At 60.3% G+C, this 57,671-nt stretch carries 49 protein-coding genes and 1 pseudogene (1 of these 50 running past the window's edge); 23 read left to right on the top strand and 27 right to left on the bottom strand.

The window, feature by feature from the left end; all coding sequences use genetic code 11:
- Window positions 1-280: 280 nt before the first annotated feature.
- Window positions 281-2,362, bottom strand: coding sequence for an ATP-dependent DNA helicase (locus HDF15_RS16120; protein WP_184257347.1), 2,082 nt, complete (start codon window positions 2,360-2,362; stop codon window positions 281-283).
- 157 nt (window positions 2,363-2,519) lie between these two features.
- Here HDF15_RS16120 and HDF15_RS16125 point away from each other — a divergent pair, with 157 nt between their 5' ends.
- Together HDF15_RS16125 and HDF15_RS16130 are read left to right on the top strand one after the other, a co-directional pair.
- Window positions 2,520-4,673, top strand: a complete 2,154-nt coding sequence (locus HDF15_RS16125; protein ID WP_184257348.1) for a hypothetical protein — start codon at window positions 2,520-2,522, stop codon at window positions 4,671-4,673.
- A gap of 464 nt (window positions 4,674-5,137) precedes the next feature.
- A complete protein-coding gene (locus tag HDF15_RS16130) occupies window positions 5,138-7,858 on the top strand; it encodes a TonB-dependent receptor (protein ID WP_184257350.1) in 2,721 nt (906 codons plus the stop codon).
- A gap of 275 nt (window positions 7,859-8,133) precedes the next feature.
- Here the strand turns inward: HDF15_RS16130 and HDF15_RS25950 are convergent, their stop codons facing one another.
- Window positions 8,134-9,981, bottom strand: a complete 1,848-nt coding sequence (locus HDF15_RS25950; RefSeq protein ID WP_260331133.1) for an SAM-dependent methyltransferase — start codon at window positions 9,979-9,981, stop codon at window positions 8,134-8,136.
- Window positions 9,982-10,056: 75 nt separating this feature from the next.
- On the opposite strand from HDF15_RS25950, the gene der reads away from it, so the two are divergent.
- A complete protein-coding gene (gene der / locus HDF15_RS16145; protein ID WP_184257352.1) occupies window positions 10,057-11,952 on the top strand; it encodes a ribosome biogenesis GTPase Der in 1,896 nt (631 codons plus the stop codon).
- A gap of 309 nt (window positions 11,953-12,261) precedes the next feature.
- Here the strand turns inward: der and HDF15_RS16150 are convergent, their stop codons facing one another.
- On the bottom strand, window positions 12,262-13,380 hold the full coding sequence (locus HDF15_RS16150) for a Gfo/Idh/MocA family protein (protein ID WP_184257354.1): 1,119 nt from the start codon (window positions 13,378-13,380) through the stop codon (window positions 12,262-12,264).
- A 77-nt stretch (window positions 13,381-13,457) separates the two neighbouring features.
- Between HDF15_RS16150 and HDF15_RS26265 the strand changes: the two genes are divergently transcribed.
- From HDF15_RS26265 to HDF15_RS16160, 3 genes are read left to right on the top strand one after another with little or no spacing between them, the layout of a single operon-like run.
- Entirely contained in the window at window positions 13,458-13,670 is a 213-nt protein-coding gene (locus HDF15_RS26265) for a BrnT family toxin (protein WP_311733126.1), read from the top strand.
- Entirely contained in the window at window positions 13,618-13,746 is a 129-nt protein-coding gene (locus tag HDF15_RS25960; protein ID WP_311733131.1) for a hypothetical protein, read from the top strand. The genes HDF15_RS26265 and HDF15_RS25960 overlap by 53 nt, the downstream gene beginning before the upstream one ends.
- A complete protein-coding gene (locus HDF15_RS16160; RefSeq protein WP_184257356.1) occupies window positions 13,733-13,984 on the top strand; it encodes a hypothetical protein in 252 nt (83 codons plus the stop codon). The genes HDF15_RS25960 and HDF15_RS16160 overlap by 14 nt, the downstream gene beginning before the upstream one ends.
- A gap of 5 nt (window positions 13,985-13,989) precedes the next feature.
- Here the strand turns inward: HDF15_RS16160 and HDF15_RS16165 are convergent, their stop codons facing one another.
- The 9 genes from HDF15_RS16165 to HDF15_RS16205 all read right to left on the bottom strand — a co-directional run bounded on the left by HDF15_RS16165 (window position 13,990) and on the right by HDF15_RS16205 (window position 21,303).
- Window positions 13,990-14,271: a hypothetical protein gene (locus tag HDF15_RS16165; protein ID WP_184257358.1), complete on the bottom strand. Its 282-nt coding sequence runs from the start codon at window positions 14,269-14,271 to the stop codon at window positions 13,990-13,992.
- 109 nt (window positions 14,272-14,380) lie between these two features.
- The gene (locus HDF15_RS16170; RefSeq protein ID WP_184257360.1) at window positions 14,381-15,259 is read right to left on the bottom strand and encodes a LytTR family DNA-binding domain-containing protein; all 879 of its coding nucleotides are present in this window, start codon (window positions 15,257-15,259) and stop codon (window positions 14,381-14,383) included.
- Window positions 15,260-15,630: 371 nt separating this feature from the next.
- The gene (locus tag HDF15_RS16175; protein WP_184257362.1) at window positions 15,631-16,170 is read right to left on the bottom strand and encodes a zinc ribbon domain-containing protein; all 540 of its coding nucleotides are present in this window, start codon (window positions 16,168-16,170) and stop codon (window positions 15,631-15,633) included.
- Window positions 16,167-16,538, bottom strand: a complete 372-nt coding sequence (locus HDF15_RS16180) for a hypothetical protein (RefSeq protein ID WP_184257364.1) — start codon at window positions 16,536-16,538, stop codon at window positions 16,167-16,169. The genes HDF15_RS16175 and HDF15_RS16180 overlap by 4 nt, the downstream gene beginning before the upstream one ends.
- Window positions 16,535-17,170: an RNA polymerase sigma factor gene (locus HDF15_RS16185; protein ID WP_184257366.1), complete on the bottom strand. Its 636-nt coding sequence runs from the start codon at window positions 17,168-17,170 to the stop codon at window positions 16,535-16,537. The genes HDF15_RS16180 and HDF15_RS16185 overlap by 4 nt, the downstream gene beginning before the upstream one ends.
- A 180-nt stretch (window positions 17,171-17,350) precedes the next feature.
- Window positions 17,351-18,583: an MFS transporter gene (locus HDF15_RS16190; protein WP_184257368.1), complete on the bottom strand. Its 1,233-nt coding sequence runs from the start codon at window positions 18,581-18,583 to the stop codon at window positions 17,351-17,353.
- An 11-nt stretch (window positions 18,584-18,594) separates the two neighbouring features.
- Complete coding sequence (locus HDF15_RS16195; protein WP_184257370.1) at window positions 18,595-19,380, bottom strand: hypothetical protein; 786 nt, start codon at window positions 19,378-19,380, stop codon at window positions 18,595-18,597.
- Window positions 19,381-19,409: 29 nt separating this feature from the next.
- On the bottom strand, window positions 19,410-20,597 hold the full coding sequence (locus HDF15_RS16200; RefSeq protein ID WP_184257372.1) for a hypothetical protein: 1,188 nt from the start codon (window positions 20,595-20,597) through the stop codon (window positions 19,410-19,412).
- 124 nt (window positions 20,598-20,721) lie between these two features.
- A complete protein-coding gene (locus HDF15_RS16205) occupies window positions 20,722-21,303 on the bottom strand; it encodes a peroxiredoxin-like family protein (protein WP_260331135.1) in 582 nt (193 codons plus the stop codon).
- A gap of 201 nt (window positions 21,304-21,504) precedes the next feature.
- Here HDF15_RS16205 and HDF15_RS16210 point away from each other — a divergent pair, with 201 nt between their 5' ends.
- Window positions 21,505-22,092 (top strand): TetR/AcrR family transcriptional regulator, encoded by a 588-nt coding sequence (locus HDF15_RS16210; RefSeq protein ID WP_184257374.1) that lies wholly within the window; start codon window positions 21,505-21,507, stop codon window positions 22,090-22,092.
- Between the two features lie 520 nt (window positions 22,093-22,612).
- Here HDF15_RS16210 and HDF15_RS16215 read toward each other — a convergent pair.
- Window positions 22,613-23,152, bottom strand: coding sequence for a hypothetical protein (locus HDF15_RS16215; protein WP_184257376.1), 540 nt, complete (start codon window positions 23,150-23,152; stop codon window positions 22,613-22,615).
- A gap of 479 nt (window positions 23,153-23,631) precedes the next feature.
- Between HDF15_RS16215 and HDF15_RS16220 the strand changes: the two genes are divergently transcribed.
- A complete protein-coding gene (locus tag HDF15_RS16220; RefSeq protein WP_184257378.1) occupies window positions 23,632-25,011 on the top strand; it encodes a protein kinase domain-containing protein in 1,380 nt (459 codons plus the stop codon).
- 215 nt (window positions 25,012-25,226) lie between these two features.
- On the opposite strand, the gene HDF15_RS16225 is transcribed toward HDF15_RS16220, so the two are convergent.
- Entirely contained in the window at window positions 25,227-27,983 is a 2,757-nt protein-coding gene (locus tag HDF15_RS16225) for a hypothetical protein (RefSeq protein WP_184257380.1), read from the bottom strand.
- Between the two features lie 292 nt (window positions 27,984-28,275).
- On the opposite strand from HDF15_RS16225, the gene rlmB reads away from it, so the two are divergent.
- The 3 genes from rlmB (at window position 28,276) to HDF15_RS16240 (ending at window position 34,610) form a co-directional block, all read left to right on the top strand.
- A complete protein-coding gene (gene rlmB / locus HDF15_RS16230) occupies window positions 28,276-29,079 on the top strand; it encodes a 23S rRNA (guanosine(2251)-2'-O)-methyltransferase RlmB (RefSeq protein ID WP_184257382.1) in 804 nt (267 codons plus the stop codon).
- A 13-nt stretch (window positions 29,080-29,092) separates the two neighbouring features.
- Entirely contained in the window at window positions 29,093-31,252 is a 2,160-nt protein-coding gene (locus HDF15_RS16235) for a hypothetical protein (protein ID WP_184257384.1), read from the top strand.
- A 706-nt stretch (window positions 31,253-31,958) separates the two neighbouring features.
- Window positions 31,959-34,610 (top strand): glycoside hydrolase family 3 C-terminal domain-containing protein, encoded by a 2,652-nt coding sequence (locus HDF15_RS16240; protein ID WP_184257386.1) that lies wholly within the window; start codon window positions 31,959-31,961, stop codon window positions 34,608-34,610.
- A 252-nt stretch (window positions 34,611-34,862) separates the two neighbouring features.
- Here the strand turns inward: HDF15_RS16240 and HDF15_RS16245 are convergent, their stop codons facing one another.
- Together HDF15_RS16245 and HDF15_RS16250 are read right to left on the bottom strand one after the other, a co-directional pair.
- Window positions 34,863-35,414: an outer membrane beta-barrel protein gene (locus HDF15_RS16245; protein WP_184257388.1), complete on the bottom strand. Its 552-nt coding sequence runs from the start codon at window positions 35,412-35,414 to the stop codon at window positions 34,863-34,865.
- A gap of 128 nt (window positions 35,415-35,542) precedes the next feature.
- Window positions 35,543-36,337 (bottom strand): hypothetical protein, encoded by a 795-nt coding sequence (locus HDF15_RS16250; protein ID WP_311733127.1) that lies wholly within the window; start codon window positions 36,335-36,337, stop codon window positions 35,543-35,545.
- Between the two features lie 74 nt (window positions 36,338-36,411).
- On the opposite strand from HDF15_RS16250, the gene HDF15_RS16255 reads away from it, so the two are divergent.
- Together HDF15_RS16255 and HDF15_RS16260 are read left to right on the top strand one after the other, a co-directional pair.
- A complete protein-coding gene (locus tag HDF15_RS16255; RefSeq protein WP_221314466.1) occupies window positions 36,412-36,669 on the top strand; it encodes a type II toxin-antitoxin system Phd/YefM family antitoxin in 258 nt (85 codons plus the stop codon).
- A 92-nt stretch (window positions 36,670-36,761) separates the two neighbouring features.
- A pseudogene (locus HDF15_RS16260) lies at window positions 36,762-37,079 on the top strand (PIN domain-containing protein); the annotation flags it as partial.
- A gap of 82 nt (window positions 37,080-37,161) precedes the next feature.
- Here the strand turns inward: HDF15_RS16260 and HDF15_RS16265 are convergent.
- Window positions 37,162-39,297 carry a radical SAM protein gene (locus HDF15_RS16265; protein ID WP_184257392.1) on the bottom strand — a complete coding sequence of 712 codons (2,136 nt, stop codon included), beginning with the start codon at window positions 39,295-39,297 and terminating at the stop codon, window positions 37,162-37,164.
- A 291-nt stretch (window positions 39,298-39,588) separates the two neighbouring features.
- Here HDF15_RS16265 and HDF15_RS16270 point away from each other — a divergent pair, with 291 nt between their 5' ends.
- On the top strand, window positions 39,589-40,635 hold the full coding sequence (locus HDF15_RS16270; RefSeq protein ID WP_221314467.1) for a VWA domain-containing protein: 1,047 nt from the start codon (window positions 39,589-39,591) through the stop codon (window positions 40,633-40,635).
- A 120-nt stretch (window positions 40,636-40,755) separates the two neighbouring features.
- Window positions 40,756-41,259 carry a hypothetical protein gene (locus tag HDF15_RS16275; protein WP_184257394.1) on the top strand — a complete coding sequence of 168 codons (504 nt, stop codon included), beginning with the start codon at window positions 40,756-40,758 and terminating at the stop codon, window positions 41,257-41,259.
- Window positions 41,260-41,518: 259 nt separating this feature from the next.
- Here the strand turns inward: HDF15_RS16275 and HDF15_RS16280 are convergent, their stop codons facing one another.
- Window positions 41,519-44,011, bottom strand: a complete 2,493-nt coding sequence (locus HDF15_RS16280) for an endonuclease MutS2 (RefSeq protein WP_184257395.1) — start codon at window positions 44,009-44,011, stop codon at window positions 41,519-41,521.
- Window positions 44,012-44,127: 116 nt separating this feature from the next.
- Here HDF15_RS16280 and HDF15_RS16285 point away from each other — a divergent pair, with 116 nt between their 5' ends.
- Window positions 44,128-44,676: a zinc ribbon domain-containing protein gene (locus tag HDF15_RS16285; RefSeq protein ID WP_184257397.1), complete on the top strand. Its 549-nt coding sequence runs from the start codon at window positions 44,128-44,130 to the stop codon at window positions 44,674-44,676.
- Window positions 44,677-44,750: 74 nt separating this feature from the next.
- Here HDF15_RS16285 and HDF15_RS16290 read toward each other — a convergent pair whose 3' ends face one another.
- From HDF15_RS16290 to HDF15_RS16300, 3 genes are all read right to left on the bottom strand, one after another.
- Window positions 44,751-45,200, bottom strand: coding sequence for a PIN domain-containing protein (locus tag HDF15_RS16290; RefSeq protein WP_184257399.1), 450 nt, complete (start codon window positions 45,198-45,200; stop codon window positions 44,751-44,753).
- On the bottom strand, window positions 45,188-45,409 hold the full coding sequence (locus HDF15_RS16295; protein WP_184257401.1) for a hypothetical protein: 222 nt from the start codon (window positions 45,407-45,409) through the stop codon (window positions 45,188-45,190). Before HDF15_RS16295 ends, HDF15_RS16290 begins: the two co-directional genes overlap by 13 nt.
- A gap of 86 nt (window positions 45,410-45,495) precedes the next feature.
- Window positions 45,496-45,975: an STM3941 family protein gene (locus HDF15_RS16300; RefSeq protein WP_184257402.1), complete on the bottom strand. Its 480-nt coding sequence runs from the start codon at window positions 45,973-45,975 to the stop codon at window positions 45,496-45,498.
- 30 nt (window positions 45,976-46,005) lie between these two features.
- On the opposite strand from HDF15_RS16300, the gene hemB reads away from it, so the two are divergent.
- Together hemB and HDF15_RS16310 are read left to right on the top strand one after the other, a co-directional pair.
- Complete coding sequence (hemB, locus tag HDF15_RS16305) at window positions 46,006-46,992, top strand: porphobilinogen synthase (protein ID WP_184257621.1); 987 nt, start codon at window positions 46,006-46,008, stop codon at window positions 46,990-46,992.
- Window positions 46,993-47,010: 18 nt separating this feature from the next.
- Window positions 47,011-47,406 carry a hypothetical protein gene (locus HDF15_RS16310; protein ID WP_184257404.1) on the top strand — a complete coding sequence of 132 codons (396 nt, stop codon included), beginning with the start codon at window positions 47,011-47,013 and terminating at the stop codon, window positions 47,404-47,406.
- Here HDF15_RS16310 and HDF15_RS16315 read toward each other — a convergent pair.
- Window positions 47,403-47,924 carry a Uma2 family endonuclease gene (locus HDF15_RS16315; RefSeq protein ID WP_184257406.1) on the bottom strand — a complete coding sequence of 174 codons (522 nt, stop codon included), beginning with the start codon at window positions 47,922-47,924 and terminating at the stop codon, window positions 47,403-47,405. The two genes, HDF15_RS16310 and HDF15_RS16315, sit on opposite strands and share 4 nt — an antisense overlap.
- 214 nt (window positions 47,925-48,138) lie before the next feature.
- Here HDF15_RS16315 and lpdA point away from each other — a divergent pair, with 214 nt between their 5' ends.
- The 3 genes from lpdA (at window position 48,139) to sucB (ending at window position 52,118) form a co-directional block, all read left to right on the top strand.
- Window positions 48,139-49,587, top strand: a complete 1,449-nt coding sequence (gene lpdA / locus HDF15_RS16320; protein WP_184257408.1) for a dihydrolipoyl dehydrogenase — start codon at window positions 48,139-48,141, stop codon at window positions 49,585-49,587.
- A gap of 66 nt (window positions 49,588-49,653) precedes the next feature.
- Window positions 49,654-50,394 carry a lipoyl(octanoyl) transferase LipB gene (gene lipB / locus HDF15_RS16325; protein WP_184257410.1) on the top strand — a complete coding sequence of 247 codons (741 nt, stop codon included), beginning with the start codon at window positions 49,654-49,656 and terminating at the stop codon, window positions 50,392-50,394.
- 92 nt (window positions 50,395-50,486) lie between these two features.
- A complete protein-coding gene (sucB, locus tag HDF15_RS16330; RefSeq protein WP_184257412.1) occupies window positions 50,487-52,118 on the top strand; it encodes a 2-oxoglutarate dehydrogenase, E2 component, dihydrolipoamide succinyltransferase in 1,632 nt (543 codons plus the stop codon).
- Window positions 52,119-52,240: 122 nt separating this feature from the next.
- On the opposite strand, the gene HDF15_RS16335 is transcribed toward sucB, so the two are convergent.
- Window positions 52,241-53,053: a DUF3037 domain-containing protein gene (locus HDF15_RS16335; RefSeq protein WP_184257414.1), complete on the bottom strand. Its 813-nt coding sequence runs from the start codon at window positions 53,051-53,053 to the stop codon at window positions 52,241-52,243.
- A gap of 132 nt (window positions 53,054-53,185) precedes the next feature.
- Window positions 53,186-54,034, bottom strand: coding sequence for a HipA family kinase (locus HDF15_RS16340; RefSeq protein WP_184257416.1), 849 nt, complete (start codon window positions 54,032-54,034; stop codon window positions 53,186-53,188).
- A gap of 149 nt (window positions 54,035-54,183) precedes the next feature.
- Here HDF15_RS16340 and HDF15_RS16345 point away from each other — a divergent pair, with 149 nt between their 5' ends.
- Window positions 54,184-54,408, top strand: a complete 225-nt coding sequence (locus HDF15_RS16345; RefSeq protein ID WP_184257623.1) for a hypothetical protein — start codon at window positions 54,184-54,186, stop codon at window positions 54,406-54,408.
- 2 nt (window positions 54,409-54,410) lie between these two features.
- Window positions 54,411-55,466 (top strand): Gfo/Idh/MocA family protein, encoded by a 1,056-nt coding sequence (locus HDF15_RS16350; protein WP_184257418.1) that lies wholly within the window; start codon window positions 54,411-54,413, stop codon window positions 55,464-55,466.
- 73 nt (window positions 55,467-55,539) lie between these two features.
- Here HDF15_RS16350 and HDF15_RS16355 read toward each other — a convergent pair whose 3' ends face one another.
- The 3 genes from HDF15_RS16355 to HDF15_RS16365 all read right to left on the bottom strand — a co-directional run.
- Window positions 55,540-56,436 carry a DUF4292 domain-containing protein gene (locus HDF15_RS16355; RefSeq protein WP_184257420.1) on the bottom strand — a complete coding sequence of 299 codons (897 nt, stop codon included), beginning with the start codon at window positions 56,434-56,436 and terminating at the stop codon, window positions 55,540-55,542.
- A gap of 112 nt (window positions 56,437-56,548) precedes the next feature.
- Entirely contained in the window at window positions 56,549-57,517 is a 969-nt protein-coding gene (mltG, locus tag HDF15_RS16360) for an endolytic transglycosylase MltG (RefSeq protein WP_184257422.1), read from the bottom strand.
- 23 nt (window positions 57,518-57,540) lie between these two features.
- A protein-coding gene (locus tag HDF15_RS16365) for an alginate lyase family protein (RefSeq protein WP_184257424.1) crosses the window boundary here: on the bottom strand, window positions 57,541-57,671 show its 3' portion. It continues 1,072 nt past the right edge of the window; the window shows 131 of its 1,203 coding nt (coding positions 1,073-1,203); its start codon lies beyond the right edge, outside the window; its stop codon occupies window positions 57,541-57,543.

The following is a 57,671-nucleotide window of genomic DNA, read 5'->3' on the forward strand; positions in this document are numbered from 1 at the left end:
ACGTGGGTCTGCATGGCGTATCTTCCTCCGGATGGATTATCTGTGCCTCGAGCACGTACCAGGAAGGTACGCCGCTCTTCATACCATCTGAGCGGTACGCGAAGGACCCCCGCATTCTGCACGGTGCCAGCGTGAGCGAATACTGCCTATGCAAGCACCATCGACCGGGCTCTTTGCCCGCCCGGGGCATAGGTGGCAGGCCCAATGCGGGGGTCCTTCGCGTACCGCTCAGGATGACGACGAAAAACAAACAACGGCGAAAAACAAGCAACAACAAAGGCTACAAAGCCTCGAAGAACTTCTCCACCTCACCGATCTCTTCCGTCCGCCGATACGGCGGCAGCGAATCGAGAAAGGTCGCCCCATAGCGCGTCGTGCGGATGCGCGGATCGAGCAGCATCAGCACCCCGCGGTCCGACAGCGAACGAATCAGCCGCCCAAAACCCTGCTTGAGCGCGATCACCGCCTGCGGAACCTGCAGATCGTTGAAAGCATTGCCGCCGGCAGCGGTAATCGCATCCGTGCGAGCCTTCATGATCGGGTCGCTGGGCACGGCGAATGGCAGCTTGTCGATGATGACGCAGCTCAACTGCTCGCCCTGCACATCGATGCCCTGCCAGAACGACGACGTGCCGAAGAGCACGGCGTTCGGCGTCTCGCGGAACTGCTGCAGCAGCACATGGCGCGGCGCGCTGCCCTGCATCAGCAGCGGATAGGGCAGTTGCGCCAGCAGACGCTCGTGCATCTCGCGCATCTGCGCGTAGCTGGTAAAGAGGCAGAAGGCGCGGCCGCGAGAGATCTCCAGCACGCGGCGGGTCTTCTCCGTGGCCTGGGCGATGAAGTCCGCATGGCGCGGATCAGGCATCGTCGGCGGAAGGTAGAGCAGCGCCTGCTTCGCGTAGTCAAAGTGCGAAGGCACGACTAGCTCTTTAGGGAAGGGAATGCCGAGCCGTTTTTTGAGATGCGCGAAACTCGGCACACCGTCTGCCCCCGCAACCGTGAGCGTCGCCGAAGTAAGAATGACGCTCGGATAGTGCGTAAAGAGCGTCTCGGCAAGCAACGTGGAGACGTCGATCGGCGTGGCCTGGAGATGCGTGCTGAAGGCCTGCGGAGGCGGTGCCTGTGAGGGCTCGACGAGGCGCGCATTGCGAGCAGCGTTACGCAGGCCGCTGGTGGCGCGGCGCTCGATCCAGAAGACAGTGTTGGGGTCTTCGGACTCAAGCAGGAACTTCATATGGTTGCGGATATCCGCGGCCCGTTTGCGCAGGCCCGCGGCCTCTTCCACCTCGCGCAGGCGCTCCAGCTCGCCTTCGAGCCGCTGCAGCGCGTTCGACGCGCCAAGATAGGCATCGCCGCGCGACTCCAGAAAGTCTGCCCGGTCGATAAACTCCAGCCGCCCCAGGTGCGAGGGTCCCGCAGGCAGCGAGCCGAAGAAGAGCTTCGACCGCTCGCGGATGGTCTGCGTCGCGCTTTCGATCGCGCTCGTACTCACGCCCTTGGCGCGCAGCATCGACTCCGTATCGCGAGCCAGCTCATCAAAGCGTGCGTTCGACAGCGCGATGCCGAAGTACTGCGAGGCTACGTCTTCCAGCTCGTGCGCCTCGTCGAAGATCACCGCCGCGGCCTCGGGCAGAATTCCTGCGTCCGGCGCGCCCGCGGCCTGCTGCTTGATGCTGAGGTCGGCGAAGAACAGATGGTGGTTGACGATGACGATGTCCGACTCCAGCGCCTTGCGCCGCATTCCGGTGACGAAGCAAGGCTCCCAGTTCGGGCACGACTGCCCGAGGCAGACCTCGCTGCGCGCATCGAGCTTGTGCCACAGCGGCGACTGCTCGGGCAGGGCGTCGATCTCGGAGCGGTCACCAGTCTCGGTGGTGCGCTCCCACTTCAGGATGTGGTGGAACTGGTCGATCTCCTCCAGCCCACTGAGGATGGGGTTGTCGCGCAGCGCATAGAGCTTCTGCTTGCAGAGGTAGTTCGCCCGGCCCTTCATGTAGCAGACCTTCAAGGGCCCTAGCAGCGATTCGAGGAACGGGATGTCCTTGAAGTAAAGCTGTTCCTGGAGATTTTTTGTCCCGGTCGAGATGATGATGCGCTGCTTCTGCTCACGGGCCCGCCGCAGCGCGGGCAGCAGGTAGGCGAGCGTCTTTCCGGTCCCCGTCCCGGCCTCGGCGATGAGGTGGCGGCGGTCGGCAAAACACTGTTCGATGGTCTTCGCCATCAGGTACTGGCCGGGGCGATGCTCGAAGGCGAGCGAAGACTTCGCCAGCAATCCGCCGGGATGGAAGAAGTCATACAGCGATGGAAGCTTCTGCTCTGGCGGAGCTTGGTGCATCGCAGGAAGTGGGGTGGCGGACGACATCGGCTAGGTTGATGATAATCGCCGTTTCTTCGCCAGCCTCCACGACCCTCCAAAAGACAAACGCAAAATCTTCACAACACTTCACCGAACCGGGGGTTACTGAGGCTAGAGCCGCTGTTTGTAAGAGTTTCCTCGACGTTGCGGCCGGGAGCACGAAATGACAGTGCGCAAGGCATGGCTTGTATTTATTGGCCTGAGCTCAATCCTTGGATTGGCTGGCTGTGGCGGTTCGAAGAATCTTTCATCCCTTTCGACCGGTTCAAAACCTACTGCTGTCCTGTTCGTTTCGCCTCCGCCCAAGTCCCTGGCCGTGAATGCCTCGGCAACGCTATTAGCGGCAGCGACCTATCCGATCCCCTCCCAAGGTGGAAACAGTCAGGTCACATGGGTGATGACCTGCGGCAGCCCTGGCGCGTGCGGCTCCTTTGGCCCCAGTGATGAGGGCGGCGCAATCACCTACACAGCCCCAGCCGCCATTCCGGCCGGAGGAACAGTCACGGTGACCGCCACCGCTGTAGCCGACACTACGAAGTCGACTTCGGCCACCATCACCATCGTCGCTCCCATTCCGATCTCTGTTGCCTTCTACGCACCGCCTCCGGCCTCGCTCCAGGTCAACGCTGCCTTCCCTATGAGTGCGTCCATCAACAACGATGTCTCCGCAAATCCCCAGGTGAAGTGGACGGTAACCTGCGGCGCCGCAGCCTGTGGTTCGTTCAGCTCCGCCACCACGGGTAATGAGTCCCAGAACACCTATACTGCTCCCGCTGCAATCCCTCCCGGCGGCAACGTCACCGTGACCGTCACCTCTGTGACCGACCCCACCAGGTCGGCCTCCACCAGCATCGTCATCACTGCTGCCGCGCCAACTTTGGCCAATGGCACCTATGTGTTCCAGATCTCGGGGCCGACAGGCGGCCAATCCAGCTTCATGACCGGCGTCTTCGTGGCCAACAACGGCGTGGTCACCGGAGGGGAACAGGACTGGACTTACTACTTCAACGACGATGACAGTATTTACCCCTATTCCTCTTTCCAGAAGATCACCGGCGGCAGCTATGCCACCACTCCCGATGGCAATCTTCAAGTCACGCTCCAAATCGCTTCAGGTGGGCCTGAAACGTTCACCGGCACTCTCGCTACGGGGGCCCATGGATTCGTTGCAGCCATCGATGGCTCTCCCGCCAGCGGCACACTCGACCTGCAAACCAGCACTGCAGCTCCTGCGGGCGGCTATGCCGTCTCCCTGTCCGGCGGCGATGAATCCTCCGAGGCCGTCTGGATCGGCGGCATTCTCAATATCGACAGCACCGGGGGAATCTCCGGCGCTGGCAGCGTTCTCGACGTCATCAATAGCCAGACAAACACAGCCAACACGCAGTCTTTAGGCGCAAGCACAGTCTCTGCGCCCGATGCGAATGGCCGGGTGCAGATCCACCTGATTCCCACCGGTTCATCGTTACCTTCGCTCTATCTGGCGGGTTACCCCATCGACGCCACCCATATGCGGCTCGCCGAAATGGCGGGCTCGGACAATAGCAACATCCCCGCCCAGTGGGTTCTTGGCGGTACGGCTCTCGGTCAGGGTGCCGGCACCGGACACTTCAGCGTCTCTTCAATCGGAGGCTCCAGCTATGTCTTTGGCGCACAGGGCACCAACCCGGCAGGGCCGCTCCAGATGGCTGGTGTGATCACCCTCAAGGCAGACGGCACGCTGACCGGCACCTTCAACAAGAGCGATTACAACGGAGACCCGGCAACGATCCCCATCCCGGTAACCGGCAACTACACCGTCGATCCCACCGGACGGGTCACCCTCTCCAGCCTGGTCGAAGGATCGTCCTCCGAGGATTCCCTCCATCTTTACCTGACGGGAGACGGCAACGGGCTCCTGCTCTCCAACGACTTCAGCGATATCTTCACCGGGCAGGTATTTCAGCAGCAAACCGCCGCCTTTAGCGCGGCGTCCTTCAGCGGAAACTATGGATTGAACGCGACCGTGCTTTCTCCCCTTAGCACCCAAATACAGGCAGGAGCGGTCACGGGGCCCCTTACGTCGAATGCGGGCAACTTCACCGATACCCTGGCGGGATATGCGGATGCAGGAGGGAGCACGGCGGACTTCGCACTCTCTGGCAGCTTCACGTCCAACACCAACGGGGTCTTTGCAGGAATGCTGGCTGGATTCGATCCGACTGACCGTACAAGGGCAGGCGAGTTCACCCTCTATCTCGTGGACAGCACGCAGGCGGTTCTGATCGGAACCGATGGCACGCAGTTGGTGCTTGGACATCTGCAGAGTCTGCAGTAGGATCGGCAGTTTCGGCCCCTCCACAGAGACCGTCATCCTGTAGAGGGACATGAACAAAACGGAACCTGCTTTACGTGACGCCTCTAATGAGTCGGGCCTTCAGCCCTCATCCTCTTCCCTCCACCTCTCTTGGTGGCTTCGCCCCAGGCTGGTATGAGCTGCGCCTTTGGCGCTGGATTATCGTGTGATCACCCGGAGGGTGCGCGTTCCCTGACGCTAAAGCGTCAGGGAACGCGCTTCGCGCTGTGGGAACAGACCATCATCATTCGACGAATGAAAAACTCAACACATTGACAGCAAATTTTATCCAGAGGAACCTGAGATCGAACGTCACCTTTCATATTCACATTCAGCTCAGGGAACTTTAAGAAGCTTTCCAGCGTAGAGACCCAGATACACTGCAGGTCTTCGGCCGTGCTGCGCTCATTGCAGCCTGCCCGTTATGCCGCAGGTGATGGGGTCACATGAAGAAATTGTTTTTCGCCGCGAGCTTTGCGGCGCTTGCGTTCTCGCACGCCTTTGCGGAAACTGTCTGCCACGGAACGACTCTCACCGGTATCGTGCGCGACAGCACGCTTGCGCTCATTCCCGGCGCGATGATTACGCTGGACGGTAACCAGAATGCTGAGAGTGGCTCCGACGGCAGCTTTCGCTTTACCTGCATCGGCGATGGTTCGCATCGTCTGTCCGTAAGAGTGGAAGGCTTTGAGAAGCGTGACCTCACGCTCACCACCCCCCACGCGGCGCTGGTGGCATTCGAGTTGAAACCGGAAGCGGTTGAGAGCGAGGTCGATGTCGTCGCAGACGCCGGTCCCGGGGTCAGCGCCGCGTCCAGCGGCCCCTCGCAGACCCTCTCCGGCAAGCGGCTGCAATCTCTCGCTGACGACCCTGACGACCTTCTGCGCGAGTTGCAGCAGATGGCCGCGACCGCCGGAGGCAGCCCGGCCAACGCCACCATCAGCATCGACGGCTTCCAGGGTGGCGGCGACGGCAACACCACCCTTCCGCCCAAGAGCTCCATCGCCTACATCAAGGTCAACCCCGACCTCTTCTCCGCGGAGTATCGCCAGCCGCCGTTTGGCGGTGGCCACATCGAGGTCTACACCAAGCCCGGCCTGAGCGCCTATCACGGAGCGCTCTTCGCCACCAACGGCAGCCCCTGGATGAACGCTCGGGATCCGTTTTCAACGAGCAAGGCCTCGATCGGCAAGCAGCGCTACGGCTTCGAGTTCACCGGCCCCCTTCGCAAAAAGGGCAGCGACTTCAGCATGACGCTCGAGCACCGCAGCATCGACAACTTTGCCGTGGTGAATGCCATCACCGTCGATGGCGCAGGCAATCAGTCCAACATCGTTCAGAACGTCGCCACACCGCAGCGCCTCTGGATCGGCACCGCGCGCACGGACTGGCAGCTTGGTCCCAGGAACACCTTCATCGTCACCTTCAACGCCTATTTGAATCATCTCGAGAATGTCGGCGTCGGAGGCACCTCGCTCGCCGAGACCGGCTATGACCAGGAGAAGTACGACCATACCCTGCGCTTTACAGACGTCACCACCGTCTCCCCCAAACTGATGCACGAGGCGCGCCTGGGTATCGAGTGGGATGGCAATAACGACGCCCCGAACTCTACCGCTCCGCAGGTGCAGGTAGCCGGCGCCTTCACCGGCGGAGGTTCAACCGCCGGTGCCGTGCGCGACCATGAACTCGATATCGAAGGCGACGACGACGTCATCCTCACCACCACCAATCACCTGATGAAGTTCGGCTTCCAGGCGGAGATCCTCGACGAACACCTGCGCCTCACCACGAACTTCAATGGAAGCTACACCTTCGGCGGCGGCACCGTTCCGGGCCAGGCTATAGCGCTCACCGGCCTCCAGCAGTACGTGCTGGCGCTGAACGGGCAGCCCAACGGCTCGCCCACCGACTACTCCAACGTGGCCGGCAACCCCGAGGTCGATCTCGTCCAGACCCGCTTTGCGCCCTTCTTCCAGGACGACTGGAAGGTCCGGCCCAACCTGCATATCGCCTACGGCGTGCGCTACTTCACCCAGACCGACCCCAAGGTCGTCGACAGCCTCACACCGCGCCTCGGCGTCGCGTGGTCTCCGGACAAGAAGGCCACCTGGACTATCCACAGCCACGCCGGTCTCTTCGCCGGCCGCTTCTTCGCCCACACCTATGCCGAGGTGCTGCGCATGGACGGCGTCCAGCGCGTCACCAGCACGATCTACAACCCCATCTGCACCGGTGTCTTCGACCCGGCTACCTGCAATCCCTTCAACGGCTCCACGCCCATCCACTCCATCCGCACCATCGCTCCCAACTTCCCCAACCTCTTCTACGGCATTGAAAATCTCGGCTTCACGCACACGCTGCCCCATGGCTGGAATCTCTCCGGCGACTACTACATCGCGCAGATGTGGCACGATACGCGGACGGAGAACATCAATTCTCCGATGAACAACTCGCCCACCGGCCCGCGCCCCGGCACACCCAACCTGAACGTCCTGCAGATGCAGGCCAGCGGCCGCGGCTATGGCAACGTCGAGTTTGCAGGCCTGGAGCAGCACTCACTCAAGCACGTGCAATTGTTCATGGGCGCGGTCCGTGTGCAGATCATCGACGACACCGACGACACCGAATTCACCACCCCGCAGACCACCGGCTCGAACGCCGGGGAGTATGCCCGCCGCACCGGCAACGGTCTCTGGAACGTCTTCGGCAACGCCACCTTCTCCCTGCCGGAGAAGATCCAGCTCAGCGGCAACTTCAACGCCTCCGGCGATGCGCCGTACAACATCACCACGGGCTTCGACAACAACGGCGACGGCGACTTCAACGACCGTCCGCAGTATGCGGCACCGGGAACGCCGGGCGCGATCTCCACCCCCTATGGCCTGCTGGTGGCCTCGGGCGGCACGGGGGTCTTCCCGCGCAACAAGGGCACGATGCCCTGGACGTTCTATCTCGACTCCAATATTCAGCGCACCTTTACCCTCACCCGCAACCCCAAGGCCGAGCATCAGCAGACCCTGCAGGTGAACATCCGTTCGTCCAACCTGCTGAACCATACCAACGTCACGCAGGTGGGCGGTGTGCTGGGTTCTCCGCTCTTCGGAGTGCCCTACGCCGCCGACAATGGCCGCCGCGTTGAAGGTGGAGTGCGGTATAGCTTCTGACGCACCTGTGAGCTTTTGACGCACCGATGAGCTTCTGGCGCACCAATGCGTTTAGATCGCCCGCCCAGCGTTATGGCATGTGAAATACCACGGGTACAAGCCCCAAAGGGGCGGCATATCCCAGCCCAGGGTGGAGGTATCCGCAGCGAGCGTTTTTTGCTCGCCGTGCCGCCTCCACCCTTGACGCAGAGCGCGATGCGAATGTTTGTGGCGCGCTTTGCGTCACCACCCTGGGCTGGGATATGCCGCCCCTTCGGGGCTTGGACCCGTGACCGTCAGCGCCAGGCGCACACAATGTTTGCCGAACGACCACGAAGGCTGAACCCGTCAGAGCGATTGGAAAAATAGCGCTCGTTCAACATCGGTGCATCAAAATCCTCAATGAGTTGAAACGCGCTGAGTTCTTGGCGAATCTCTGAGGGAGTGAAGAATAATCTGAAGGGTTCCCCGATACTTTCAACCCGCGATGCGAGCTCGTCCCGGGCATACAGCTCGGCCGACGGCAACGCGTGACGAGGCAAAGCGTAATCAAAAACAACCCCACTTCCATTGCGAAATGAGGCGATGAAGGCGAGGGTACTCCGAAAGGCAGGGCGTGTGAGGTAGATGACAACTCCAAGCCAGGCAAAGATCGTTGGAGCACTCAGATCGAGGCCGCTTTCTTCCAGTTGAACCGATACCTGCTGTCGTTCAAAATCGACAGGGACATAACGGAGTGTTGAAGGTTCCCTCAATCCGCTTGATGCCACAAGGTTGCGCTTCCACTGTTGTGTTGCAGGATGGTCCACCTCAAACACCCTCAGATTCTGATGGGGATTGCGGTGAGCAAAGGTGTCGAGACCGGCTCCAAGCAAGACATATTGTTTGACGCCTCTACTTACAGCCTCGGCCAGCTTATCCTCGGCAAGACGATTGCGGGCGACAAGCAAGGCCCGCATTGCAATGGAAGACTCCTCGCCTATTGATTCAGCAGCAGCCTCAAGAGCGGCACGGTAGACCTCTCCGAGTATGGGAACTGCGATGGGATCATTCAGAACGAGCGGAGAAGAATCGTGAACCTGATGTGAAGCTCGCCTGATCGCAACGCCGAGAGCTGTTCGAGACGCTTTCCCAGCTACGATGGAGTCTTCTCGCACATCCTGATTCGGGACGACATTGCGGCTGGGAAGTTGTTTGATAAGAAGATCAATCTGGCCGATGTGATGAGATTCATGCTCACAAACGTGAAACCACTTGCAAAAATTGTTCGTCGGCCCCCAACCCCACTTGAGATCGACGGCCATGAACCACTCATCATCCCGTCTCCGAAACTCAGAGAGCGTATGTTCACGCGTCTCCGTCAGGGCAGATAAATAGAACGAGAGGTCGTTGCCTCTGATCCAATTCCGCCCTAAATCGCCGAGCTTCATGGCCGGTTCCCAACGATTCACAACCTCCTCTGGATATCTTGCCCACGGCAGACCATCGAAGGTATTGAGGCCGTAATAGACATCGCTGGCAGCCAAATGGAGAAGCAGCGTTCCTATTGAGTTCGAACGTTCGTCCGGCAGCCAATCGAGGTCTTCCTGAGACAAATTCTTTAGGCGGGACAGTACTTTGTGGCGCATCCAGTTGAGCTGAGAGACAAAGATGCCAATCTGAGGGCTAAAACCCTCACGAGGACCGAATACGGATAGCGGTTCACCTAACGGAGCAGGTTCTGAAACCTTCGTCATTCTGAAACAATCCTCAACACAAGAGTGAAGCATTCGAACACTTCCGATCAAGGCAAGTGGTAAAGGAAATAGAGCCCTGAAGGGGCGACCTATTGTGGCTGCACGATAGGTCGCCCCTTCAGGGCTCTCTCTTTTCTGGGTCCGGTAACCCAGGGTTCCGGCGGCACGGCGAGCAAAGAACGCTCGCCAGCCGCCTCCACCCTTGACGCAGAGCGCGATGCGAATGTTTGTGGCGCGCTTTGCGTCACCACCCTGGGCTGGGATATGCCGCCCCTTCGGGGCTTGGACCCGTGGCCGCCTGGGACTCTGCGCTCCATTTTGTGTTGATGTATCGTCCGCAAGCAGGCGGAGGATACCCTCTTCATCTTTTCTCTTTTTGCATGAAGACAGCACGTTAATCCCCGCCATAAAAACGCCATGAACGCAGAGGATGCGTATCGTTCTTATAATGAAGGATGCGCTGTGGCGCGGAGGACAGGCACCATGGCACCGAAACGCGAACAGAAGAAAAGATTAGGCAAGAAGCATCGGCAGGCGAGCACGCGGCCGAAGCTGGGCAAGACCGCTCCCAGGGCGACGGCAACAACCGGTGCGGTTTCACCGAAGAAGCGTAAAGAAATTGCGGCGAAGAAGGCCGCAGCCACCAAGGCCGCGAAGACGCCGACCCGCAGCCCGGAGAAAGAACGGCACGTCGTTATCAGCCCTCGCGACGCCAGTGGCGAGCAGCGTGGCCACGCGAGCGAGAGGCAGGCGCCCCCTCGCGTTCGTGCGATAAAGAAGCCGCTCGATCCCGATGCCGCGGAAAAGCGCGAATGGCGTGAGGCCGAAGCCCTGGCAACGGAACTTACGCTCGTTGCCGACAGGCATCACGAGCCCACCCGGCTGCCGCTGGTCGCGATCTGCGGCCGGCCCAACGTCGGCAAATCGACGCTCTTCAACCGCCTCACCCAGACGCGGCGCTCCATCGTCGGCGACGAGCCGGGCATTACGCGCGACCGCATCTATGGCGAAGTCGAGTGGGCCGGGCGCGATGTGCGGCTGGTCGACACCGGTGGCGTGATCCCCGACGACGAAGCGCTCATTCCCGCCGAGATCTTCCGCCAGGCCAAAGTTGGCCTCGAAGAGGCGGACGTGATCATCATGGTCGTCGACGGACGCACCGAGCTGGCAGCACCCGACATCGAGCTGGCCCGCCTGCTGCTGCGCGGCGGCAAGCCCATCTTTCTGGCCGTCAACAAAATGGACACCCCCGAGCTGCTGGCCGGCGCCGAGAACTTTCGCCGGCTCGGCTTCAGGAACGTGGTGCCGATCTCCGCCGAACATGCCGCAGGCATCGGCGATCTGCTCGACGAGGTATGGGCGGCGCTGCCGCCAGAGTTCGTCGCCGAAGAGCCCGAAGAAGCGATGGAAGGCTTCGAGGAAGAGTTTGAAGAGGACATGGACGGCGGCGGCGATCCTCTGCCCGGCGCACAGGACTCTCCTGACGAAGAGGCCAAACCGGGCCGCAGATTGCGTTCGCACGGCGAGCACGTCTCTCGCGAGACCAAGATCGCCATCATCGGACGCCCGAACGTCGGCAAGAGCACGCTGTTGAACGCACTCACCGAGTCAGACCGCGCCATCGTCTCGCCCATCGCCGGAACGACGCGCGATGCTGTCGACGAAGTGGTTACGAGAGAAGGCCACGACTTCCGCTTCATCGACACCGCCGGCATCCGGCGCAAGGGCAAGACAAAGCTGCTGGCTGAAAAGCTCAGCGTCATCATGAGCCGCAAGCATCTCGAGGCCGCCGACGTGGCGTTGCTGGTGATCGACGCCGCCGAGGGAGTCGCCGCAGCCGACGCAAACATCGGCGGCTACGCGCACGAGAGCGGACGTAGCGTCATCATCATCGTGAACAAGTGGGATCTGATGACCGAGGTCGGCCCCGACGGCAAGCGGCTTCTCGATGGCAAGCCGCCTGCGGACCAGAAGGTCTACGAACAGCAGGTGCGGGACTCGCTGAAGTATCTCGACTACGCACCGCTGTTGTTCGTCTCGGCCTCGGAGTCCCAGGGCATCGAGCAGGTCTTCAAGAAGGTAGAGTTGGTAGCTCGCGAACGCCGCAAGCGCGTCTCGACCGGATCGATGAACCGCTTCCTGGACAAGATCGACTTCCAGCGGGCTTCAGTTCCCATGGCGAAGCGCGTCAGGATCTATTACATGACACAGGCTGCGGTCGCGCCGCCCACGTTCGTGCTCTTCACCGATCGCGATGTGAAGCTGCACTTCAGCTACGAGCGCTTTCTCGCCAACGAGATTCGCGACACCTTCAAGTTCATCGGGTCGCCGATCTGGTTCAAGGTGAAGGCGAGGAATAAGAAGAAAAAGGAAGAGTAGCTCTTACAGAGCTACCCCATACAGGACCTACCCAAAATCCAGAGCACGGCACCGTCTCAGCCCCGAAGGGGCGATATATCCCAGCCTGGGGCGCAAGCCCCAGGTACCAGGTCCCACAACGAAATCGAGGGCTGAAGGCCCGATATATCTCGCTAATGCAGACGAGATATATCGGGCTTTCAGCCCTCGATCCTTATTTGCTTCCATACCTGGGGCTCGCGCCTCAGGCTGGGATATACCGCCCCTTCGGGGCTGGGATCGTGCTGTCTCTAACGTTCTTACGCAGACCCTTGCTTACTCGTAAGCAGCTTAGTTCGGCAAAGGCTGCAACGTCACGGTGCGTCCGGTCTTTGCCGACTCGCGGGCCGCGTCGAGAATCTGCACCACGATCATGTTGGTGTCGAGCGCCGAAAGATCACCATCCGGCTTGACCTCTCCGCGCAACACCGCAGCCAGGTAGTCCAGTGAGTTCTGCCGCTCCGGCGTGAGCGGGGGAGCCGTCATCGTCGACTCTTTCTGCTCGTGCGCATAGCGGACGCGCATCTCGTCGGAGGCTACCGTAATGGCATAGCCGGTCGCTCCATAGACCTCCATGTCCTTGCGGCTGAAGGGCCAGTTCCACGAAGGCATCAGCACAGCCTGCGCGCGCGGGTAACGCAAAATGATGGTCGCATCGTCATCGACCTTCGGATAGATGTCGGGCTTGTCGGTTTGCGCTACAGCGGTAACGCTGAGCGGGGCCTTGCCGTGCATCATCTGCGTCATCAGGTCCGCGCCATAGCAACCGAAATCGAACAGGGCTCCCGCGCCGTTCTGAACCGGATCGGTAAGCCACGGCAACCACTCCGGACCGACACCGATCTCCTTCGGACCAAAGTGTCCGTCATGGATGACGACCTTGCGCACGTCGCCCAGCTTGCCTGAGACTACCTCGTTATAGGCCTCCTGATTGCTGGCGTACCAGGTCGTCTCGTAGTTCACCAGCACCTGCACGTGGTGCTCGGCCGCAGTCTTGCGAATGGCGAGCGCATCGGCCACCGTGGTGGCGAGCGGCTTCTCTACCATCGAACTGACGCCGTGCCGCGCCGCGAGCTCGATCACCTTGCGATGGTCGAGGATCGTCGTGTACACCAGCACGGCCTGCGGATGTACGGCGTTGAGCATGGCTTCGGTATCGGTATAGAAGAGGGCGTGGTTCAGGTGAAACTCTTTTTCGTACCGGGCTGCAACGGCGGTGTTGGGTTCGGCGATGCCCACGAGCTGAACGTTCTTATCCGTGGACAGCGGACCAAACAAGCCCTGCGCATGACCATGCACCAGGCCGACGATGGCAACTCGCACAGGAGCGGCCTGTGCGTGAACTGCCTGGGAGAGGAAGGTTGTTCCAAAGACGAGGAGTGCGCTACGGACGAACGAGGAGAGCTTCACGGCGTTTCCTTTGTACAGCGAAATTATTTCTATCTTAGAACCGTTCGCAAATCTGCCGTACTATCTGGAGTTGAAAGATGAAACCTCCCAGGCAGATATTCGAGTTCGACGCGGCCAAAGCGGCCAGCAACCTGAAGAAGCATGGTGTTTCATTTGCAGAAGCAATGACGGTCTTCGACGATGCGCTCTCCTCCACGCTTCCAGATGATCAAACACTCGAACGACGAACTCCGCTTCATCACGGTTGGAATGTCTTCGCGGCAACGTCTGCTTTTTGTCGTTTACACTGACACTGTCTCCAGCATCCGTATCATCGGGGCTCGTCTTGCCACTGCAACGGAGAGAAAACAGTATGAAGAAACGTGAGCTCGATCCCCTCGCTCCTCGGCCGGCCCTGGATTTCAGCAAGGGCGTTCGCGGGAAACACCATGCCCGCATGCAGCAGGGAACGAATGTCGTTCTTATCGCTCCAGATCTCCTTGAAACTTTTCCAGACTCCGAAGCCGTCAATGAGGCGCTCCGCAGCCTGAAGAAGATAGCGGAACGAACTACGAAACCAGCTTCTCGCTCTACCCCTAAAAGATCTACAGCCCTGGCCAGCTAAAACAGCTAATACCGATCTACCACCTGGCGGTGCCGCTGCAACCACCAGCACGCCCCACTGCCTGCCTGCGGAAACAGCGAGTAGCTGCAATCCACGACGTTGACGTCTCCCAGGTAGTACTCCTCTTTGTTGTTCTTCATCTCAGCCGCAACGACGCTGATCACCTGCACCTTACCCATTCCATTGCCGTGGGAGACGCGCAGCTTCCAGACCGCCCAGTCGACGGGATACGACAAGGCCGCGATGATCAGCAGCCCCGCAAGCGTTCTGAGCAAAATCCGTTTCATGTGAGCCACGCCCTATTATGCAGGCAGGCGATGGTAGAAAGACGCCAGGCCCTCATTACAAGTCTCAGCATCAGCATCAGCTTTGTCGCTACGCATGGCCCACCACAATCTACAGATTGAACAGCTCCCGCAGCCGCTTGGTCTGCGAGCGGCTCACCGGGATCTCGGTCTGCTTGCGGTCGTCCATGCGGAGCTGATACGACGATTTGAACCACGGCACGACCTCGCGGATGTGCTGAATGTTCACCACGAACGACCGGTGCGCGCGCCAGAACTGCTCCTGGTCAAGCTGATCCATCAACTCTTCGAGCGTCCTGCAGTTCGAATCGCCCTCTACCGTTTTGGTCACCACCGAGATTCTGCCGTCCTCGATCGCAGCGAAACACACGTCCTTCTGATCGGCGAGCAGCAGGCGGTTCTGTGCCCGCACCACCACCTTGCCCGACTTCGCCAGATTGTGCGCTCCCTGCGTGGAGAGTCCCGAAGCCTGCGCTGCCTGCTCTTCCACCATGCGCAGCAGGGCATCCAGCTTGGCCGCGGCATCCGAGCCAAACTCGGCCCCGTTGCCTCCCTGGGAAACCACTGCCTCACTGCTCGGCCCATCGGATGCCAGGCGCGCACGCACCTTCTCCAGTGTCTTCACCACGCGTTTGGCGTCAAACGGCTTCAGCAGGTAGTCGACGGCGTTCACCTCGAACGCCTTGACCGCGTACTGGTCGAACGCCGTCGCAAAGACGACCTGCGGCATATGGAACTTGCGGTCGAGCGCCAGCACCTTCTTGAGCACCGCAAAGCCGTCGAGCCCCGGCATGCGGACATCGAGGAAGATCACATCGGGCTTATGCGTCCGGATAAGGCTCACGGCTTCGATGCCGTTGCTTCCCTGGGCCAGCACCGAGACCTCGCCCGCGGCCTCCAGCAGATATTGCAGCTCCTGCCGGGCCAGCGGTTCGTCGTCGATGATCAGGGCGGTGAGCGGATTTGCCATTACGGCATTCTAGTCTTTAGACCAGAGATCTTTGTTGTTGCTTGTTATCAGGGTGAGTCATTGAACCTCGTTCGAGGTTTCGCCAGATCTCTTGCTTTGAAGGGGCGGGGCTTCAGCCCCGCCGTTGGGACAACCACTAAAGCGGCTTCAGCCGCGGAGGGAACGGTGTCTATTCAGCCAGTCACTCTGTCCCTTGAAATAGCTTCGGCCTGCAGATCGCAGATTTGCTCCGGAATCATTCCCTCAGTGGCTAAAGCCACTGCACGCAGCAAGCTCTAACGGCGGGGCTGAAGCCCCGCCCCTTCAAAACAAAAACTTGAACTCTAACCTCACCCCTGCCCATGGCTTAAGCCTGCGAGGTTGACTGTTGACTAGTCGCTATACGACCGCAACCGCGCCGGAACGGAATCCTCGGCCAGGTCGTGTCCGCACTGCGTGCAGTAGACATCGGTGATCTTCACTCCGCGATGGCACAGCCCGCACACCGGGGCCATCTGGAACTGGCACTGCGGGCAGAAGTGATAGCTGCCCTCCATCGCCGTGGCACAGTTCGGGCAACGCGACAGGATCGGCTGCCGCAGCATGAAGTACACCACCGAGCCAATGCCGCCGGGCAGAACCACGCACACCAGCATCCACAGGCCCGCGGACATGCCACGGCGCTTGACGTCGCGGCTCACATAGCCGAGCAGCAGGGCATAGCTGGCGACCAGCGCACCCCACCAGTAACCCGCCATCAGGCGCATCGGCAGAAGCTCATGCTTGTGGTGCGGCATGACCTCGTGGAAGATGTACTGCATCCCCACAAACAGGGCGATGGCCAGCACCATCGACCAGCGTGGGATCATCATCAGTTCCTGATCCCCGCTCGAGGAGGAGTCGCCCTGCTGTGATGTCGCCCACTGGGTCATCGTGTTACCTCACTATTGGACTGCCCGCGGTCACGCTGAAACCATGCCAGGCCCAGCAGCACGGCCGTTACCGGCAGCGACCACAACAGTAGCAGGAACAACTGATCGCTCGCATCGGGAACACCATTCGGAGCCAGCTCGTCGTAGCCCTCGAGTACAGCCCATACGGCATAGCAGAGCCCCATCAGCAGCATCGAGAAGATGCCCAGCGGAACCCACAGGCTGCGCGAACGCTGCTTCTGCTCCCGCATGACCAGCGCCTGCTCGCGCACCACGCGATGCGTGCGGTTTACCACCGAAGCGCGGGCCGTAAAGTTCATGGGCCCTGTCTGCCTCGTTACGTCTTTGAAATCCTGAGGAGCGCTCACGCCTTCACCTCCAATGCCCTGGCCTCGGCCGCATGGCGTTCGGCGCGGAGACTGAGCAGTTGCGGCTTAAGCGAGGCCAAACCACGATACAGACGCGACTTCACCGTCGAAAGCGGTGCATGCGTCACTGTAGCGATCTCTTCGAGAGACATCTCCTCATGAAAGCGTAGTGTCAGAACTTCGCGATAGCTGGGCTCGAGTGTCAGCATCACGGTCGCAAGTTCGGCTGCATCCTCACGGTACTGGAACTGCTCCAGGGGCGATGGCCCTTCCTGCACGATCTCAAAGGGGCGCTCGTCTTCGCCGCCGTCCCGCATCTCGTCCAGGCTGGCCATGGTGCGCTTGCGCGACAGATCGATGACCAGGTTGCGCGCGATGGTGAAGATCCAGGTATCGAAGCGGGCCTTGCCGTTGTACTGCGCGCCGCGCCGCAACACACGGATCCAGACCTCCTGAAACAGGTCTTCGGCGACCTCGCGCTTGCCCGTAAGGAACATCAGGTAGCGCATCAGCCGGTGTTGGTAGGTCTCGATGAGCTGGTCGAGAAGCTCGGGGTCCTGGCGCTTGAGCCCGCGCGCAATGGCGGCGTTTTCACGCTCCACCTGCTTCGCCGCTTCGACCGTCAAGACCACGGATGTTCTCACCTCAGTATGGACGCCAGTTTATAAGGAAAAGTCTCGGTTGTTGCATAAAATATGCGCCTTTCCGGTTCGCACTCCCTGGCTTTCCTTTTTGCCGCGGCTTTTGCACTTGCTTTTCCAGACGGCTTTACTGACGAGAAGCCGACTTATCGTTACCTAGACCTCGGGTAGCTAACTCACCACTGGTTCATCTCTCATGGACGAAATACGTGACACACCAAACGCTCCTGCAACAGCGATTACAGACATCCAGAGAGCCCAGCCAACGTATAAGCCATGATCGATCAACATGCCTACCACCAGAGGTGCGAGAACAGAGGCAATCGACATTACGGATTGATTGACTCCCATCACCAGCCCCTGACGCTGTGGTGATACACGTTTTGAGAGCCGCGCCGTGATCGTCGGCCTGAGTACCGCCGCACCGCTGTGGCTCAGGGTAAGGAATACCAGCGTCACGAGGACTGTATGGCTCAGCGAGAGCGCGCCAAATCCGATAGCCATCAGCAGAAAACCAGCGAAGACTAAGGTACGCTCCCGGAACCACCGTAAAAGGTGTCCCAGAGCTATCGCCTGGAAGAAAAAATTCAGGAGACCGGCGTAAGCAAACATAAACCCCGCGGTCTGCGGTCCGATCGGCTCTCCCCCCCAGGTGACGCGCCCGGCCAAAAACAAAGCGAACCCGGATATGAATGTGTTGAAGACAAAATAGAAGAGAGACAAGAGAAAAAAGATTCCGCCTGTCGCCGGATCGCGGAAACAATCCAGGATTGGTTTGACGGGAAGCAGAGTCTCGGACGGTCCTTTGTGCTCAGCCTTTATTCCCTTCGGCAACAGTACGGCCGTCGCCACGATGCTGAGGGCCGAAAGAACGCAAGCTCCCCAAATCGGCGTCGTCAGGCTGTGCCTGGCCAGGAGGCCGCCGAGGCTTGGCCCAACAAGCATGCCGAGACCAAAAGCAGCTCCGACGATACCGAATGCCTTTGTCCTCTGTTGGGGCTGCGTATTGTCCGAGACGTATGCGTGCGCGACCGAAATGTTCCCCGCAGTCAACCCGTCAATAATCCTTGCCGCAAAGACGAGCCATAGAGTGTTCGATAAGGCGAGCAGTATGTATCCCGCGAGTGTGCCGATCTGGCTAATCACCAAGACAGGTTTCCTCCCAATTCGATCCGAGAGCTGACCGAGCGGAGGTCCAGCGAGCAACTGACAGAGAGCGAAAACCGATAGCAGCAGACCAACGGTGAATGCCGAAGCTCCAAAATGCTCTGCATAGAAAGGCAATAGAGGAATCATCAGGCCAAAGCCCATGATGTCTGTGAAGACGATGAGAAACACCGGCACAAGAACTTTGCCGAGGGGAGGAGCGGACGGGGTGTTTGGAGTCTGGATCGCGCTTGTCATAGTTTTCCGTCCTAAGCAGGAGTTTCGTCCGGGTATACCGGGGTTGTAGAACTGTTCGGCGGTGTGTCTCTGCCTTCTAGGCCATGGCAAGTGAAGCTGATCGTCCCAGCGCGCGGTCGTCCGCCTGTGCTCAGGTCATGATCCAGAGCCTCACCCAACCTGTTGCCGCAAACGTCTTCGAGACGTTCAGAGACAACCAGGTGGTGCTCCAAGGCGCTCCAAGGGTGGCTGGGGATAATCTGCGCTGTGGTTCCGTCCGGTGCAAGCGACACGCTCGTCTGAACGATATCTCCGGAAACCGTCAGAACTCCGATCTCGTCCTCGCAAAGGGCAGCATCCATCACCCTGTCGAAGTGCACGACGACGGGATCAAGGCTCCCCACCGTTGGAGCGACGAGACGCCAGTGGGTCTCATCGACGGCTTCCAAGACTGGATCACTTACGCAGAAGGTATGGTGCGCAGTCTGCCCGAGCGCCGTGACGGCTAAGCTGTACGTCCGCCCGACAACAAGCGCCGGATCGTGAGCCGGGTCCGGCCCCAGACCGCGCTTGATTCTTCCTGGCTCCATCAACACTGTCAGTCGACGTCCATCAGCCGACCACAGTTCCTGCGACAGCACGAGGAAGGGGTCGCGCACCACCTGCTCATCCTCGTTCAGCAAGCAGAGTTGGGCGCGATCGAAGTGCGCCTCCGCCGGCCTCGGAAAATAGAAGTAGAAACGCAGGGTGTTGGCGGGAAGCACCTTGGCTTCAGGAGAGATGCGGATCGGTATCTCAGGGAAAGTTTGAATCCGCATCTCTGGTGTCCTAAAAGCCCAAGCCACCTTCACGCTGCGTGCTTTCGCGCGAACTCGACACCTGGGAAATCGAACTCTACCCAGATTTTGTCTAGCCGTGCAGGAAGCGGGCTGACCATCAGGGTTTCAAGCGTCAGATCGCCGGTGTCTGCGTAGCGGGTTAGCGAGACGAAGAACTTGTCGCTGAACAGATCCGCACGCAACGAGGACCCGACGAACAGCACCTGTTTGCCGACTGGGCCGGCGGGCATGAAGGGGGATTGGTCCAGCATCGGGCCTTGGGCCGGCCGGTTCTCGGGCGTGAAACCTTCGGCGGAGCGGACACCGGAGAGCGGAACGATCATGGGGCCGCGACCGAGATTTGTAATGAACAGCTTGTCCTCATCTCCGTCACGATAGGCGACCATGCTGATGGGCTGACCGTTGCCCATGTCGCCGATCGTCTTGCCCCTCACCTTCGAGCCGTGCTGCAGCTCTGAAACCGGAATGGTGACGAGTGGGCTGCAGGCGTACGCGGCGACGAGCGTGTCTACACCATCGAGCGTGGCGAACTGCATGGCTCGGATCGGCGCGCGCGTTTCGTAGCGGCCATGAGCGACGTGGTAAATCTCCAGTTGGGTCTCGCTCGCGGCCCCAGTGAATGGATAGACGATTCGGCGCAGCGTGGAGGAGAACTCCTGGTTTGAGACACCAGCAACGAACACCTCGCCGTCATGAAACTTCAGATCCACGATTGTCATGGACCGGATCGGCGTACGTGCCTTCTCGTCGAAGTACGACGCGGGTGGATATGGGAAAGTACCAGCCCGCGACTTGAATGTCGCGTCCTCGTCGGGAACGTCGGAGAGTTGGTGCACCATCACCTTCGACGATGAGAGGTCGAATGGGTGGATCTCGCCGGTAAGCGAGACGCGCAGAATTGCAGGCTCCAAGCGGTCGCCGTTACGCACGCCGACCGACAGGTACGGCTCGCGCGTCACGGGATGGACGGCCATCCCGTTCATCACGAGGCTTTTCGCCGTCACGCCCAGCGCCGCTGCGATCTTTTCGTCAATCGACTCGAAGAGGAAGGGGTCCAGCGAGGCTGGCGCCTGGCCGCGTTCCGTCTCGAATGCAAAAACAGCTCCGAGCTTGCTGTCGCCTACAAAGAGGACCCCGTCGGGGTTGAAGGTAAGAGCCCCCGCCGATTGTGGGATGACTTGATTGCTAGTGTTCATGATGGTCTCCATAGATCGTCCGCTCATGGCGGAGGTCAGGTTGAGTGAGAAGAGATTGCGCTTGACGGGGATCATTGCCGCGAAAGACAGTGCCTTGTCAAAGGGCAGCGTCGAGGTCCGGGGGCTACTGCACGACGGGATGAGCGATTAACTCCAGTGCCGCCACCACGGTTTCCGCCTCCACACGTCCGGTCATGTAATCCGCGTCGACGTGGGAAAACCGAATGATCCCCGAGGCGTCGATCACATACGTGGCCGGCACAGGGAGCTGGTAAGACCCTTCTCCATTGCGGAGTTCTAGATCGTTGTTGAACCGACTCTTGCCGAGATCCTTCACCCCATCTCCCACTTGAAAGACGATGCCAAACTGCCGCGCCAGCTTGTTCTTGAAGTCGCTGAGGATGGGGAAGGTCAGTTGGTTCTTTTCTGTTGCGATAATTCCGCCATCCGGTTTCTCAGGCGAGATCGCGACCAGTTTCGCGCCCAGTGCCTGCATCTTTGGCAGAGCCGCCTGCAGTTCACGCAGTTCGAGATTGCAGTACGGGCACCATTCGCCACGGTAGAAACTGATGACGACCGGCCCTTCAGCCAGCAGACTTCCGAGCGAGACTTCATGGCCGAATGCATCCGGCAGGGTAAACTCAGGCGCGGCATCGCCGACTTTCAAAGCGTGATCCAACACGTCGGACGAGCGGACGCGCTCCATGTCACCGGAAATAATGCTGAACCTATCTCCAAGTGAAGCCTTGACCTTGCCTGTAATACCTCTGCCGCCTGTTTGTAAGCCATATTGATCTCCTGAGTGCCATGCGTTGACTATCTGTAGCACTTGATACATAATGAGAGGGCGGCTTACCCGTGTCAAGCATTATTTTGTGGCAGTCGCTACAGAACAGGAAAGGTCGTCATGGCGCGGACTTTGGAGTTCGATTACGACACCACCTTGGAAAGGGCGACGCGCCTCTTTTGGAAAAGTGGCTATGCTGGCACTTCGCTACGCGATCTGCTGAAAGAAATGGGTATTGGGGAAAGTTCTTTCTACAACACCCTGAAAAGTAAGAAGCGAGCGTACCTGGAGTGCCTGAAGCATTACAACGAGACCGTCGATCGAAAGCGCTCCAAGGAATTTCTTGAGGCACCCACGGCTGCACTGGGAGTACGTGCGCTGTTCAACAACATCCTGGAATCTCTCGATAATCCCGAGACACCTTCGGTCATCTGCATGATGGCTGGAAGCCTGACGCACGAAGTACTTGATGAGGCTGAACTGCGAGAGTACATCGAAGGGCGGATCTCCACGCTTCAGGACAAGATGATCGCTCGGATGAACGCCGACAAGCGAGATGGACTTCTGGCGGCGGGTTTCGAGCCTCAGCTTGTGGTGCCCGTCGTCAGTACCTATATGCAGGGGCTCTGGCGGATGGCCCTGGTGTCTTACGAGAGAGCTCGCTTCGAGCGGCAGATCGATGTCTTTCTCACTGGACTCGGACTTTAAAGCGTCTTTGAACGGAGCTGACAATTGGTGAGCGTTGGCATATTGAAGCGAACTCCCCACTGGGTTTGTTGAGCGGTGCCGAGAAACGCCGTTCTCGTCACTTGACGATTCCTGACGGGAAGCCGACTTACGAGGACTGATCCCAAAGGAGCGCCACCCACTGATAACGGATCCGCATAGTGGCGGCCCGTGGTACGCCCAAACTACGTCGTGGCAGTAGGTGGCAAGCATAATCCTAAACGGCTTAAGAAGAAACTGTCACACTTGAATGATTGGTCGCCGACGACCTCGGCGGCACGCTCCTTCGAAGACACCGCAGTAAGAGTCCATTCCGCAATCAAGAGGGTGGGGCTTGCGTTATCCATGATGTTCTCCGATGAGTTCGAGGCCGTTTAGCACCTGCTGAAATGCGCGCTGCGCGGTAGTAAGTTGTTGCATGCTGAAGGGGTAGCTTTGTAGAAGCGTTTGGAGCGGCCGCTGTCTTCCGGCGGGCTCTTTAGCCCCACCGGGATGGCCTGTTTCAACGCTTGCGTCCTAGCAGGATTCCCCCGATCAGGAAGTAGATTGCGCCAAAGATGGCGTACCCGCCTAAATCCTTGATCTGAAACTTGCCACTGAGCCCACCGAGCACAAAGGCGATACCTGCGGCTGTCGATTGAACCCCGCTCAAGATCATGGCCCATTGCCCACCCAGGCGTTTTCTGCGGAGAATGCCCACGGCAAGCTGCAGAAACCCGGCGAGAAGCGCCCACGCGCCAAAGATTGCCACAGCATACGCAGGATGAGAGTAAACGGTGAGGCCGATCCCGATCGCCGTAAGGGTTCCCACCACGGCATTCACGTATTGTGTCGTTGTGGAATCAGATCCCGAGGAGGTCTTCAAGTCATAGAGGGTGCATGCGACATCCCAAAGGGGATACAAAATCAGGAGGGTTGCGCCAGCCGCTGGATTCTTTACCGCGACGGCGATCACGGCAACTGCCCATAGGAGTTGAACGACAGTTCGAGTGAAGTAGAGGTTGCGCAAGCCTTGCGTCGCCTGTGGAGTCTGAATCGTCATGTTAATGTCCTTTCTATATCTACCTTCTAGTTGATAGGTTAATGAAGCACAAAACTCTTTGTTAGATCGCGAACCGGTCGGCCTTGGCTCCGCGCTCAGCCAGGAGTCGATGGGCCACATCCATCATCCGCTCTGCAGTACCGCTTATATTTCATATGACTACCTACTAGTAGGTTTGGTTACAAAGTTTTTCCGGATGATCGCGGCGATTCATCGCAGACGCCCACCAAAGAGCGTCGTAACCGTCTTGTGCGGCCCGACTTTCTCTTCCGACCCATTAAACTGCTGAATAGACTTCTCTACGGCCTGCTCCCGCATCCAAGCAGGAATGCCTGTCAGCAAATCCACGCCTTTGTTTGCGATAATGACTAAGACAATAAGAGTTGCTGTGTAAGCACCAGCGGCTCCCTCGCCTGCCTGTGTAACTTCGCCCTTGCGGCATTTTGGCCTTATCCCACTCCCCATGCAGGACCTTATATATGCAGCTATGGACCGACTATGAAGGCGTCACGATAGACGGCGTTTTCCCCTTGAAAAAACTGCTGATGCCCGAGGGCCGCAGCGCGTTCTACACCACCGCCGGGCTCACCGGCGAGCCAACCGTGCTGCGCCTCATCGAGTGCCACTTCGATGAGGAGGAGATTCTTGCCCGTTGGCGTTGCGTGGAGGCGTTGAACCATCCAAACTTCCTCAAGTTCGAGCGCTTCGGCCAGACCGAGCTCGATGGCCGCCCGGTCGTCTATGCCGTCCTGGAGAAGGTGGACACGAATCTTGCCGAGGTCCTTGACCAGGGCCACCTGACGGTCGAGGATGTGGCGCAGCTGGCATCCAGTCTGGTGGCAGCGCTCGATGTGCTGCACACCCATGGCTTTATTCACGAGCACATCAAGCCGCGCAATATCTTTGCCTTGAGCAACGTAGTCAAATTGCGCAGCGACTGCATCCGCGAAGCGCCGGAGGGAGAGGAAGGCCGCATCGCGAAGCAGCGCGACGTGCGCGATCTCGCAACCGTGCTCCTCCAGGCACTGACTCAACGGAAATCCGTCGAGGGCATTCCCGATTCCGCCCTGCCTCCGCCGTTCGGCCAGATCATCCGCAACGGACTCGATGGCACATGGGGGCTGGAGAACATAAAGACCGCTCTCGAACACCAGTTTGGTTCGAATCAACCTGCAGCCCAGCCTACAGCCCCAAAATCGGAGAATGCGGTTCCGGCAACGACAGCCGTAGCCGAGCAGAAGGCTCCAGGGACTGCGGGTGCTGCCGCCAAGCAGTCCGTGCGGCCCGAGGCACAGCTCCCCCTCCCTCTCCTCAAGGAGGACCGGGATGCGGGATCTGCCCGCGCAACCGCCCGCAAAGATACCTGGGACCCCAAAGCTACCCAGAACGACGGTCAGAGCCTCTCGCTGGGCTCCCGTCGGCTTGGTGCCGGCATTGTTGCTATTCTCCTGCTTCTTTCCTTATGGGGACTTGCGCACCATCGGAACAAAGCCCAGCAGGCTGCTGTCGTTTCACAACCAGCCGCGCAATCAGTGGAACAGACCGTAGCCAGCCCTGCTCCTAAGCCCGTCACGGCGGATTTGCCGCCCGCGAGCCTCCCCGCATCAGCTGGCTCTCGCGCCGACTGGCGCGTGATCACCTTCACCTACAACCGCAGGACAGACGCGGAAAAGAAGGTTTCCGACCTGGCACATAGCCATCCTGAACTGGAGCCGGAGGTCTTTACCCCCAGCGGGCATGCTCCATTCCTGGTTTCCATCGGCAAGAGCATGGACCGGGACGCCGCCTACGCCCTTGCCCGCCACTCTCGTTCCCTGGGGCTACCGCGCGACACGTACGCGCAGAATTACAGCCGTTAACCAGCCTTTTCAGGCGCCATGCAGAGGATGACTCCGATCATCTGCATGGCGCCTGATACGCAGGATCAGGTGAAGTGTCGGCGGCATGCTATCTAGAGCAAATCTCCGAAGCGGCAGACCAAACGGCCCTGCCGACGCTAAAGCCCACGACACCGCTTCGGCTCGTCAGAGCTGGTTCGAAGTGGCGCGTCCACGGAAGTTGGTTGTCTACGCGATTAGTGTGGCGTTGGGGTCATGGGAGGAGTTGAAGACTTTTTTGCGGGCGACTTCGCTACAGTTTCTGGCGATATATTGGGTACCATCGGCTGTTCGTTTGCATTTGTCTCTGTGGCAGTCTGAGCCACACTGTCCCAGGTGCCGGGCTGCCTGCCGTCGAGCCACTTCAACACATCTTCGTAATTGGGTCCGCTTTCTCCATCGGAGGCCGAGCGCTTGATCTCGTTGCGCTGCCGCGGAGTCAGAGACCAGTTCAAAGGATCGGTTCCGGTGCTGTTACTTCGTTCATCCGCGATGACGACATGGTGGAGCTGGAGCCGGTTACCGTATGCCTGTCGCAACACCTCCAGCGAAGCGCGATTGCGCGAGGTGACGCTCTCGTGTCCTGCCTCCCAGAGGCCTTGGAGCGGTGCCGTCAGCTGCGTCAGCAGATCTCCCGTGCCAGTCTGACTTTGTGGGACGGGCTGGAACGAGCGAAAGGTCTTGACCGACTCGGCAGGATCATAAGCATCGTTCCTGATTTCGATCAGCACGACACGAACGCGTTTTCCGGGTAAGCCTGGCGTGCCTTGCCAGCGCTTCTTCAAGGCTGCCAAGGCAGCATAATTGCCCTTGTCTTCTGTTTTGCCTGATCCCTGCTCAGGGTCGTCCAGTGCGTAGCGCAGGAACTCCAGCACCGAAGCTGTGCCGTCGTTGTCGTAATACCCGCCATCGATGAAGTGCGTCGCATTGCGACCGTAGACATCCGGGAAACGGGCAGCGGAGGAGACGTAAGGGAAGGTCGCGGATAGCTGTGCCGCGGTTGGTAGCGGCAGATCCGGGTAACGCGGATCGTCTTCGCTTCCAAGATCGGTGTCTCCGTAGACCTGAAGGAAAGACTCCGCGGGCAGGGCCTCCTTCTCTCCGATCGCGTAACGAGGAAGCTGATAGTTGGCGAGCAGAAAACGGTCTCCGTATTCAGCCGTGGTCGTATTCATCGTGAAGGCTGGAAAGAGCTGCCTTGTGAAGCCCATGCCGCTCAGGTTCAGCGCTTTGTTCTCGTTTTTTTCATTGTCTGCATCCCGGGTGATGAAATCGAGTGTGATCCATTTGGAAACTGGGTGACTCCAATCAACGGCTTTGTCGTTCCAGGTGCTGACGCAGTAATCATCGGTCAAATTGCGGCTGAATCCCCTCCGGAGGGCCCAGGTCCGATCCTTTCCCATCGGGGAGCTCAGCAGATCGTCGACTCCTGTTGCGGAGGCGGTGGCCAGAGGGATGGGGAAGAAGGCAGCCACAGGCAGATCATGGTAAATCAGCCCCCAACTGATGGCCTCCAGGCTGGAGCAGGATGCGCTGATAGGGATCGAGGAGAAGTCACGACGGGAGCGTCGGAGTTGGTCCACGTAACTCATGAAGCCTGTGCTGCCGCCGGAGACTGTACTCGCCAGCAGCATGTGTTCATACAGGTGTTGCCCAGGCCACTGCTTGGACACGTGCCATTCAAGCTGGGCGAGAACGGATGCGGTCCATGCAGAGGCATGCAGACCGCCGCCTGTAGCCGTGACGATGATGAGTGGCTGATCAAGATCTCCTTCCGGTCCATACCAGTCGTCAAGGATCTCAGCCGGTGTTTTTTGCAGTGTTTTCTTAGACGTGAGGCTGACCGAAAGGTAGTGCTCTTCGCGTCCCTGTTCTACGTGCAGCCACCGCTCTACATTGCGCGGAAGAATGACAAACACCACAAAGAGGGTTGTCACGGGTACACGATAGCGATCGAGAAAGAAAGCCAGGCCGTCCAACAACCAGAAAAAGACGAGTACCGCAATCGTAATAGAGGCGAGGGCGGGGAAACGCTCTGCATCCGTGATGACATACAGGAGCGGAAAAACCAGCGTGTACAGACCAATGACAATGGCGGCACCTCGGAGGACAAACTTCGACGTCGCGTCTGTTGCGCCGCTCTGCAGGAGTAGCGCGATGACTGTGCCTCCCATCAGAAAGATGAGTGCCACACCTGCCCATGCCCATCGTGTAGGAACAGGTGCCGTCATCGGCCAGAGGGCGAGATAGATGAAGAAGAATCCGATCGCGGCCAGCACAGAGAAGAACGTTCCTTCGTAGAGGTTGTTTCCGCCCGGCTGCACATATCCTGGCAATTGCAATCTTGTGACGAACGAACGAAACCCCACGGCAAGCCTGGCCTCTCGCCGTAATATCTTTGGAACCGCCGACCCTGCTGTCTCGACGGTATCCAGGTCTACGTCGCTGCTTGGAGACGGCAACAGAAACCAGGAACGCGGCATCAAGATCGTCCGAGCTGCGTTCTTACCCAGAATGACCTTGCCCCGTGACGTGTTGGCCGCCGCGTCATAGATGTACAGGATGTAATAGAGCAGGTTTAACGGCCACCAAAAGATGAAAGCCAGTACAGTTCCGATCGCTAGACCGAGACATATCTGCCGGCCGTCCACCGATTCACTCGTTCCAAAATTGAACAGGTAGATGAATCCAAAGAGCGACGGAAATGTAGCCAAGACGATGGCCCAGTGCTCATTTCGGCCCCGGTTGTTGCGTAGCAAACTGATGATCCAACTGGGCGGACCGTCATCATTGAAGCGCTCGGCACCGTTGATTGCGATCACGCGCATGCCAATCAATGCAACAAAGCCCGTACAGATCAGAAAAAAACCGATACAGACGTATTGAGGGATTGTCTCGGCTACCATCAGCCCGCTGCTCAGGCTCTTCAACCCCGTCGAATTTATGGCAGCCATGATCATCGGAAACAGCCAAAGCAGAAGGCTGAATCTTGAAAAGTAGAGATATCGTAACGCGCGAGACAGACCCTTCATATGAAAGACTCCCGGAGAAATTCTCTGTGTGGGGGCCCTAATAAGTATTGCGTCAGATGTAGCTGGAAAGGATGCGGTCATCCTACAGCAAGGTATTGAGTACGGCAACTGGATTTGTTATACGGAGCTATCGACCGGCCCCGCTTCGGCTCTCATTGGCGTTCCCGACGTCCGCTAAGCCCAACTTTCTCCCTCAACCCGGTAAACTACTTGGATGGACGTTCTCTACGGCCTGCACCCGGTGGAAGAGGCCATTCGCGCGGGCATGCGGCAACTTGACCATGTAAGCGTCGCCCGCGAGCGAGAGGCCCGCCGCGATGCCCGTCTGGACGCGGTTCTTGACCTCTGCCGGGCCGCAGGCATCCGCGTCAACACCGAGTCACGCGACCAGCTCACACGCCACGCCAAGACCGACGCCCACCAGGGCATCGTCGCCTTCCTGCGGGAGCGCAAGTTTCTCGCGCTCGAAGACCTGCTGAACGCACCCCCCGGGCCGACCGGCTTCCGGTTCTTTCTCGCACTCGATGGCGTCGAGGACCCGCACAACCTCGGCGCGCTGCTGCGCTCCGCGGATGGTTCCGGGATCGACGGCGTCATCGTGCCGGAGCGGCGATCCGCGCCCTTGAGCGCGACGGTCGCCAAGAGCTCTGCAGGGGCCTCCGAACACGTGCGCATCGCGCAGGTCGTCAACATTACGCGCGCCCTGGAGACGATGAAGAAGCACAACGTCTGGATCGTCGGCCTCGACGAGCGCGGAACCCCCGACTACACCGACTTCGACTTTCGCCAGGACTGCTGCCTCGTTCTGGGCAGCGAGGGCTCGGGCCTGCACGAGCTGGTAAAGCGCACCTGCGACCACCTGCTGCGCATCCCGATGGCGGGCAGCGTCTCGTCGTTAAACGTGTCCGTAGCCGGCGCGGTCGTCATGTACGAGGCGATGCGTCAGCGCCGCTCCGGTGCGGTTCAGACCCCGGCTGCGTCCAAAACACAGAAGCCTCGTAAAGGTTTGGGATCGTGAGGAGTCATTGACTTTGAGTTTGAAACGACTGCCACGCGCTTTGGCGGCGACGCTTGCGCTGGCTGGTCTGGGCCTTGCCGGCACCACCTACGCGCAAACAACCACCCCTGCACCACCGCCCGCCACGCAGGCCACTCCGGATCAGCCCGCTCCCCCCAAGGGTGAGGTCCTCTTCCAGAGCCACGGCACTCCCCCCGATGCGACGCCTGAATCCGAGGCCAACGGGCGCACGGTTCTCGCCAAGCCCGAGGAGAAGCCTTCCGGGCCGGAGCTGACCGACCTCGAACGCTCGGCCATTACCTTTACAGCCTACGATCTCGACGCGCGCCTCACTCCCGCCAGCTCGTCGCTGACCGTTCGCGCAGGCCTCACACTGCGTAACGACGGCGACAAGCCGCTGACGCGCCTCGCGCTCCAGATCTCCTCGACGCTCAACTGGCTGGGCGCTACGCTGATCTCGAACACCGGTACCCAGAAGCTTGAACTGGCACAGCATCTGATCGACACCGACGCCGATCACACCGGCAAAGCGCAGGAGGTGATTATCACCCTGCCTGCTCCGCTCGCCCCCGGCAAATCGATCACCTTGAACACGGTCTATTCCGGAACGGTCGAGGCCAGCGGCGGCCGCCTGGAGCGCATCGGCGCGACGCACGAGCAGGCACTCTCCACCGATTGGGACGCCATCTCCACCACGACCATCGCGTTGCGCGGCTTCGGCAATGTGCTCTGGTATCCCGTCGCCTCGCCCCAGCTCTTTCTCGGCGACGGTGCGCAGCTCTTCAACGCCGTCGGCCGCATGAAGCTGCGGGAATCGGCCGCAACGATCCATCTGCGGCTGTCCGTCGAGTACACCGGCGAGCCACCGGTTGCAGCCTACTTCTGCGGACGCCGCCAGGCCTTCCATGCCTTGAGCGACAGCGCCGATACTCCTACTGCTGCAGGTACGGGCATTGCAACGGCGGACTTTGCCGCTGAACCCCTGGGCTTCCGCATGCCCAGCCTGTTCCAGGTCGCGCATGCGGAGACGATGACCGCTTCGCTGACAGAGCCCTCCGATTCACCAGCGGCTCCTGCAACGACGCCCGATGCCGACTCCAGCTCGTCCTCCAGTTCCTCTTCAAGCTCGTCATCGAGCTCATCATCGAATTCCGCCGGGGCTCCTGCCCCGGCAAGTTCCAATGCCATTGCTGCGAGCCACGGCCCAGGCGACTCGCTGCTCGCGGTCGAGAGTAACGACGACGGCTCGCTGCCGCCGCTTGCTGCCTCGGCACAGCACATCGCTCCGCTGCTGGAAGAGTGGTTCGGACCGAAGCCGCTGTCGTCCCTGACGATTCTCGATAACCCCGGGCAGCCGTTCGAGGATGGCCCGCTGCTGGTCGCTCCCATCTCCGCGCTGGCCGCTTCAACGGCCTCTCCGGCGCTGGCACATAGCCTTACCCACGCGTGGGTGCAGACCGGCCAGCCGTGGATGGATGAGGGCCTGGCACAGTTTTTCAGCCTGTTGTGGATCGAGCACGAGCAGGGCCGCGATGCCGCCATCGCACAACTGACCACCCTGATGCAGCCGGTGTCGATCGCCGAACCAGGCATCGAGCCCAACGAGCCCGCTCCGGTGGGCGAGCCGCTGGTCTCGGCAACCTCAGAACTCTACTTCCGCCGCAAGGCCGCAGCGGTCTGGTGGATGCTGCGCGGCATCGTCGGCGACAAGCCGCTGCAGGCCGCGCTGCAAGCGTGGCGCACACGCACTCCGGGGAACACGACGCCCGAGCAGGACGTGCGCGCCTTCGAGGCGCTGCTGGAGAAGACACCGAAAGGCCCGATCGACCTGCGCTGGTTCTTCGACGACTGGGTGCTGCATGATCGCGGCCTGCCCGATCTCGCGATCACCGACGTAACACCGCGGTTGCTGCCGGCAGGCCAGGGCCACAGTGCGGGCTGGCTGGTGGCAGTCACCATACATAACGATGGCGCTGCCGGTGTCCAAATCCCTATCACGATCCGCTCCGGGACCTACAGTACGACCTCTCAAGTGCGGGTGGCGGGATTTGCCGATGCAACAGCGCGCGTCCTGGTGGAAGCTCCTCCTACCGAGGTCTGGGTGAACGACGGCAGCACGCCCGAACTACGCACCTCGCTGCACCGGCGCGACGTTGTCGTCCACGCTCAATAGTCACTTCACGCAAAGAGGCAGCCCTCAAAACTCCGTAGTGCGCTGGGTCTTTAGTTCGTTGAAAAAACCAGCGTTGGCCATAGCGCGAAGCGCAAACCGTGACACTTTAGCGTCGCGGGTCGGAGGGAGCCGTAGCCTTTAGGCTACGGAATAAGGGGCAGGCGAGAATCGGGCTTTAACCCCGGGCCCTTTGTCCGCAGCCGAAAGAAGGCCCGGGCCTAAAGGCCACACCTTTGCTAACCCTCTATTTCCGTAGCCTAAAGGCTACGGTTCCCTCCGTCTCCCTGATGCTGAAGCATCAGGGAAGGCGCTTCGCGCTGTGCTGAAAAAACCATCATCCTTCGACGAACGAATAACTCACTCCACTCTTGTGGAGTTTGCGGGGACGTAGTTAGCCTGCTCGCGTCAGTCATTATTTATATTCATGTCACGAAATATATTTATTTACCCTTAACTTCTAATAAAAAGCGCCCACCTTTTCTATTCGTTTCTTCCCATAAATCACCGCTGTTTAGTAGTAAACGTATTCCCCGCTGCTGCGTGGGAACGACAGCGGTTTTAGTTGTGTGCTAGAAATTATCTTCGGATAAAAGCTCCGAAAGATTGTCCGGCAAAAAAAACGCGACCTGCACAGCGAGGTCTGGGTTCTCCAGGAAGCACTCCGCGATCAGTGTTTGCGACAGAGAAAAAGGGACGGTATATTTCAGTGAATCGAAGAGTTGTGCACGCGGCAGCATTGGCATTATTGATGGGCGGCTTTTCCGCTTCGGCACAAAGTCCGTCGCCTGCCGGGACCAAGACTTCACTGCTGCCCTACCAGGACACGACGCTGCCCGCGGAGCAGCGGGCAGCCGACCTGGTGGGACGCCTGACACTTGATGAGAAGGCCGCGCAGCTGGTCACCAGTGCGCCGGGAATCCCGCGGCTTGGCGTTCCAGCGTATGACTTCTGGAGTGAAGGCCTTCACGGTATCGCACGCTCCGGCTATGCGACGCTGTTCCCGCAGGCCGTGGGCATGGCGGCGACCTTCGATGAGCCGCTGCTTCACCAGATCGGCGTGGTCATCTCCACGGAGGCGCGCGCCAAGTACAACGATGCGGTCGCGCACGACCTGCGCTCCATCTTCTATGGGCTGACGATCTGGTCGCCGAACATCAACATCTTTCGCGACCCTCGCTGGGGGCGCGGACAGGAGACCTACGGCGAAGATCCTTTTCTGACGGCACGCCTCGGGACCGCCTTCGTCGAGGGCCTGCAGGGCGACGACCCCAACTACTATCGCGCTATCGGAACGCCAAAGCACTTCGCCGTGCACAGCGGCCCGGAGAGCGAGCGCCACCGCTTCAACGCCGACCCGAGCCCGCACGATCTATGGGACACATACCTTCCCGCATTCCGCGCCACCATCGTCGAAGGCAAGGCCGGCAGCATCATGTGCGCGTACAACGCCATCGAAGGCAAGCCGGCGTGCGCCAGCGATCTGCTGCTGGACGAGGTCCTCCGGAAGGACTGGGCCTTCAAGGGGTTTGTCACCTCCGACTGCGGCGCGATCGACAACTTCTTCGAGAAGGACGGACATCACTACTCCAAGGATGCGGAACAATCCTCGGTCGACGGCATTCGCGCCGGCACCGACACCAATTGCGGAGACACCTATCGAAACCTCGCCAGCGCCGTACGCAAGGGAATGATTCAAGAGAGCGAGCTCGATGTTCCGCTGCGCCGCCTGTTTCTCGCGCGATTCAAGCTGGGCCTCTTCGACCCTCCGTCCCAGGTAAAGTACGCGGCCATGCCCATCACGGAAAACATGTCCTCCTCGCATACCGAGTTGGCGCTGCAGGCCGCGCGTGAAGCGGTGGTCCTGCTGAAGAACGAGCATCACACGCTGCCGCTGGATGCTCGCGTAAAGACCATCGCAGTGATCGGGCCCAACGCCTCCTCGCTGATCTCCCTCGAAGGCAACTACAACGCGATCCCCAAAGACCCCGTAATGCCGGTCGATGGCATCGCCCGTGAATTCAGGGACGCGAAGGTGCTGTATGCGCAGGGATCTCCCTATGCCGAGGGCGTCGCGCTGGTGATTCCAAGAACGCAGTTTCGTACCGCGCAGGACTCGCAGGAGCAAGGTCTGAAGGCCGAGTACTTCAACAACGACAGCCTGCAAGGCACGCCGGCGTTCACGCGTGTAGATCGCCAGATCGACTTCGACTGGGACGGAGCATCGCCTGTCCCCTCCCTCAGCATGAAGGCCTTCTCCGTACGCTGGAGCGGCACGCTGCAGGTGCCTGTAGCTGGTGATTACCTCATCGCTCCACACATCACGCACTTTTGGAATGGCGATGCCGTGGAGAAATTCACCCTTAAATTCGACGGCAAAGACATGGGCTCTTCAGCGGTCAAGCTGCACTTCGAGGATACCCGGCCGCACGCGATTGAGATGACATACTCGCATAAGGCAGAGCTCTTCGGCGGAGAGCTTTCGCTGCGATGGACTCCACCGGTCGAGCCCTTACGCGCGCAGGCGATGGAAGCGGTAAAGCAGGCAGATGCCGTCGTCGCCTTCGTTGGGCTGTCTCCTGAATTGGAAGGCGAGGAGATGGACGTGCACATCCCAGGCTTCTCCGGCGGCGACCGCACCGATCTCGTTCTGCCTGCCGCACAGCAGCAACTGCTGGAAGCCGCCAAGGCGAGCGGCAAGCCGCTGGTCGTGGTGCTGCTCAATGGCTCGGCGCTGGCCGTGAACTGGGCACAGGAGCATGCCGACGCCATCCTCGAAGCATGGTACCCAGGACAGGCTGGAGCCCAGGCGATTGCGGAAACGTTGAGCGGCAAAAACAATCCCAGCGGACGCTTGCCGGTTACCTTCTATCGCAGCGTGAACGACCTGCCGCCCTTCACCGATTACGCAATGACGAACCGCACCTATCGTTACTTCAAGGGCAAACCGCTGTATGAGTTTGGGTATGGCCTGAGCTACTCGACCTTCAGCTACTCCAATGTGCACTTGAGCAAGGAGCGCCTCGATGCCGGTGACACGCTGCGCGTGGAAGCCGATGTAAAGAACACCAGCACGCTCGCAGGCGATGAGGTAGCAGAGCTATATCTCACACCTCCACAGAATGGTGTCTATCCTCTGCGGTCCCTGGAGGGCTTTGAGCATGTACACCTTCTTCCCGGACAGAGCAAACATGTGAGCTTTACGCTCAATCCGCGCCAGCTGTCTGAGGTAGATGAGAAGGGTGTGCGCGCCGTACGGGCAGGGGTGTATTCCGTCAGTGTCGGTGGAGGCCAGCCAGGAGTCAGCAAGGATCTTTCGGCTCAGTTCACGATCGAGGGTATGCGGGAGTTACCGCGGTAAGATCGTTCTTTAGCAAGTTGCTTGTGTTGTCTTGTTGTTGTTTTTCTTGTTGTCATTCCCGCAGGGAATCTGCTGTCTGCCGGCCCAGCACTGATAGCTTGCGAGGCGTCGCCAGAGGGAAACGGTTCGAATCATGCCCTGTCCCTCTCGGCCCCTGCGAAGAGCAGCCAGGGTACGAACAAGCAGCAGATTCCCTGCGGGAATGACAACAAGAAAAGCAAATACGTGGTTCGTCGGTATTTCAGACACTACTTAAGGCAGCCGCACCACCAGGCCAAGGCCGAACTGCTGCACCGTCTGAGCGTTGGAATGAAACACCGCACTCAGGCGCCCGATTCCGTACTCGCCGCGCAGCGAGATATGGGGCACGAGGGTATAGTCGGCGCCAAACTGAAACTGGCTGGCGAAGCTGCCTGTGTTGAAGCCATAGTTCGTGCCGCCGCCGCCGATCTCAGCCTGCGCATAGGGCTGAAGGATGGGAGAACGCAGCGCCAGCCGCACTCCCACAAGCCCTTCATGAAGATGGCCGCTGCCGGACGACTGTGTCTCATAACGCACATCGCCGCCAAAGTTCAGCGGGCCGACACGCGCAAAGTTGTCATAGAGCCCAAAGGTTCCGCCACCAGCGGTCAGACTTCCGGTAGACGTTGTTCCATTGGGATTGCTGGCGATATCGACGCCGCCAATATGGCCGATGCTGCCCATCGCGTAAAGTCCATACTGCTGCGCCTTCGCGGCCACAGACGTCAGTGCAACGCACAACAGGCAGAGCCATAGGCAGTGTTTTGTGATGAAAGTGCTCATGGCAGGGCCCCCAGCGGCGAGAAACGCCGATGTTAGATTAACGCGGTGTAATCAGGAAAAGTCGCGCAGGGAAACCAAGGAGGTACCTGGTTGTTCAAGACCCTGCGACAGGGATTTACCCGCGTCCTCTACCGCGAAGAAGCGATCTGCGCTGCAACCCGCATCATGCTGTTCTGATGAACACGAATGAACCCCGAGCGCGAACTGTCGAGATCGAGGATGAGTGCAAAAACAACGCCGACAACAACAGGCAGAATCACGAGCAGCCTCTTCGACCGCGATGTAATGCTGATCGCGACCAGCGCGCTGGAAACAAAGGCCATGAACAGCAGGATGGCCCACGCCGGGGAAGGAATGCGATTCTCGAGCGCGGCGGTACGCTTCTCCGTGACATCGATCGTGTCGTTGAGGGATGAGAGAAGTAGAGCGCTGACGGGATCACGGCGAGCTGACGCATCCCCGGCTGCGATCTTCCAAATCTGCTCCTGCAGCTCACCGCTTTGGGTGAGGCTGCGCTGTATCGCCTGGGCATCCGTTCCAGCGGCAACAAAGTTCAGGCGTACAGGCACGTACTGCTGAAGCAACTGCCGCTCAGCTGTACGTGCAGGTTCCGGCAGCGTATCGGTGCGCAGCCAGGTAGTGCCGATGGCGTTGGCCTCTTCCACCTCCAACTGTTTGCGGAGATCGTAGCGGTTAACGGCCATCGCAAAGCTGAAGCCCAGCAGCAGCGCAAACAGCCCCAGCACCGCTCCTTCAAGCGCCTTGAAAGATCCCGCATCCCGCGCAACAGCCTCCGCTCTCCGAACGCGAACCCAGGCACCCAACAGGCTCCCGAGGAACAGAAAGAGAATGACAAAGGGACAGAAGAGAAGAGGATGGTCCAGCAGAGTCAGCATGGCCGAAGTGTACAACTGTCGATTCACTTGGAGCTTCAGGTTCGTGGGACACCACCTCACCCTTCCCCAAAATGACGATAATGGTCATCTCGGAGGTGGTGATGGCAAGCTGGAGCGTAGCAGACGCAAAAGCGAAGTTCAGCGAGGTTCTCGAAACCGCGCGAAGCAAAGGACCCCAGGAGATTACGAGGAGCGGCAAGCCTGTTGCGGTCCTGGTCAGCTTCGACGAGTGGAAGCAGCGACAATACGAAGAGCAGCCGAAGGAATCGCTCGTCGATTTCCTCCTATGTCCACCGCATGATGGTACCGACGTCGAGTTCCCGCGCATGAAGGGTAAACCCCGCGTGGTGCGCTTTTGAGAGACCTGCTCGATACGGATGTTATCTCGCAGACCACAAAGGCTTCCCCGCACACAGGAGTGCTCACATGACTTCGCGAGCGTCAGGATTCAGAGCTCTGGCTGAGTGCAATAACAATTGAGGAACTCCGTTTCGGCCTGGAGTTGCTGCCTAAGGGTAAGCGGCGGCGGGAGTTGGAGTCATGGCTCGAAGACCGTGTCCTTCATCGATTTGCAGGACGCATTCTTCCAGTTGAGGAGCGCGTTGCCGATAAGTGCAGCAGACTCTTCGCCGCGGCCAAACTGGCCGGTGACAATTTAGACATGGGCGATGTCTTTATTGCCGCGACAGCATCCGTTCACGATCTAAAAATTGCAACCTTGAACCGAAAACACTTCGACGGCTTGGGTGTGGAGTTGGTTAAATTCTAGCTTTTGGGCAATGACAAAGGCCACCCGCAGGGGTGGCCTTTGCTATTGCTTGTTACGCGAAGCGCATCCAGCGTACGCAGTACTAGTCGCCGGCTACGGTCTCTTCGATGTTGTTGACGACCTCAGCCTTGCTGGTGACGGGAGCCGCGGGCTTGATGCCGCCCAGGCCGCCGATCTCGCCGATTGCCACGAAGCCTGCGGGAGCTTCCGGCTCCTGGAGGATCTCCTTGCGATACAGCTTGGCCATGCGAGCGTTCTCGGCATCCTGCTTCAGCTTCGAGTCGCGAGCGCGAATCTTCTCTTCGCGCGCGTTCTTGGCGATACCGCTCTTGTCGAAGGTATCGTTCGCAGCCGAATCCACATGCTCCTGGTTCAGAACGAGGTCATACTTCGATTCCTTCTCGAGGCCAACCTTCTTGCCGCCCGCGAAGATCTCGTGACGGCCGTGCTCCTCATACCACTTGGTGAGCGACGAGGTCATGTGCATCTTCTCGATGATGTTGCGCCAGCCCACACCCGTGTTGTACGCGCAGAAGCTGATCTCGCCTTCCTGCGTTGCGTAAGGGATGATGCACTGCTCGGTGCGGCGGAAGTCGTAGTTGAAGAGATCCTGGAACCACATGCCGGCGATGAAGAGGAAGTTCCAACGGTCGGCGCGGCGCTTCTCGATGTCCGCCTGGGTGCGGTCGGCGGTAACCTTGCCGTAGTTGCGGCCGGTCGCGCCGAAGCACTTATCGAACTTGGTGAGCAGCGAGAAGATGCTGAAGTGGGTGGGAGCGTTCTTCGGCTCGTAGTTGCGGATGAGCGCAAGGCCGGCGCCCAGCATGGTCAGGTACTTGCCGCGGGCTGCGTCGTTGACGCGCGCGATATCCTTGGCCAGACGGTCGGCGTTGAGGAATGCCGTAACGGGCACGGCTTCCTTGGTTTCCTTGTCGATCATCAGCGCCATGCCGATGCCGCAGTTCGGGTGGCAGCCGCAGGAGAGCTGGCCCCAGTCGTGGTTCGGTCCGTGCACCAGGTCGGCCCAATCGCTGAAGGTCGACATGAAGCTGATGGGGAACCAGTCGCGAACGGGCTCGCCGAGACCGGTCTGGTTCTTGACGTCGTGTGCGAGATGGCTGAGCGTGTAACGCTGCGCCATGCGGCGCTCGTCCGAAACCTCTTCGTCGCGGCCCGTGAACGAGACCGGCTGGAAGCTGAGGAAGTTGATCTTCTTGGGGTTGTCGAGCGCGAACTCGATGATGCGGCCAACCTGCTCGTTGTTGATGCCGTTGATGATGCAGGTGACGGGGACGATATCCACACCAGCCTCATGCAGATTGTGGATCGCCTGGAGCTTCACGTCGAACGAGTTGCCAACCTTGCGGTGCGAGTTGGCGGCGTTACCGATACCGTCGAACTGCAGGTACGCGTAGCGAAGGCCCGCTTCAGCAGCAGCCTTCGAGAACTCCTTGGACTTCGCGAACTCGATGCCGTTGGTCGCAGCCTGCACCGAGGTGTAGCCGACCTTGCGAGCATAGGCCACCGCGTCGAGGAAGTAGGGGCTCAGTGTGGGCTCGCCGCCCGAGAACTGAACCGACATCTGGCGCTTGGGCTTGATCGTGACCGCGTTGTCGAGCATGGTCTTGATCTCGTCCCACGTGAGTTCGTGGACGAAGCCGACCTGGTTGGCATCCATGAAGCAGGGATCGCACATCATGTTGCAGCGGTTGGTGAGATCGATGGTGAGAACCGAACCGCGGCCGTGAGTGACGGTCGAGGTGCCGTGGTTGTGCAGCTTCTCATCGTTGTGGGCGCGAATGTCGCGGCCCGGGAAGACCTCTTCGAGGTGCTTGAAGAAGGCCGTGTCGATCGACATGACGTCTTCAAAGTGGCCGTGGATCGGGCAATCCTTGACCATCAGGATCTTGCCGTCGCGCTCGATGATCTGCGCCTTGATCTCGCCGACCTTCTCGTTGAGCAGGATCTCGTGGGGCAGCTTGCCGTCCACGATCTGCTGGCGAATCTCAGGCACGCACTTGGGGCAGAGCGAATCAGTGGTGCGGGGCCAGCCGAGGGGCGGCTTTTCCTTCTGGTAGGACTTCAGCAGGGGCTTATCGCTCCACTTGGGAGTAAAGCTCTTGTTGGGGCTGATCGAGTTCAGCTTGTTGAACACGCTCCAGCCAGCCTTAGCGGTGAGCACCACGCCTTTTTCAAAGAGCTTCGTTGCCTTTGCCATAACTTTTAATGTCTCCTGAGGGTTCGCCGCAGCCATTCTTGCGGCGACCATGTCATCTCTAAGCCTATACCGCTAACCCATGATCCGAGAAGTACTTTGCGGGTTTCCTGCCTTAGAAATCAAAGACACGGTTCCCCTGTACCGTTCAGCCTAGTGAAGGCTCCGAAGGAAGTCCTCGGGAAAACAGCGAATGGCGATATTTTGCAGCGAACGGGGACAACCCCAGCCCCAGCGGACACCCCCCAAACGCCCGATTCCGACCCAGCCGGACAGCCGCCTTACACTGGTTGCATGCGCTACCGGATTGCCAGCCTCCTGTCTCTCGGTATCTCGCTCGGTCTGCAGGCCCAGACTGCAGACCAGAATCAGCCGGTAAACCAGAATCAGTTACCTGCTCCAACCCTTCAGGTGCAGTCGCAGCTTGTGCTCGTACCCACCACCGTCGAGACCGGCAAGGGCGATATGGTCTACGGGCTCAAGGCCTCGCAGTTCCTCACCAAAGATAACGGCGTCCACCAGGACGTTCAGCTGGAAGATGCCGGGAACGATGCCCGGCCTCTTTCGCTCGTCGTCGTGGTGCAGTGCTCGCGTTCCGCGGAGCGTGAGTTCCCGAAGCTGCGCGGGGTAGCGACAATGGTCTCGGCGCTGGTCGGGGGAGCCCCGACCGACACCGCCGTCGTGCAGTTCGGCACCGGCGAAGAGCTGCTCTCGGGCTTCACCCGCGACCCCGCCGCACGGGAGAGGGCCTTGAACAGGCTGGCACCGTGCAGCGATGACGAAGACACGATCTTCGATGCCGTCGACTACGCCAACACCCTGCTCGATAGTCGCAAGACACCAGGCCGCCGCGTCATCCTGCTCATCAGCGAGACCCGAGACCACGGCAGCGAGACCAAACCCATGGATGTAATCCGCGCGCTGGGACGCACGAATACTGTGGTGGACACCGTGTCGTTCTCCCCAGCCAAATCACAACTGATCGATGAGGGGGAGCATGGTCCCCCGCCAGGCGCCACCACCAATTGGCTTGCCTTGGTGGTGATGGCGGTCGAGGCCGCGCGCACGAACGCTCCGAAGGAGTTTGCCGGCCTTTCGGGCGGCGAATACATCAACTTCACCACGCAGCACGGCTTCGACCGCAGCCTGAACACGCTGGCCAATCATGTTCACAACTACTACCTGTTGAGCTTTGTGCCCAGGTTTCCGGCAGACGCTTCGGGAAGCAGTGCCGCGTCACCGGGACTGCACAGCCTCAGCGTGAAGATTCCCGACTATCCCTCAGCGACGGTCCGCCACCGCGAATCGTACTGGGCCAATGACATTGAACCTGCGAAGTGATGCCAGCAGGTTTCCGGCCTCCTCTGCAACCAACGCTCTCATTGTTTTCCCGCATCTGAATCCTTGAATCTGTACAGAAAACGCTGCAAAACAACCGCAGCTACGGGAGAGACGCTTTTCATGCCTTGGGGTACGACTGCCAGAACTGCTGCATGCATCGCCCTGGTAGCGACGACGATGGCCGCTACAACTTCCTCCGAACCGTTGCCTTCGCAACTGGCTGGCACCTGGCGAATTACGCGAGTGCTACCCACAAAGAACACAGCCTGCTGGAGCGACGAACAGGCGCGTCCCCTCGTCGGTTCTACGTTGACGTATCGCGCCAATGCCATGCGCTGGCGGGGCGGCCAGGTGCCACTGGAAGACATCAACACGCGCCAGGTAACGGACAGGGAGTTCCGCAAGGAGAACGCCGGCGCGGACTTCGAACAGCTCGGCATTCATTCGCCGAAGGTGCTGGAGGTGGATCTGCAGCACGAGGATGCCGACATTACCGGGGCTTCGACCGAGGTGCCTGGGGACTCGGTTCTGCTGGCTGGGCCTGGACGTATTGTTGTCAGCGCCTGCGGGGTTTACTTTGAGGCGATGCGGGGTGGTGCGGGGCGAGGGGCTGCGCGTAAGTAGTTCTGTCGGAGAAGCGGTTTTGTCTTTGCTTTTCTGGTTTGTCATTCCGAGCGTAGCGAGTGAATCTGCTTCCTCCCGTTTTTTTGCCCGGATCGCTCCAACTGTTCTGCGTTGGCCAATGTACATCGCACCTGCATTCTCGTCGCTACGATCGAAGAACGGGAGGAAGCAGATTCACTCGTTTCACTCGGAATGACAAACCAGAAAAGCAAAGACAAGGGCTACGACAACTGCAAAATCAACTGCAGCCGTCATCCCATCACTGTCTCAGCTCCACCAGCGTCGCACCCTGACCACCCTCGTTATACGGCGGCTCCGTCACCGAAGCCACATGGGGATGGTTCTTCAGAAACGTCCGCAGCGTGCGGCGCAAAACACCCATGCCGACACCGTGCACCACGCGGATACTCGGCAGTCCCGCCAGGAACGCGCGCTCCACAAACCGCTCGACCTCGCTCTCGGCCTCGTCGGCGGTTCGGCCGATCACGTTGATCTCCGACGTCATGTACTCCGCGTCGTCCGAACCGGTCGAGGTGGAGACCGTGACGCCGCCACGCCTGCGCGCGCCCTGCACCGGGGTCTCCTTCGCAACGGCGACCACCTCCGCTACATCGCTGCGCGGCACGCGCATCTTCATCGCGCCAACCGTGACCTCCAGCGTCTTGGCATCGATGACCCGCGCCACACGCCCCTCGCGGCCCAGCGACTTCAACCGCACGAGATCGCCCACCGAAGGCTCGCGCTGGCGGTCCGCCGTCTTCTTCTGGCTGCCGGGGTCGTTCTCGCTGGTGTGCGTAGCCACCGTCGATTGAAACTGCGCCGAAAACTCGCGTCGCAACTGCGCAATTCGCAGCGCCGAATCGCGAGCGATCTTCTGCGCGACAGTCTTGTCGTCGATGGCCTTCACCGTGTCGCGAAGCTGGGACTCGAAGTCCTCGATCAGCGACTTCAGTTGCCGCTCCAGCTCGCGCGTTCGTGCCTGCTGCTCCGCGCGGCCTTCGGTGGCCAGCTTCAAACGCTCCGCATTCAACTTCTTCTGCAACTCCGCGAGGCCTTCGCGCTCGTCTTTGGCTGTCGCAAGCTGCGCGTGCAGTTCGTCGAGAAAGCGACCGATATCGATCTGCTGCGTCGTCATCTGCGCACGGGCATTCGCCACGATCGCCGGGTCCAGCCCCAGCCGCGCCGCAATGTTCAGTCCTGCCGAAGCTCCCGGCACGCCAAGCCGCAGTTCATAGGTCGGAGCCAGCCGCGCTTCGTCAAAACCTACCGCTGCATTCAGCACGCCCTCATGCTTGGTCGCATAGACCTTGAGCGAGGTGAGATGCGTCGTGATGAGGCACCACGCGCGCTGCATGAGAAAGTGCTCGGCCACCGCGACAGCCAGCGCGGCGCCCTCTTCGGGATCGGTCGCTGAACCCAGCTCGTCAAGCAGGACCAGGGAAGTATCGTCAGCCACGCGCGCGATGCGGTTCACATTGACCACGTGCGCCGAGAAGGTCGAGAGGTTCTGCTCGATCGACTGCGCATCGCCGATGTCGGCATAGATCGCCGTGAACAGTGGCAGCTTCGCGCGCGCCGCAGGCACCGGCAGGCCCGCCTGGGCCATCAGCGCGAGCAGTCCCGCCGTCTTCAGTGCAACCGTTTTGCCGCCGGTGTTCGGTCCACTGACGATCATCTGCCGCATGCCCAGCGGCAGGGCAATCGTCAGCGGCACAATGGCGGCATCCTGCTCGCGCAGCCGCAGCTCCAGAAGGGGATGCCGCGCCGCAGCCAGCTCGAACTCATAGCCCTCGTCCTCTTCGCTGGCCGCCTCTGCGGAGGCGAATGCCGGACGCACGCACTCCAGCAGCTCCGCGAAACGCGCTACCGCCTGGTGCGCGTCGGCCTGCGCGAGCACACCCGCGCCCAGCAGCAGAGCCTGCGCCTGCGCGGCGACTGCGCGGGTCATGGCCACGAGTATCCGATGTACCTCGGCCTGCTCTTCGTCGAGCAGCCGCACCAGCTCGTTGTTCTGCTCGATGGTCTCCATGGGCTCGACGAACACGGTCTGTCCGCTCGAACTCGACCCATGCACCACACCGCCGACCTTGCGCTTGAACTCCGCCTTGACGGGGATCACGAAGCGCTCTCCGCGCACGGTGATGAGCTCGTCCTGGGTGCTGCCGCTCTCCGAGAGCTTAGACAGGGCGCGACGCAGGCTGTCTTCAATCGCCCGATGCTGCCGTTCCATGGCACGCCGAATGCGCCGCAACTCCGGCGAGGCGTCGTCGCTCAAACTGCCGTCGGCTTCGATCTTGCCGCGTAAAAAGACCAGAAGATTGCCAAGATCGTGCATCAATAGCGGCGCTGAAAGCTCTTCGATAGCGGGCCACTTACCCTGCACTGCGCCCGGCGGGGCCAGCAGCACCTGCCGCCACGCCTCGACGCGCTCCGCTAACTCCAGCGCAGCCAGCAGTTCTGCCGGCTCCAGAGCCGAGCCTTCGATCCGGGCTTTGTCCAGGGTGACGGAGGGATCGAAGATGCCGTGAAACTGAAATCCGCCTCCGCCTGCTACCAGCCGGCGCATCTCTTCGGTACGCTGTTGCTGCCGTTCGATCCATGCCGGGTCGGCTGAGGGCTGCAGCGTCAGAACGCAGGCCCGCCCCAGCGACGACTGGGCACGTTCGGCAAGCTGTTGTTGCAGGTCTGCCCATTGCAACGCTTTCGCGCCGATCTCGGACAACGGATTCGGAGTTTGGGGCAGGAGTTCCACCTCTCTAGGATAGAGGCTCCCAGCGCTGACGCCGTGGTTTGCGGAACTGAAAGCGCGCGGATTGCGTAGATCATTCTGTGCGAGCCCGCAAGTGCCGGTTCGCGGAGGTTCACCCCATGCTTTGCCCCACCTGTGGAAACGATCTCGCCCAGGATGCGCGTTTTTGCACCCGCTGCGGCGCCCAGACAGGTCTTCCGTCACAACCCGGCTCCCCCACTCAGCCCTTCTCGGGTTATGGAGCGCCTCTTCCTTACACCCGCGTCGGCAACCACATCCAGACGCTTGGCACGCTCTGGCTCATCTATGCCGCCGTCCGGTTCATGACCAAGCTCGCGGGTCTGTTCTTCCTTCATGGCATGTTCGGCCATCACGCCCACACCGACTGGATGTTCGGCAGCGGCCCCTTCAGCAACGCCTGGATGGCAGCCTTCTGGCCGATTGCGCTCACCTCGCTGATGGTCTCGGTTGCGCTCTGCCTGCTGACGGGCTATGCGCTCATCACACGCCAGCCCTGGGGCCGCGTCTTCGGCATTATCTTCGGAATCCTGGCGCTGTTTCACCCGTTCCTGGGCACGGCGCTCGGCATCTACACACTGTGGGTGCTGGCCCCGGGAGCCAGCGTCGTGGAGTACGAGGCGATCTCCCGCGCAACACCGCGAAGCTGAACGAAGCGAACGCTGCCGTTTGCAGTGACAAACGACAGCGTTCTTTACCCGTAACGCAGATAGGGCAACAAACACTATGGATGCACAAGAAGATGCTTCAGTACCAGCGTTTGCAGACCGAAAGTTCCGGTAAGAGCCTCGTCGTTGGTTAGAAAAAATGTAGCGTTGCCGTGTTGGGCGCTAGCAATCTGAATTGCATCGGGTGTCTTGAATCCGTGCCGTGCGCGAAGGTGCGCCGCCTCAGTCGCGATAGACGGAGATACGGAGAGAGTTTTCAAGTGATTTGCGTTAAGCAAGATGCGCGAGTATTGCAGTGCTAAGTCCCGGTTGCCCTGCCGCAAAGGATGGATCAAAACTTCAGTCAAAGTAAGCGTCGACGTCACAACCTGAATGTCTCCACGCTCGACAGCTTCAAAAAAAGGATGAACCAACGGCAGGTAGGTTGGGTGTTTCTCGATGAAATAAATCAGCGGGGCCGTATCAAGCCCTACGATCTGACCGCTAAGCCGGTCTACCCATTCCACGATGCGCGCTCACGATCGACATATTCCTGTGCATCCATCTGCTGCCAGACCTCCTGGCCAAGACCGCACAGATCCAGCAGACTGACAGGCTCTTCGGAAGCAATATCGATTTGCGCGTGACGCTCCAACTCCTGAATCAGGCGCATCTGTTCATCGCGGGGGAGCGCCTCCGCCATCTGGAGCGCGATCTGATAGGAAGCCGTGGCCATATGCAATGTCCTCGTTCCATGATACTCAGAACTGGACAAACGTACTCACAGCAAATCCAGGTTTGAATTTAGACCGGGCACCCCTATTACGGCATAGCGGCATAGCGATCATGCAGAGTCACCATGATCGCTAACAGATCCTTTGCACTTCGCCCATAGGTATCCGCCAGCGCAGCCTCGAATCCGCCTACGGCACGGCTCACACTTCTCCAACCCGGGTTGGAGAAGTAGCCCGCCACAAAGTTCCATGCCACCATGCGCTTGAGGCGAATGGTGACCAACCCGAACTCCTGGATGTCCGCCCACCGCACGGTGTGCGCCCGGAACAGGCTGCAAAAGGCGAAACCTTCTTCGTCCAGCCTCAGGTAGGAGGCATTGGGAAGCATATTGACGACAAATACCACCGCGCCCACAGCAAAGAGCCCGCCACAGAAGTAGCCCATCGAATCGCCGTCACGCACCATCATTACGCCGATGACGACAAACGCTAAGCAAAGGAGGAGCAGCAGCAGTTGCTTCCTGCGGCTCGCACGAAGGACTATGGGGAACGTATCGAACTCCGTCATACCGACTCCTCTCGCCGTAAACTTGAGTCTATGCACTTTCCCGCCACGCGCCTACGCCGTCTACGCTCCACCCCCGCCATGCGCTCACTGGTGCGCGAGACGCACCTCCACCCCGGCGCGTTCCTCTATCCGCTGTTCCTCTGCGAGGGCGAAGGAGTCCGTCGCGAGGTCAGTTCCATGCCCGGAGTCTTCAACCTCTCGATCGACGAGGCCGTGAAGGAAGCCGAGCAGTGCGCGGCACTCGGCATCGGGGGTCTGCTGCTCTTCGGCATCCCCAACGAAAAAGACGAGCAGGGCAGTGGGGCATGGGCCGCGGATGGCATCGTCCAGCGCGGCCTGCGGGCGATCAAGGCGACGAAGGCGTCGGCCTCGCTGGTCACCATCGCCGATGTCTGCCTCTGCGAGTACACCTCGCACGGCCACTGCGGGGTTGTCGCGCGCGACGGCGAGCACTACCAGATCGAGAACGACGCGAGCATCGCGCTGCTCGCCAAGGCAGCCGCCTCGCTGGCGGAGGCCGGAGCCGACATCGTCGCACCCAGCGATATGATGGACGGCCGCATCGGGGCCATGCGCGAGGCGCTCGACGCAGCGGGCCAGCAGAACACGCCGATCATGAGCTACGCCTCAAAGTTCGCCTCGGCATTTTATGGACCGTTCCGGGAGGCCGCCGACAGCACGCCTCAGTTCGGCGACCGCCGCACATACCAGATGGACGGCGCGAACCTGCGCGAGGCCATGCGGGAGATCGAACAGGACATCGCCGAGGGCGCGGACATGTTGCTGATGAAGCCCGCCATGCCGTACCTCGACGTGATCCGCGAAGCTCGCAACAGCTTCGATCTACCGATGGGGGCCTACCAGGTCTCGGGTGAATACTCCATGCTGCACGCCGCCTTCCAGCGCGGCTGGCTCGAACCTGAACGCGCCATGCTGGAGAGCCTGCTGGGTATCCGCCGTGCGGGAGCAGACTTTATCGTGACGTACTTCGCGAAGGACGCTGCCAGGATTCTCTGATCGTGACAGGAGGTCTTCATGACACGTGACCGGATTGCGGTGTTGCGACGAGAGCAGGAAACCCTGCGGGCCTTTGCGGCTGAGGCCGATCCGCCAGCATTGTTGCTTCTCGCCGACGAGGAGTCTTTGTCCATTCGTGGGAATGAGGCAGGCCTGATTCGCTTCGCGATGGAACTGCTCGAAGTCTCAACCGGAGGCGAGCTAAGCCCTGAAGCTTCGGAATGGATCGATGCAGCATGGCTTCCACTCGAAAGCATCGTTCTTGATCCAGCACCCAAGTTCGAAGCCACAAAGCCAACCTTTCGCGCCAATGTGGTTGGGTATGCTGTCATGGCAACGATAGTTATCTTTTTGACAGCAGGTGCGATCACCAGCATCAACTGGCTACTTCATGCAATACATTTGCATCATTAAAACTCGTCCAACTCCGCGAAGATCTCAGCCAGTGAGATCTCGATAGGCGAGCCCACCACCCGCAGCACGCCATCCGCCGGCTGCTCGAAGCCGTGAAGCGAAGCATGATATCCGACCCGCTGCTGCGGATCGATCACCCAAATACTGGGGACACCGAAGCGAGCGTACTCGTTGACCTTTTCCTGGACGTTGCTCATCCGGTCCTCTGGAGACAGAATCTCTATACAAAGGGTTGGGGCATAACGAATAACGGTTCCGCGGGGGCGGGAGCTCGGGACGACACATACATCCGGAATCCGAAAATGAGTCGCCAATGTCTGGACGCGCACTTCCGTCATGACGCGAACACCCCATTCCGCGCGATGATTCCCAATGATCCTTGCAAGGATCGCCTGGACCTCGGCGTGCGCCTCCTCACCCATGTTTCGCTCCTTTAGTTCGCCATCAATATAGTCGCGATCAGGATGGTAGCTGCTGGCCAGGTACTCGCTGACAGGAACAAGAACTGAACTTGCCATGGCGCACACTCCGTTGGAGTTATTTTAGCTCCGTCCAGGCGCGACACGCTTTTGCGTATCCCTCCTCTGCCGGCATTCGAACCTCCTGCGCCTGAGTCCAAAGCCGATACTCGAACATCGAATACCGTGGTCTTGCACGGGCGGCGTAAACTAAGCTGTCCCGGCCTAATTTGGGCCTGGCAAGCACCTGCACACACGATTGGAGCGCATTCCCTTGGCAGATACCACTTACGACCTGGCAATAATCGGCGGCGGCCCCGCCGGCTATACCTGCGCGATCCGCGCCGGACAACTCGGATTGAAGGTTGCACTCATTGAAAAGACCGACAAGCTCGGCGGCACCTGCCTGCATGTGGGCTGCATTCCCACCAAGGCCATGCTGTTCTCGGCCGAGGTCTGGGACCACCTGAAGCACGCCGAAAGCTACGGTATCGAGGGCGTCAGCGCTCCTAAGCTCAACTGGCAGAACGTGCTCAAGCGCAAGAACGACATCACCGTAAAGCACACCAAAGGCCTCGACTTCCTGATGAAGAAGAACAAGGTCACCGTCGTGCGCGGCCATGGCCGGCTCACCGGCGGAGCAAAAGACGGCGTGTTCACCATCGACGTGACCGCCGAGGACAAAGGCAAGGGCCAGGATGCCGAACTGCAGGCTGCGACCAAGATCCTGACCAAAAAGGTTGTCATCGCCACCGGCTCTGACGCCCGTATGCTGCCCGGCTACCAGGCCGACGATACCATCCTCACCAACATCGAGATCCTCTCGCTGCCCACCTTCCCGAAGTCACTCGTCGTCATCGGATCGGGCGCAGTCGGCGTCGAATTCGCGTCGATCTTCAAGAGCTTCGGCGCTGAGGTTACGATCATCGAGGCCCTGCCCCGCATCGTTCCGGTCGAAGACGAAGAGGTCTCGAAGGAACTGACCCGCGCCTACAAGAAGCGCGGTATTGATGTGAACGTCAGCTGCAAGGTCGAGAAGATCGAGAAGACCAAGGACGGAGTCAAGGTCAGCTTCGTCGATGCCGCAGGCAAACCCCAGGTCAAGGAGGCCGAAAAGGTCCTCGTTGCCGTAGGCCGCGGCCCTCGCACCGCCGATGCAGGTCTCGACAAGACCAAGATCCAGCTCGACCGCGGCTTCGTACCCGTCAACGAGTGGATGGAGACCTCCGAGCCGGGCGTCTACGCCATCGGCGACATCGTCGCGGGCCTGCCGCAACTGGCGCACGTCGGCGCCATGGCCGGCGTAGTCGTTGCCAGCAAGGTCGCGGGCAAGTACGCCCGTCCCGTGCGCAAGGACCGCGTCCCGGGCTGCACCTACTGCGACCCGCAGATCGGCAGCGTCGGTCTGACCGAGGCGCAGGCCAAGGAGAAGGGCTACCAGGTGAAGGTCGGCAAGTTCCCGTTCGTCGGCAACTCGAAGGCGACCATCCTCGACTCGCACGACGGCTTCGTCAAGGTCGTCTCCGACGCGAAGTACGGCGAGGTGCTGGGCGTCCACATCATTGGACCGAACGCCACTGAGCTGATCGCCGAGTGCGTCGTCGCGATGGAGCTCGAGGCCACAGTCGAAGAGCTGATGTTCACCATCCACGCCCACCCCACCCTCGCGGAGAGCCTGCTGGACGGCTTCTCAAGCGTCGAAGGTATGGCGATTAACGCGTAACAAGGTCGCTGATTCTGCCAGGGGCAAGGAAACCCTTGCCCCTGGCAGATTGCACCGCCGAAATTCATGTCTAACGTCCTCCATCTCCTCCAACCCGGCCGTATCTCCTATAGCGAGGCCCTCCGCCTGATGGCCGAGGTCGTCGCCGCGCGCAAGGCCCAGCAGATCGGCGATACGCTCCTGCTGCTTGAGCATCCTCCGGTCCTGACGCTGGGACGCAACAGTACGCGCGCCAACATCCTCGCGACGGACGAAGCCCTGGCCCGCAAAGGCGTTGAGATCCACGAGATCAACCGTGGCGGCGATGTGACGTATCACGGCCCCGGCCAACTCGTCGGCTACCCGATCTTCGACTTGCGCGGCGACCTTCCGGGCAAGCGCGGACCGCACCTGGGCCCGGTCGACTTCGTCCGCCTCATGGAAGAAGCCCTCATCCTTACCTGCAAGGACTTCGGCGTTCCCGCGCAGCGCATCTGCAAGCTCACAGGGGTCTGGACGTTGGCCGGAGGTTCGATCGCCGAGAAGAAGATCGCGGCCATCGGCGTCCACGTCTCACAGGCGGTCACCTCGCACGGTTTCGCGCTCAACGTCACCACCGACCTCCGCGACTTCGACTGGATCGTCCCCTGCGGCATCACCGACCGCACCGTGACCTCGCTCGAGCTGGAATCACCCCAACAACCGCTGCCTACACTTCAACAGGCCGCGAACAGCGCAGCCGCCAACTTCGGCCGTGTCTTCCAGCGGCAGGTGCTGGCGGTCGACTCGCTCGAAGAGCTGTTGGCCCCCACAACCCAAGAGGCTTAGTTCGCTAAACGCACGCCCTGAGCGGACGTTCGCACGATCCTCGTATAATCCAATGTTGCGCAGTACCTAATGAACCCGGAGAACCGATCGCGATGCCGACCGAAGTAGTCATGCCCCAGATGGGCGAATCCATCACCGAAGGCACCCTCACCAAATGGCTCAAACAGCCCGGCGATACCGTCGCGCGCGATGAACCGCTCTTTGAGATCTCGACCGACAAGGTCGATGCCGAGATCCCCTCGCCCGTCGCCGGAACCCTCGGTGAGATCAAGGTCCAGGAAGGCGCTACCGTCAGCATCAATACGGTCGTCTGCACGGTCGAAGAGGGCGGCGCAGCCGCTGCTCCGAACACCGCGTCAGCTCCGAAGAAGGAAGATACGGTTACCCCTGCTGCCGTTGCCACCGCAGCGAAGGATGTGGCCGCAGCCGCTGAGGCCACGGCTCCCGCAGCAGCCGGTCCTGGCACAGAGGTCCTGATGCCGCAGATGGGCGAGTCCATCACCGAGGGCACCATCACCAAGTGGCTCAAGAAGATCGGCGACACCGTCCAGCGCGACGAGCCCATCTTCGAGATCTCCACCGATAAGGTCGACGCCGAGATCCCGTCGCCCGTCGCAGGCATACTCACCGCAATCAAGGTGGAAGAGGGCGCGACCGTCACCATCAACACCGTGGTCGCCGTCATCGGCGGCGGAGCCGCGCCGGCCGCCAAGGCACCGGCAGCCCCGGCTCCCACCCCGGCTGCGGCATCTGTATCCACACCCACTCCCGCCGCAGCTTCTGCCTCCGCTGGAGAGGGTCTGCGCTCCTCGCCGCTGGTGCGCAAGATCGCTTCGGAGAACAACGTCAATCTCGCCCAGGTTCCCGGTACCGGAGCTTCCGGTCGCATCACCAAGCAGGACATCCTGGGCCACCTCGAAGGCGGCGCACCCGTCGCTGCCCAGCCTGTAGCCGCGGCCCCTGTTGCCGCACCGGCTGCGGCCTCGAAGCCTGCTGCCCCCGCGGCTCCGCAGCCGCAGCCCGGCGAGCTGGTCCCGATGACGAAGATGCGCGCCATCATCGCCAGGCGCATGGTCGAGTCCAAGGCCACCAGCGCGCATGTCCACACCGTCTTCAAGGTGGACATGACCCGCATCGTGAAGCTGCGCGAGAAGGAAAAGAACAAGTACGAGCAGCGCAACGGCGTAAAGCTGACCTACATGCCGTTCATCACGCGTGCAGCCGTGCAGGCGCTGCGCAAGCACCCCATCGTCAACTCCACGACGCAGGGCGAAGCCATCCTCTACAACAAGAACATCAACATCGGCATCGCGGTAGCGCTGGAGTGGGGCCTGATCGTTCCGGTCATCAAGCAGTCGGAGGAGAAGAGCTTCCTCGGCATCGCCCGCTCCATCGTCGATCTTGCCGACCGCGCCCGCACGAAGAAGCTGGCTCCGGACGATGTGGCCGGCGGCACCTTCACGCTGACCAACTCGGGCATCTTCGGCGAGCAGTTCGGCACGCCGATCATTGCGCAGCCGCAGTCGGCCATCCTCGGCATCGGCGGCCTGAACAAGGAAGCTGTCGTACTCACCGACAAGGACGGCCAGGACACCATCGCCATCCGCTCGATCCAGCGCTTCACCCTCGGCTTCGACCATCGGACGATCGATGGCTCCGACGCCGGCAAGTTCATGACGGACTTCAAAGCCTATCTCGAGAACTGGACCGAAGAGATTGGGTAAGACAGGGTCCAGGGCTCAGGAATTAGGGCCCAGGGATTAGGGAAACGCCACGCTCGCAATAGAGTCGTGGCGTTTTTCTTTCTGAGCCCTGGGCCCTGAACCCTAAGCACTGGCCGCTGCTCTTACGCTCTCAGCTCTCGCTTCGCCGTCTCCGCTACGCGTCCCAGATCTGAAACCGTCAACACGCGGATCGCCTCACGCTCCATAGCGCTGATGCCAAAGCCATACTGCTCGGGATCGCTGATGCGGGCGAGCGGTTCCACCACTGCGGTCAGCTCCAGCTCTACACCCTCTACCCGCTGCACTCCGGCACGCAACGCTGCGGCCGAGTAGGCGAGACCCTTGGCGCCTTCCGCGTCGTTCTCCAGGGACACCGCGTGGAACATCCGCACCTTGCCGTTGCGATACCCGCAGTCCAGCTTCAGCGGATCGCCCGCCTGCGTGTACTGTGCAGCGGAGATGCGTTTGCGCATCAGTCGCCAGACACCGGCACGCTCGAACTCTTCGCGCAACGCGCCTGCAATCGCCGTGCGGCCACTCGTCTTGCGGCGCGTTGCCGGAGCCTTCAGTGGCTCAACGTACATCCGCATCAGCTGCTCCATCTCCGCAGGCAGGTTCTCCGCCAGCGTGGCACGCATGGCTGTGATCTGCACGCTGTTGGAGAGAGAATCCCCCAGCACTTCGAGCACGGGCTTCGCGTTGAGCTGGGGTGCCGTTTGCAGTCGCGCACCAAGCTCGGCTTCCAGCGACTCCAGCAGCGCGACATCGGCCTCGGCGTCGATGCAGCGAACACGGCTCCAGTCGCGCGTAAACCGGACGACCGCCTCCGAGTGGCCGGCTTCGCGCAGCACCACGCCGATGTTCGCGAACTCGCCCTTCACCACATCCGGCACATAACGGATCAGGGAGAACTCGCACTGCATGCGTTCGGGCATGTTGAATCTCCTGTTCTTAGCTTATGGGTTTCCTTCAGCTACGAGCGATGAGAAAAACCAGCAATGAGCCGAAACGGCTTCTCATAACTCGCAGCTCACAACTCGTCTCTCGTAACCGAAAACCAACTTCCGCTACATCACAAACTGTTGTACTCCAACCGGCACCACAACGCTCTTTGACGGAAGCCAGTTCGGAAACGGGTTCCGCTGCGACTCCCGGAAGGCAGTGATACTCTCTCGCACACCCGAGCGGCGCTGCAAAAGCGTCTGCATCAGTTGCTCGATCGTTGCGGTATCGCCTCCGTACCACTCGGGCGGCACGGCCTCGGCGATCTGCCAGAGTTTACTCTCTGCAAACTCTTCGATGCGGCTGAGCCAGGGCTCGAAGCTCTGCCATCCTGTCACACTGGCATACACGTAGTTGCGCGGAAAGACGCCGCGCAGCACGGGATCGGGAAACGTCCACTCCCCCGCATTGAAGCAGAAGCCCTGGTCGATGAAGATCGCCCGGTAGCGCCGTTCGCGCGGACGGCGCTCATAGACCGCCTGCCGTCCGTTGCAGTTGCCCGTCCATTTGTCCAGGCTGAGAATCCCCGCGAACTCCGCGAGATTGCGCAGCTCATCCATCTGCGACTCGGGCAGATAGTCGACGACCTGACCGGGATTCAGACCGCCCACGAACTGGCTGCCGAACTGCAACCCCGCCGCGCAGGGCTCGGAGACATTGCGCCTGCGCTCGACGACCATCTCCGGGCTGTTGGCGATCAGCCATGGACTTACTTCAATCACGTCGGTCTTCGGCACGCTCAAGCCGACAGCCTCCGCCAGTCGCGTAGCGATGAGTTCGTTGGCGAGCACCCGCAGGTGCTGCGGATTGTTCTGAAACTTGACGACCCACAGGTTGCCGTCAGAACCCAGCATCAACTGGCTCTGCGCGCCGCCGCGCAGACGGTGAATCGCTTGGGTTGCAATGACGGCCAAAGGGGGTCTCCACCGCCATGATAGCGGCAAGTGATAAGTGGCAAGTGACAAGTAAGTTCGAAACGGCCTGCTTTTGTACTTACCACTTGCCACTTATCACTTGCCGCTCCTAGTTGCCCCCACATACGTTCACCCGCTACCATCGCGAGATGGAACAAAGTCCCAGCTCTGCCGCACGCCGCTCCGAAGACATCGCGCTCGACCTCCTGAAGTTTGTGGCCGGACACGCCAACCTGGGCCGCCCCGCGGCCTCGTCCACGCCCGGCTTCGGATTGCCCTCCTCCGCCAAGCCCGAAGACCAGGTCAACGCTCTGCTCGAGCTCTATGGCCGCTGCCGTGAGGCCGTGGAATCTCCAGCCCCAGCAAAGAAGTAACCGTGACGCCCCTTAAAGTTGCCGTCGTTGGGGCCGGAGCCTTCGGCCGCAATCACCTGCGCGTCTATCGCGAGCTGGAGACCGCGCATCCCGAGCTCGTGCAGCTGGCCGCGCTCGTCGAGGCCCATGCCCCAACCCGCGAAGAGGCTGCCGCGCGCTACGGCATCCCCGCTTTTAGCTCTGTTGAAGAGTTATTTGCAGCCGGGCTCTCCCTCGACGCGGCTTCGGTCTGTGTGCCCACGGTCCACCACGCCGCGCTCGCCGAGCAGCTCCTGAACGCCGGGCTCGATGTCCTCATCGAGAAGCCCTTCGCTGCCTCTCTGGCCGAAGCCGACCGCGTCCTCGCGCTGGCCGGTTCGCTGGGCCGCATCGTCCAGATCGGTCACCTCGAGCGCTTCAACCCGGCGGTCACCGCCGTCGCCGAGCGGCTCAACAACCCCATGTTCTTCGAGTCCCATCGGCTCAGCATCTTCACGCCGCGTTCGCTGGACGTGGATGTCGTGCTGGACCTGATGATCCACGACCTGGATGTGGTTCTCTCGCTGACCAACTCCCCGATCCGCGAGGTGCGCGCGGTAGGTCTGGCCGTCCTCTCCCGCAAGGTGGATATCGCCAACGTGCGGGTGGAGTTCGACTCCGGCTGCGTCGCGAACTTTACCGCCAGCCGCGTCAGCACGGAGCAGGTACGCAAGCTGCGGCTGTTCCAGCCGCACCAGTACCTGTCGCTGGACTTCGCGCGGCAGGAGCTGCTGTCGATCGACGTCGATCCCTCTGCGGCAGCCGCCTTCCTGTCTCGTCCCAGCACCCAGGATCTGTCCGCCACCCCTGCAACCGGGGCGGGAGCAATTCTGCAGCACCCCTCCGCCGGACTCAACCTGCAGAAGTTCGACCTGCCAAGGGCCGAGCCGCTACGGCTGGAGCTGGAGGACTTCCTCCGCGCCGTGCGAACTCGTACTGCGCCACGCGTCACGGGCGAGGCAGGACGAGCAGCGTTATCCCTGGCGCTTGAGATTAATCGAGAGATTGCAGAGCACGCGCAACGGGCGGGGCTCAGCTAGCGGCAGGAAACAGAAAAAGCAAAACGCCACGCTCGCAAAGGAGTCGTGGCGTTTGTCTTGCTGTTTCCTGCTGCTAATCAAGCTTCTGCACAGTCACCCCGGGTGGAATCGGCAACTCAAACTGATCGTTGTCCAATTTCTCGTTGAGCGCCAGCTTGGTAATCTCCACCTTCAGCGAATACTCGTCGAGTGGACGCTTGATCGTGATGAGTGCGGGGAACTGCTGGTCCCCATACGGCTGATAGTGATCGTAGGTCGCCTGCGTTTCGACCTGCCCGTCGGCGTTGTAGATATCCTGTTGGAAGGGCAGCATTGTTACGCGATTGATGTGGATCGTACGCGTGCGCTGCAGGATGGCGGGGTTGCCATCCTTCTTCTTCATGATGGTGAGCTCGTAGTCGGGCTCTTCGATGGCTTCGTGATGTTTGTTATCGAGCTGCAGCACGCGCGTCGACTCGGTCAGCGTAACGAACTCATCCGCACCGACACCAGGAATCATGAACGAGTCGAAGAAGACCGGGGGGCGCAGATTCTCCAGCCCATTCTTGGAAGGCTTCGTGACTGTATTCGATCCCTGCCGCCAGACATCGCCGTGCGACGACCAGTTCATCATGGTGAACGTGTCGCCGTTGCTGACCATGTCCAACCCCTCGGAACCGATGATCGGAATCTTCAGGATCACGCGCAGATCGTGCGGCTTCCGCACGAAGATAAAACCCCGGAACGAGGTGTACTGAACGACTTTGCCCTCTTTACCCCCACCGGTGGTAGCCGTAATCAGCACGGAGGCATTCAGGGTCTTGATGGCCGCATCGCGGTCGGAGACTTCTTTCTGCAACTGCTCGACACCGGCGGAGCGGTAGACTTCAGGGGCCTGGGTCTTCTGGACAATACGCGTCGTCCTGTAGCATCCGGTCAGACCGGTAGACAACAGCACAAATAACAACGGAAACGCTTGAGATCTCTTCATTCGGTGCAAGCTTCAGTATATCGACTAGCGCAGACCCCGTGCTGATTCAGATATTCGGAGGTATGTAGTCATTGGATACCGGAGCCGCCAAAAAGTTTGCACTTTCTTGCGTTTAACGTCCGGCCCGATAGGCCGCTACGTTCGTGTCATGTTCCGCCAGCGTCCGGGCAAAACGAGTCGCCCCATTCGCATCCGCCACGAAATAAAGAAAGTCCGTCTGGGCCGGATGCAGCGCCGCTTTCAACGCCGCCATACCGGGATTGCAGATCGGCCCGGGAGGCAGGCCGGTGTGTGTGTAGGTGTTGTACGCCGAGTCCGAGTGCAGCTCGCTCTGGTGTATCACTCCCGTCCACGTCCCGTGCAGTAGCGACGCGTAGATCACCGCCGGATCGGTCTGCAGGGGCATCCCCGCCGCCAGCCGGTTCTCGAAGACCCCCGCGACCACCGGACGTTCCGCGTCGATGTGAACCTCTTTTTCGACCAGCGAAGCCATCGTGACGGCCCGTGACGTGTCCCCATCAGCCAGTCCCAGCCGCGCCGCCTGCTGTCCGAAGCGCCGGGTCATCACGGTCAGCATCTGCAACGGCGTCGCGTGACGGCTGAACTTGTAGGTATCGGGAAAGAGGTAGCCCTCAAGTGAAGTGGCCTTGGGGCTCCAGCGGGAAATCAGCTCCGTATGCTGCTGCGCGGCGCTCAGGAAACCGTCGCGAGAGCCCAGTCCCGCTGCGGCAATCGCCTGTGCAATATCGAAGAGGTTATAGCCCTCGGGAATGACCAGCGTCAGGGTATAGACATCGCCGCGATGCAGCCGGGCGTAGATCTCGGGGAGCGAAGCCGGGTGGTCGAAGCGGTACTCGCCGGCCTTGAGCGAGCCGTTCTTGAGGGTTTTGAACAGCTCGAACGCCAGCTTGCTGCGGATGATGCCCGCCTGCTGCAACTGTGCGGCAGCCCCTGCGGTCCCAATGCCCGGCGTGATCTCGACGAAGGTCTCCGACGAAGGCCCATAGGGCAGAAACACGTAGAATCCCACCGCCGCAGCAGCCAGAACGATCAGTACCAGGAGAAACTTCAGCAGTCGCACGCACCCCACCCCTGCTTCGCATTCTAATGACTGCGCGGGGCTCCTTGCCCGGCCGACGACACATCGGCTCCATGCGTCAGCGGCTCGAAGACGAACATGTGCATGTCCACCGGCACGGGATACTGCTCCACGTGCTGCTCGATCCACTCCTTCG

This window comes from Granulicella mallensis, assembly GCF_014203225.1.
In the GTDB taxonomy this organism is placed as follows: domain Bacteria; phylum Acidobacteriota; class Terriglobia; order Terriglobales; family Acidobacteriaceae; genus Granulicella; species Granulicella mallensis_A.

Bases quoted from the DNA above. Each gene is read 5' to 3' on its own strand.
- HDF15_RS16355 (WP_184257420.1), bottom strand. From the start codon at position 56,436: ATGAAGAGATCTCAAGCGTTTCCGTTGTTATTTGTGCTGTTGTCTACC.
- HDF15_RS16335 (WP_184257414.1), bottom strand. From the start codon at position 53,053: ATGCCCGAACGCATGCAGTGCGAGTTCTCCCTGATCCGTTATGTGCCG.
- HDF15_RS16345 (WP_184257623.1), top strand. From the start codon at position 54,184: ATGGAACAAAGTCCCAGCTCTGCCGCACGCCGCTCCGAAGACATCGCG.
- HDF15_RS16195 (WP_184257370.1), bottom strand. From the start codon at position 19,380: ATGCGGATTCAAACTTTCCCTGAGATACCGATCCGCATCTCTCCTGAA.
- HDF15_RS16205 (WP_260331135.1), bottom strand. From the start codon at position 21,303: ATGGAGCGCGTCCGCTCGTCCGACGTGTTGGATCACGCTTTGAAAGTC.
- HDF15_RS16225 (WP_184257380.1), bottom strand. From the start codon at position 27,983: ATGGCTGCCATAAATTCGACGGGGTTGAAGAGCCTGAGCAGCGGGCTG.
- HDF15_RS16175 (WP_184257362.1), bottom strand. From the start codon at position 16,170: ATGACCCAGTGGGCGACATCACAGCAGGGCGACTCCTCCTCGAGCGGG.
- HDF15_RS16160 (WP_184257356.1), top strand. From the start codon at position 13,733: ATGAAGAAACGTGAGCTCGATCCCCTCGCTCCTCGGCCGGCCCTGGAT.
- HDF15_RS16295 (WP_184257401.1), bottom strand. From the start codon at position 45,409: ATGGCCACGGCTTCCTATCAGATCGCGCTCCAGATGGCGGAGGCGCTC.
- lipB (WP_184257410.1), top strand. From the start codon at position 49,654: ATGTCTAACGTCCTCCATCTCCTCCAACCCGGCCGTATCTCCTATAGC.
- HDF15_RS16285 (WP_184257397.1), top strand. From the start codon at position 44,128: ATGCTTTGCCCCACCTGTGGAAACGATCTCGCCCAGGATGCGCGTTTT.
- HDF15_RS16130 (WP_184257350.1), top strand. From the start codon at position 5,138: ATGAAGAAATTGTTTTTCGCCGCGAGCTTTGCGGCGCTTGCGTTCTCG.
- sucB (WP_184257412.1), top strand. From the start codon at position 50,487: ATGCCGACCGAAGTAGTCATGCCCCAGATGGGCGAATCCATCACCGAA.
- HDF15_RS16170 (WP_184257360.1), bottom strand. From the start codon at position 15,259: ATGGCAAATCCGCTCACCGCCCTGATCATCGACGACGAACCGCTGGCC.
- HDF15_RS16215 (WP_184257376.1), bottom strand. From the start codon at position 23,152: ATGACGATTCAGACTCCACAGGCGACGCAAGGCTTGCGCAACCTCTAC.
- hemB (WP_184257621.1), top strand. From the start codon at position 46,006: ATGCACTTTCCCGCCACGCGCCTACGCCGTCTACGCTCCACCCCCGCC.
- HDF15_RS16125 (WP_184257348.1), top strand. From the start codon at position 2,520: ATGACAGTGCGCAAGGCATGGCTTGTATTTATTGGCCTGAGCTCAATC.
- HDF15_RS16120 (WP_184257347.1), bottom strand. From the start codon at position 2,362: ATGTCGTCCGCCACCCCACTTCCTGCGATGCACCAAGCTCCGCCAGAG.
- HDF15_RS25950 (WP_260331133.1), bottom strand. From the start codon at position 9,981: ATGGCGGGGATTAACGTGCTGTCTTCATGCAAAAAGAGAAAAGATGAA.
- HDF15_RS16270 (WP_221314467.1), top strand. From the start codon at position 39,589: ATGCGCTACCGGATTGCCAGCCTCCTGTCTCTCGGTATCTCGCTCGGT.
- HDF15_RS16255 (WP_221314466.1), top strand. From the start codon at position 36,412: ATGGCAAGCTGGAGCGTAGCAGACGCAAAAGCGAAGTTCAGCGAGGTT.
- HDF15_RS16200 (WP_184257372.1), bottom strand. From the start codon at position 20,597: ATGAACACTAGCAATCAAGTCATCCCACAATCGGCGGGGGCTCTTACC.
- HDF15_RS16310 (WP_184257404.1), top strand. From the start codon at position 47,011: ATGACACGTGACCGGATTGCGGTGTTGCGACGAGAGCAGGAAACCCTG.
- HDF15_RS16220 (WP_184257378.1), top strand. From the start codon at position 23,632: ATGCAGCTATGGACCGACTATGAAGGCGTCACGATAGACGGCGTTTTC.
- rlmB (WP_184257382.1), top strand. From the start codon at position 28,276: ATGGACGTTCTCTACGGCCTGCACCCGGTGGAAGAGGCCATTCGCGCG.
- HDF15_RS16245 (WP_184257388.1), bottom strand. From the start codon at position 35,414: ATGAGCACTTTCATCACAAAACACTGCCTATGGCTCTGCCTGTTGTGC.
- HDF15_RS16265 (WP_184257392.1), bottom strand. From the start codon at position 39,297: ATGGCAAAGGCAACGAAGCTCTTTGAAAAAGGCGTGGTGCTCACCGCT.
- HDF15_RS16275 (WP_184257394.1), top strand. From the start codon at position 40,756: ATGCCTTGGGGTACGACTGCCAGAACTGCTGCATGCATCGCCCTGGTA.
- HDF15_RS16190 (WP_184257368.1), bottom strand. From the start codon at position 18,583: ATGACAAGCGCGATCCAGACTCCAAACACCCCGTCCGCTCCTCCCCTC.
- HDF15_RS16165 (WP_184257358.1), bottom strand. From the start codon at position 14,271: ATGAAACGGATTTTGCTCAGAACGCTTGCGGGGCTGCTGATCATCGCG.
- der (WP_184257352.1), top strand. From the start codon at position 10,057: ATGGCACCGAAACGCGAACAGAAGAAAAGATTAGGCAAGAAGCATCGG.
- HDF15_RS16300 (WP_184257402.1), bottom strand. From the start codon at position 45,975: ATGACGGAGTTCGATACGTTCCCCATAGTCCTTCGTGCGAGCCGCAGG.
- HDF15_RS26265 (WP_311733126.1), top strand. From the start codon at position 13,458: ATGAAACCTCCCAGGCAGATATTCGAGTTCGACGCGGCCAAAGCGGCC.
- HDF15_RS16315 (WP_184257406.1), bottom strand. From the start codon at position 47,924: ATGGCAAGTTCAGTTCTTGTTCCTGTCAGCGAGTACCTGGCCAGCAGC.
- HDF15_RS16210 (WP_184257374.1), top strand. From the start codon at position 21,505: ATGGCGCGGACTTTGGAGTTCGATTACGACACCACCTTGGAAAGGGCG.